Annotated in this window: 53 protein-coding genes, 3 tRNA genes and 2 pseudogenes (1 of these 58 running past the window's edge); 23 read left to right on the forward strand and 35 right to left on the reverse strand. The window is 49.7% G+C overall.

The features are described from left to right. Positions 1–193: 193 nt before the first annotated feature. Positions 194–340 (forward strand): annotated as a pseudogene (locus BGL48_RS16000) (HAD hydrolase family protein); the annotation flags it as partial. A 173-nt stretch (positions 341–513) separates the two neighbouring features. On the opposite strand, the gene BGL48_RS09235 reads toward BGL48_RS16000, so the two are convergent. The 15 genes and pseudogenes from BGL48_RS09235 to hutC all read right to left on the reverse strand — a co-directional run bounded on the left by BGL48_RS09235 (position 514) and on the right by hutC (position 14,399). After that, positions 514–590, reverse strand: a tRNA-Val gene (locus tag BGL48_RS09235). Positions 591–603: 13 nt separating this feature from the next. Further along, positions 604–680: transfer RNA gene (locus BGL48_RS09240), tRNA-Val, on the reverse strand. Positions 681–703: 23 nt separating this feature from the next. After that, a tRNA-Val gene (locus BGL48_RS09245) sits at positions 704–780 on the reverse strand. Positions 781–957: 177 nt separating this feature from the next. Further along, positions 958–1,962 carry a DUF3080 domain-containing protein gene (locus BGL48_RS09250; RefSeq protein ID WP_069362365.1) on the reverse strand — a complete coding sequence of 335 codons (1,005 nt, stop codon included), beginning with the start codon at positions 1,960–1,962 and terminating at the stop codon, positions 958–960. A gap of 119 nt (positions 1,963–2,081) precedes the next feature. Then, positions 2,082–2,864, reverse strand: coding sequence for a methyl-accepting chemotaxis protein (locus BGL48_RS16675; protein WP_255377385.1), 783 nt, complete (start codon positions 2,862–2,864; stop codon positions 2,082–2,084). Positions 2,865–2,912: 48 nt separating this feature from the next. Further along, a pseudogene (locus tag BGL48_RS16680) lies at positions 2,913–4,145 on the reverse strand (FIST signal transduction protein); the annotation flags it as partial. A 160-nt stretch (positions 4,146–4,305) separates the two neighbouring features. Beyond that, complete coding sequence (locus BGL48_RS09260) at positions 4,306–5,676, reverse strand: MATE family efflux transporter (RefSeq protein WP_069362367.1); 1,371 nt, start codon at positions 5,674–5,676, stop codon at positions 4,306–4,308. 161 nt (positions 5,677–5,837) lie between these two features. Next, complete coding sequence (locus BGL48_RS09265) at positions 5,838–6,041, reverse strand: CPXCG motif-containing cysteine-rich protein (protein ID WP_069362368.1); 204 nt, start codon at positions 6,039–6,041, stop codon at positions 5,838–5,840. Positions 6,042–6,206: 165 nt separating this feature from the next. Beyond that, positions 6,207–6,872 (reverse strand): hexitol phosphatase HxpB, encoded by a 666-nt coding sequence (hxpB, locus tag BGL48_RS09270; protein WP_069362369.1) that lies wholly within the window; start codon positions 6,870–6,872, stop codon positions 6,207–6,209. A gap of 35 nt (positions 6,873–6,907) precedes the next feature. Beyond that, entirely contained in the window at positions 6,908–7,777 is an 870-nt protein-coding gene (locus BGL48_RS09275; RefSeq protein ID WP_069362370.1) for a fructosamine kinase family protein, read from the reverse strand. Between the two features lie 159 nt (positions 7,778–7,936). After that, positions 7,937–9,481, reverse strand: a complete 1,545-nt coding sequence (gene hutH / locus BGL48_RS09280; RefSeq protein WP_069362371.1) for a histidine ammonia-lyase — start codon at positions 9,479–9,481, stop codon at positions 7,937–7,939. A 10-nt stretch (positions 9,482–9,491) separates the two neighbouring features. Next, positions 9,492–11,180 (reverse strand): urocanate hydratase, encoded by a 1,689-nt coding sequence (gene hutU, locus BGL48_RS09285; protein ID WP_069362372.1) that lies wholly within the window; start codon positions 11,178–11,180, stop codon positions 9,492–9,494. Positions 11,181–11,182: 2 nt separating this feature from the next. Further along, entirely contained in the window at positions 11,183–12,193 is a 1,011-nt protein-coding gene (gene hutG / locus BGL48_RS09290; RefSeq protein WP_069362373.1) for a formimidoylglutamase, read from the reverse strand. Continuing rightward, positions 12,190–13,413 carry an imidazolonepropionase gene (hutI, locus tag BGL48_RS09295; protein WP_069362374.1) on the reverse strand — a complete coding sequence of 408 codons (1,224 nt, stop codon included), beginning with the start codon at positions 13,411–13,413 and terminating at the stop codon, positions 12,190–12,192. Before hutI ends, hutG begins: the two co-directional genes overlap by 4 nt. 281 nt (positions 13,414–13,694) lie before the next feature. After that, positions 13,695–14,399, reverse strand: coding sequence for a histidine utilization repressor (hutC, locus tag BGL48_RS09300; protein WP_069362375.1), 705 nt, complete (start codon positions 14,397–14,399; stop codon positions 13,695–13,697). Positions 14,400–14,652: 253 nt separating this feature from the next. Here hutC and thrS point away from each other — a divergent pair, with 253 nt between their 5' ends. The 9 genes from thrS (at position 14,653) to BGL48_RS09340 (ending at position 20,793) form a co-directional block, all read left to right on the forward strand. Then, a complete protein-coding gene (thrS, locus tag BGL48_RS09305; protein WP_069362376.1) occupies positions 14,653–16,581 on the forward strand; it encodes a threonine--tRNA ligase in 1,929 nt (642 codons plus the stop codon). Between the two features lie 3 nt (positions 16,582–16,584). Then, positions 16,585–17,130, forward strand: coding sequence for a translation initiation factor IF-3 (gene infC / locus BGL48_RS09310; protein ID WP_077459463.1), 546 nt, complete (start codon positions 16,585–16,587; stop codon positions 17,128–17,130). 96 nt (positions 17,131–17,226) lie between these two features. Beyond that, on the forward strand, positions 17,227–17,421 hold the full coding sequence (gene rpmI, locus BGL48_RS09315; RefSeq protein ID WP_025673304.1) for a 50S ribosomal protein L35: 195 nt from the start codon (positions 17,227–17,229) through the stop codon (positions 17,419–17,421). Between the two features lie 36 nt (positions 17,422–17,457). Then, the gene (gene rplT / locus BGL48_RS09320) at positions 17,458–17,811 is read left to right on the forward strand and encodes a 50S ribosomal protein L20 (RefSeq protein WP_025673305.1); all 354 of its coding nucleotides are present in this window, start codon (positions 17,458–17,460) and stop codon (positions 17,809–17,811) included. A gap of 256 nt (positions 17,812–18,067) precedes the next feature. Continuing rightward, positions 18,068–18,700 (forward strand): class I SAM-dependent methyltransferase, encoded by a 633-nt coding sequence (locus tag BGL48_RS09325; protein ID WP_069362377.1) that lies wholly within the window; start codon positions 18,068–18,070, stop codon positions 18,698–18,700. Positions 18,701–18,761: 61 nt separating this feature from the next. Next, on the forward strand, positions 18,762–19,232 hold the full coding sequence (locus BGL48_RS16005) for a hypothetical protein (protein ID WP_083238507.1): 471 nt from the start codon (positions 18,762–18,764) through the stop codon (positions 19,230–19,232). 3 nt (positions 19,233–19,235) lie between these two features. Then, positions 19,236–19,706 (forward strand): phosphotransferase, encoded by a 471-nt coding sequence (locus tag BGL48_RS16010; RefSeq protein WP_083238509.1) that lies wholly within the window; start codon positions 19,236–19,238, stop codon positions 19,704–19,706. Next, positions 19,703–19,993, forward strand: a complete 291-nt coding sequence (locus tag BGL48_RS09335) for a hypothetical protein (protein WP_069362378.1) — start codon at positions 19,703–19,705, stop codon at positions 19,991–19,993. The genes BGL48_RS16010 and BGL48_RS09335 overlap by 4 nt, the downstream gene beginning before the upstream one ends. After that, positions 19,990–20,793 carry a PhzF family phenazine biosynthesis protein gene (locus tag BGL48_RS09340; RefSeq protein WP_069362379.1) on the forward strand — a complete coding sequence of 268 codons (804 nt, stop codon included), beginning with the start codon at positions 19,990–19,992 and terminating at the stop codon, positions 20,791–20,793. The genes BGL48_RS09335 and BGL48_RS09340 overlap by 4 nt, the downstream gene beginning before the upstream one ends. 63 nt (positions 20,794–20,856) lie before the next feature. On the opposite strand, the gene BGL48_RS09345 is transcribed toward BGL48_RS09340, so the two are convergent. Next, positions 20,857–22,245, reverse strand: a complete 1,389-nt coding sequence (locus tag BGL48_RS09345) for a peptide MFS transporter (RefSeq protein WP_069362380.1) — start codon at positions 22,243–22,245, stop codon at positions 20,857–20,859. A gap of 322 nt (positions 22,246–22,567) precedes the next feature. Beyond that, positions 22,568–23,596 (reverse strand): lipoate--protein ligase, encoded by a 1,029-nt coding sequence (locus BGL48_RS09350; protein WP_069362381.1) that lies wholly within the window; start codon positions 23,594–23,596, stop codon positions 22,568–22,570. A gap of 443 nt (positions 23,597–24,039) precedes the next feature. Between BGL48_RS09350 and pheS the strand changes: the two genes are divergently transcribed. The 6 genes from pheS (at position 24,040) to btuD (ending at position 31,174) form a co-directional block, all read left to right on the forward strand. Beyond that, positions 24,040–25,023, forward strand: a complete 984-nt coding sequence (gene pheS, locus BGL48_RS09355; protein WP_069362382.1) for a phenylalanine--tRNA ligase subunit alpha — start codon at positions 24,040–24,042, stop codon at positions 25,021–25,023. A gap of 19 nt (positions 25,024–25,042) precedes the next feature. Beyond that, positions 25,043–27,445: a phenylalanine--tRNA ligase subunit beta gene (gene pheT / locus BGL48_RS09360; RefSeq protein ID WP_069362383.1), complete on the forward strand. Its 2,403-nt coding sequence runs from the start codon at positions 25,043–25,045 to the stop codon at positions 27,443–27,445. 405 nt (positions 27,446–27,850) lie between these two features. Then, the gene (gene ihfA, locus BGL48_RS09365) at positions 27,851–28,147 is read left to right on the forward strand and encodes an integration host factor subunit alpha (protein ID WP_069362384.1); all 297 of its coding nucleotides are present in this window, start codon (positions 27,851–27,853) and stop codon (positions 28,145–28,147) included. A gap of 170 nt (positions 28,148–28,317) precedes the next feature. Next, positions 28,318–29,358 carry a succinylglutamate desuccinylase gene (locus BGL48_RS09370; RefSeq protein ID WP_069362385.1) on the forward strand — a complete coding sequence of 347 codons (1,041 nt, stop codon included), beginning with the start codon at positions 28,318–28,320 and terminating at the stop codon, positions 29,356–29,358. Between the two features lie 62 nt (positions 29,359–29,420). Next, positions 29,421–30,404, forward strand: coding sequence for a vitamin B12 ABC transporter permease BtuC (gene btuC, locus BGL48_RS09375; RefSeq protein ID WP_069362386.1), 984 nt, complete (start codon positions 29,421–29,423; stop codon positions 30,402–30,404). Continuing rightward, positions 30,401–31,174, forward strand: coding sequence for a vitamin B12 ABC transporter ATP-binding protein BtuD (btuD, locus tag BGL48_RS09380; RefSeq protein ID WP_102505287.1), 774 nt, complete (start codon positions 30,401–30,403; stop codon positions 31,172–31,174). The genes btuC and btuD overlap by 4 nt, the downstream gene beginning before the upstream one ends. 18 nt (positions 31,175–31,192) lie before the next feature. On the opposite strand, the gene BGL48_RS09385 is transcribed toward btuD, so the two are convergent. Beyond that, on the reverse strand, positions 31,193–31,657 hold the full coding sequence (locus tag BGL48_RS09385; protein WP_069362387.1) for a TerB family tellurite resistance protein: 465 nt from the start codon (positions 31,655–31,657) through the stop codon (positions 31,193–31,195). Between the two features lie 329 nt (positions 31,658–31,986). Here BGL48_RS09385 and hrpA point away from each other — a divergent pair, with 329 nt between their 5' ends. The 3 genes from hrpA (at position 31,987) to BGL48_RS09400 (ending at position 37,670) form a co-directional block, all read left to right on the forward strand. Next, positions 31,987–35,823 (forward strand): ATP-dependent RNA helicase HrpA, encoded by a 3,837-nt coding sequence (gene hrpA / locus BGL48_RS09390; RefSeq protein WP_069362388.1) that lies wholly within the window; start codon positions 31,987–31,989, stop codon positions 35,821–35,823. A gap of 180 nt (positions 35,824–36,003) precedes the next feature. Then, the gene (locus BGL48_RS09395; protein ID WP_069362389.1) at positions 36,004–36,639 is read left to right on the forward strand and encodes a murein L,D-transpeptidase catalytic domain family protein; all 636 of its coding nucleotides are present in this window, start codon (positions 36,004–36,006) and stop codon (positions 36,637–36,639) included. A gap of 173 nt (positions 36,640–36,812) precedes the next feature. Further along, positions 36,813–37,670, forward strand: coding sequence for a DNA ligase (locus tag BGL48_RS09400; protein WP_069362390.1), 858 nt, complete (start codon positions 36,813–36,815; stop codon positions 37,668–37,670). Between the two features lie 40 nt (positions 37,671–37,710). On the opposite strand, the gene dld is transcribed toward BGL48_RS09400, so the two are convergent. Both dld and BGL48_RS09410 read right to left on the reverse strand, forming a co-directional pair. Continuing rightward, positions 37,711–39,501: a D-lactate dehydrogenase gene (dld, locus tag BGL48_RS09405; protein ID WP_069362391.1), complete on the reverse strand. Its 1,791-nt coding sequence runs from the start codon at positions 39,499–39,501 to the stop codon at positions 37,711–37,713. Positions 39,502–39,604: 103 nt separating this feature from the next. Then, positions 39,605–41,296, reverse strand: a complete 1,692-nt coding sequence (locus BGL48_RS09410; protein ID WP_069362392.1) for an L-lactate permease — start codon at positions 41,294–41,296, stop codon at positions 39,605–39,607. Between the two features lie 177 nt (positions 41,297–41,473). Between BGL48_RS09410 and BGL48_RS09415 the strand changes: the two genes are divergently transcribed. Then, complete coding sequence (locus tag BGL48_RS09415; protein WP_069362393.1) at positions 41,474–42,376, forward strand: LysR family transcriptional regulator; 903 nt, start codon at positions 41,474–41,476, stop codon at positions 42,374–42,376. Between the two features lie 55 nt (positions 42,377–42,431). On the opposite strand, the gene BGL48_RS09420 is transcribed toward BGL48_RS09415, so the two are convergent. Further along, on the reverse strand, positions 42,432–43,256 hold the full coding sequence (locus BGL48_RS09420; protein WP_069362394.1) for an HDOD domain-containing protein: 825 nt from the start codon (positions 43,254–43,256) through the stop codon (positions 42,432–42,434). Positions 43,257–43,323: 67 nt separating this feature from the next. Then, on the reverse strand, positions 43,324–44,043 hold the full coding sequence (locus BGL48_RS09425; protein ID WP_069362554.1) for a DUF3581 family protein: 720 nt from the start codon (positions 44,041–44,043) through the stop codon (positions 43,324–43,326). Positions 44,044–44,232: 189 nt separating this feature from the next. Here BGL48_RS09425 and cobB point away from each other — a divergent pair, with 189 nt between their 5' ends. After that, positions 44,233–44,949, forward strand: coding sequence for a Sir2 family NAD+-dependent deacetylase (gene cobB / locus BGL48_RS09430; RefSeq protein ID WP_069362395.1), 717 nt, complete (start codon positions 44,233–44,235; stop codon positions 44,947–44,949). A gap of 58 nt (positions 44,950–45,007) precedes the next feature. On the opposite strand, the gene potC is transcribed toward cobB, so the two are convergent. Genes potC through potA form a run of 3 tightly spaced genes read right to left on the reverse strand, consistent with a single transcriptional unit; the run spans position 45,008 to position 47,728 of the window. Further along, on the reverse strand, positions 45,008–45,778 hold the full coding sequence (gene potC, locus BGL48_RS09435) for a spermidine/putrescine ABC transporter permease PotC (RefSeq protein WP_069362396.1): 771 nt from the start codon (positions 45,776–45,778) through the stop codon (positions 45,008–45,010). Further along, positions 45,775–46,626, reverse strand: a complete 852-nt coding sequence (gene potB, locus BGL48_RS09440) for a spermidine/putrescine ABC transporter permease PotB (RefSeq protein WP_069362397.1) — start codon at positions 46,624–46,626, stop codon at positions 45,775–45,777. Before potB ends, potC begins: the two co-directional genes overlap by 4 nt. After that, a complete protein-coding gene (gene potA, locus BGL48_RS09445; protein ID WP_069362398.1) occupies positions 46,613–47,728 on the reverse strand; it encodes a spermidine/putrescine ABC transporter ATP-binding protein PotA in 1,116 nt (371 codons plus the stop codon). The genes potB and potA overlap by 14 nt, the downstream gene beginning before the upstream one ends. A 271-nt stretch (positions 47,729–47,999) precedes the next feature. Between potA and BGL48_RS09450 the strand changes: the two genes are divergently transcribed. Continuing rightward, positions 48,000–48,827, forward strand: coding sequence for a hypothetical protein (locus tag BGL48_RS09450; RefSeq protein WP_069362399.1), 828 nt, complete (start codon positions 48,000–48,002; stop codon positions 48,825–48,827). Positions 48,828–48,857: 30 nt separating this feature from the next. Then, the gene (locus BGL48_RS09455) at positions 48,858–49,508 is read left to right on the forward strand and encodes a DUF2987 domain-containing protein (RefSeq protein WP_069362400.1); all 651 of its coding nucleotides are present in this window, start codon (positions 48,858–48,860) and stop codon (positions 49,506–49,508) included. A 155-nt stretch (positions 49,509–49,663) separates the two neighbouring features. Here the strand turns inward: BGL48_RS09455 and ttcA are convergent, their stop codons facing one another. From ttcA to ccoO, 10 genes are all read right to left on the reverse strand, one after another. Next, positions 49,664–50,593: a tRNA 2-thiocytidine(32) synthetase TtcA gene (ttcA, locus tag BGL48_RS09460; protein ID WP_069362401.1), complete on the reverse strand. Its 930-nt coding sequence runs from the start codon at positions 50,591–50,593 to the stop codon at positions 49,664–49,666. 145 nt (positions 50,594–50,738) lie between these two features. Then, the gene (gene uspE / locus BGL48_RS09465) at positions 50,739–51,686 is read right to left on the reverse strand and encodes a universal stress protein UspE (RefSeq protein WP_069362402.1); all 948 of its coding nucleotides are present in this window, start codon (positions 51,684–51,686) and stop codon (positions 50,739–50,741) included. A 145-nt stretch (positions 51,687–51,831) separates the two neighbouring features. Beyond that, a complete protein-coding gene (locus BGL48_RS09470; protein WP_069362403.1) occupies positions 51,832–52,581 on the reverse strand; it encodes an FNR family transcription factor in 750 nt (249 codons plus the stop codon). Between the two features lie 65 nt (positions 52,582–52,646). Continuing rightward, the gene (locus BGL48_RS09475) at positions 52,647–53,321 is read right to left on the reverse strand and encodes a sulfite exporter TauE/SafE family protein (RefSeq protein ID WP_069362404.1); all 675 of its coding nucleotides are present in this window, start codon (positions 53,319–53,321) and stop codon (positions 52,647–52,649) included. Further along, on the reverse strand, positions 53,308–53,523 hold the full coding sequence (gene ccoS / locus BGL48_RS09480) for a cbb3-type cytochrome oxidase assembly protein CcoS (RefSeq protein WP_046073235.1): 216 nt from the start codon (positions 53,521–53,523) through the stop codon (positions 53,308–53,310). Before ccoS ends, BGL48_RS09475 begins: the two co-directional genes overlap by 14 nt. Before the next feature lie 4 nt (positions 53,524–53,527). Continuing rightward, positions 53,528–55,906, reverse strand: a complete 2,379-nt coding sequence (locus tag BGL48_RS09485; protein ID WP_069362405.1) for a heavy metal translocating P-type ATPase — start codon at positions 55,904–55,906, stop codon at positions 53,528–53,530. 2 nt (positions 55,907–55,908) lie between these two features. After that, a complete protein-coding gene (locus BGL48_RS09490) occupies positions 55,909–56,394 on the reverse strand; it encodes a FixH family protein (RefSeq protein WP_069362406.1) in 486 nt (161 codons plus the stop codon). A 65-nt stretch (positions 56,395–56,459) separates the two neighbouring features. Further along, positions 56,460–57,440 (reverse strand): cytochrome-c oxidase, cbb3-type subunit III, encoded by a 981-nt coding sequence (gene ccoP / locus BGL48_RS09495; RefSeq protein WP_069362407.1) that lies wholly within the window; start codon positions 57,438–57,440, stop codon positions 56,460–56,462. Then, positions 57,440–57,616, reverse strand: a complete 177-nt coding sequence (locus BGL48_RS09500) for a cbb3-type cytochrome oxidase subunit 3 (protein ID WP_021023208.1) — start codon at positions 57,614–57,616, stop codon at positions 57,440–57,442. Before BGL48_RS09500 ends, ccoP begins: the two co-directional genes overlap by 1 nt. Positions 57,617–57,626: 10 nt before the next feature. After that, positions 57,627–57,671: the final stretch of a cytochrome-c oxidase, cbb3-type subunit II gene (gene ccoO, locus BGL48_RS09505; RefSeq protein WP_021023209.1), read on the reverse strand. Its footprint extends 570 nt past the window's final position; the window shows 45 of its 615 coding nt (coding positions 571–615); its start codon lies off the right edge, out of view — the gene reads right to left on this strand; its stop codon occupies positions 57,627–57,629.

A 57,671-nucleotide genomic window follows, 5' to 3' on the forward strand; every position in this document is an offset into this window, starting at 1 on the left:
TCATACCATTTTTTCATTACATTACGAGACCATTAAATCGCACTGAAAATCATCAACAACTTCATACTTTATATTATTCATTCTAATGTAATAAAATACATTGGTCAAACGCACGATTTTCAGCCTTAATTGACAACTAAGTCATTAAATCGCTAGCCCAGGCATGCCGCGGATCTTCATGCGTTTTCCCTGGGAATACGCGGGCCTTGGCATTGCGATGGCGAATGCCATGGAAGCAACCAAGCAAATCGCGGATTACATTACCGAAATCAATGATGAGCACGGTGTGGCCAAAGCGATTGAAAAGTTTGTGTTAGCGGCCGATAGCGCCGTAGCGTAAAACGAACAAGCATGAACAAATGGGGCGGGTGTTTGTGCCTGTCCCGTTTTTATTTCATGGTATTGATGGCGTATTCGTAGCGCGTTTTGGCGTGAGCCTATCTAGCTTTAATGAGTCGATAGCGGTACTCGCGGAAAACAAAAAATCCTGCTTAAAAGCAGGCTCTCTGGAAATGGTGCGTCCGGGCAGACTCGAACTGCCGACCCCCGCCATGTCAAGGCGGTACTCTAACCAACTGAGCTACGGACGCGAATTTCAAAATGTGGTGCGTCTGAGTGGACTCGAACCACCGACTTCCACCATGTCAAGGTGACACTCTAACCAACTGAGTTACAGACGCATAGTTTAGTGTTTCAAGCAAAGTGGTGCGTCCGAGTGGACTCGAACCACCGACCCCCGCCATGTCAAGGCGATACTCTAACCAGCTGAGCTACGGACGCACAGTGCTTGAAAGCGGGATGAATATTAGCGAGTTCATCTGTGTCACGCAAGCGCTTAAGCCCATATTTTTGCGTAGAAACGACTGTTTGGCGATTTGATCGTCAATATGGCGATGTTTTCGCTATCTGTCATGCGTGAGTGACTGTTTTAACGGTGACGCGCTGATTGTTGATGCGTTATTGCCCGAGTTTGACATCGCAACGCTGGAACAATTGTTGCCAGACATCAGCATGATGTTTAATCGCCGCTTTGTAGGCCTGATAAGCCTCTCCCTTCCAGTAGGCGTTTTTGTAATCGTTAAATGTGTCAGGCGTGTTTAAGCTCGCGAGACGCGCAAGAGCCGGGGCAAGATCGCGATACAGCCCATCTACCCGAGCCAGATATGGCTGCACATCACCCACGTAAAACTTATAAAAGACAGTCTGCAGGCGTTTTAAACGGGTGGTATCAAAATTACCGCCGCAACGCACTGTCTGTTGATGATTAGCGATCAGTTCACTGGTTTGGTTAAGCCACGCGGTGTGATAGCTCAAGCTCACAAACAAGTCGCCTAAGATGGGTTGTTTCTCGATACTTTCTTGCCAAGTCGTAACAGGCTCTGTGGGCGCTTGGGTTGAGGGTATCAATTGGCTAAACTGCTCAATAGTGTTAACCGCATTACTGTGTGCCGGCAGTTCGATGGGAAGTGTAAAGGCGGGTAAGCTGAGTTGTTTGCGCCAGGCGCCACTATCAATCAAGGTATTCCAGATCACTTTCTCCCGTTGCTGGCGTTTAAGTGTTAGTGCCTTTTTCAGCTCAGCTTGAATGCTCGGATCCTTCACTTGCGGCAAACACTGCGCCGCGGTATCGATGAATTTGAGCTCGTAGTCAAGTTGGCGAAAGCGATCCGCGACTTTACCCAAGGATGAGTTACGTTCTGCAATAAGGTTGAATAAGCCACACTGGCGAAGCTCATAGGCATCGAGCACCCCCATTCGCAGTTCATCAAGCGGCTGAACCAGATCGCGTTTACGTGGCAATGCTGGCAATTCGGGGGAAGTGAAATCGGGGGTGGGTGCATCCAATACATTGCCAAGTCGCTGGTAATAGTCGGCCATCATATCCTTGGCCGGATCATCTGATTGGCAACCTGTTAGTGCTGCTAACGATATCACGAGTATTGCAGTTTGTATTCGGCGCATGATTTGGCTCTTGGCTAAGCTCCTGACTTAACGATGCTAACATGTACGCAGGCGATCGGATTAACGATCGCCTCGTTGGGATCTACGTGTACAGTGTGAGGAACAGTTTTCCTTGTTAATTATACTTGTTGAGTTTGCGTAAGGGATAAAATCGTAGAAAGCTCTTCATCAATTGCTGTCATATCTTGTTGTACTTGTTCTATATTAGCAATGCTCGATTGAATACTCCCTGTTGCTTGTTCAGACAGGCTCAGTAGTCGTGTTACTTCATCGCTTAGCCCATCAGCAGAGTACTGGACTTTATCCATTACCTCGAGAGTTAGCCCAATCACATGGCTGATCTGACCAATGGCACCGTTGACATTTCTGACGGTTTCTCCGGTGGTACTAAGGCTGTTTTGCGTATTTTGCGATAAGTTACGGACTTCATCAGCGACCACGGCAAACCCACGTCCTTGTTCACCTGCGCGTGCCGCTTCAATAGCAGCGTTTAGTGCCAGCAAATTGGTTTGTTCGGCAATGCCATCAATCACTTTTAAAATTTCTTCTATACGGCTGGCATTCACACTCAGTGCGTCGGTATGGATTTGTAGATCTTGGCTTTGCCCGTGTTGTTGTTGGACCTCGTTAGCAAGCGTTGAAAACTGTTTTTGGACAGCTTGGAGAATGTCTGCGCTCTCGGTGGCGTAGTCGGCCACACCACTGTAACTGTCTAACAGTGATTGAAGTAACGATTTGTACCGAGACAGGCGATTGATACTATGCGATTGGAGTGCCGAAAGTTTTTGTAAGCTATTAATTTGTTTTTGAGCGTTGTAGCCACGGTAATCCGCATAGTGAATGGCAAATTGATCGGCCAAATTATCAGCAAAAGATTCGTTGGGTTCGACGCGGTATAGCATGAGTGCGGTCAGGGTCTGGTTTTGGTGTACACCTAATAGTTCACCAAATGTTGAAAAACCAGCAATACTGGGGATGTTATCAAAGCAAGTGACTCGTGATAGTGACTGCGTATTGTTGACACGGCGCAAGATACAATCGTTAGCGAGCATGGCAAAAGGCCGGCGAGGTTTGTCTCTTAAGTGTTGTTGATAGTCGCGTGCTGTCACTTCAGCTAGGTCATCCGCTTTCATAAGATAGAGGCTATCGCCAAAATCGAGATCGCAGAAGAAATGCAGGATACCTTGCTCATGGTCAATGGCAGCGATCGAACGGATATAAATTTGCTCGCCAATCTTTATTCCAAATGTATAGCCATCCAAATATGATTCGAGCTGGTGAGCCTGACAAGAAAAGTAATCACATAACGCTTGTACCGGTGAAATCAGGGCGGTGCTGTTGGGCGCAAACACACCGGTGACAATTCGAGCTGCTGGATCGCCTTTGGCTATATCTAAATGAAAGTTTGTTGGTTTGAAGTTATGGCTGTTCATGATGCCATAGCGAATGCCGGGCGCAAACTTGATAAAAGCGAGCGCGGCATAATTGTCGAGTAGCTTCCCATTGAGCGCCAACTTAGCTTCGCGGAAATTTAGAGTGCCACCTGCTGAGCCTCCCACGAAATAGCAAGGGAAACGGCGGGTTGCATAAAGGGCCTGCATAAAAAAGTTTTCTGAGCCACTTAATCCATCAAAAAAGGTGAGTGCGACTGTATCTTGCGCGTCGATAGTAAAAGGCACTCTGAGCTGTTGCAACGAACGGGTGATTTTTTCAATGCGTGTCACGGGCGATAATGTCGGCGTACCGCTTTTGATGTCTTCACAATGTAAAGGCACGGTCGCTGCGCTGACAGATTCAATGACATTGTCGCCATAACTCTGTAAAACAATGTTATCCCATTCGCCCTCTGTGGTGTGATACAGCGAGGTATGCCCACCACCAAGTTCGCCAGCTGTCATTATGGTTATCAGAGTTTGACAAAAAGGCATCGCGGCTTGGAGTTTTTGGGTTGTTGCTTCAAAGGGTAAATGGGGTGAGATAAAAGCCAGCACCAGGGGTGTTTTCCCTTCTGAGAAAGATAAAGCCGATAACGTGCTTTGATTGACATCGCGGCTACGAATACACAGTGAATAAACAAACGGTGGATGGTTGGGAGATTCATGTAAGGTTTTACTTGACAACGAGCGAGATTTTAAGAATTCAAACATAAACAACTCTACGACAAAGTGACCGGGTTGCCACATGGTTTGTATGGGGTTATTGACAAACTATACGTGGTTTACCCTTAGTAACGTAGCTGTGAGTTATGATCTATCACGCTGTTTTATAAACTTTTAAATCTGTTTTGGTAAACCTGTGACCGCAATCACCCTGTCAAATTACTTGACAGGGTAAAGAGCCCTTTTACCGCTCTGCCATGGCTAGTTGGAACTCGGGGGATTGTTGGCGCATCCAGCGTAAGCGTAGACCCAACAATACAGCCGCACTGGATAGGCCGATAATAATGCCAACCCAGAAACCATGTGCGCCCATGGCCGGCACCAGCCAGTCTGTCATACCAAGCACATAACCGAGCGGCAAGCCCAGCCCCCAGTAGGCGATTAGGGTGCGTTGGAAAATCGCGCGCATGTCTTTGTAGCCACGCAGGGCACCGGCGGCGACCACTTGAATGGCATCGGTGATCTGATAGATAGCCGCTAATAACATCAATGATGAGGCCAGCGTGGCGACGTCGGGGTTATCCGAATACAGGGCGATAATGAGATCGCGTAGCCATACGGTGAGTAGAGCAGTGATTACGGCCGTGCTGACACCAAGCCAAATACCAATTTTAGCGGAATTGGCCGCGCCTTCGGTGGTGCGTTTGCCCAATAGGTGGCCGACACGAATGCTGACTGCCACGCCAAGGCTCATCGGCAACATAAAGATCATAGTGGAGAAGTTGATCGCCACCTGATGCGCGGCCACGGTTATCGGCCCAAGTGGGGCGATTAAAATCGCAATCGCCGCAAACAAGGTCACCTCGAAGAAGAGCGAGGCCGCCACGGGGAAGCCGAGTTTAAACAAGCGAATCTGCTCTTTGATGATCGGCGAATAAAGTGTGGCGAATAAGTGTAGGCCACTGAGCTTTTTGCTGATCATGACATACACGGCCATCAGTCCCGCCATTAGCCAGTACACCAGCGCCGTGGCGACACCACATCCGACGCCGCCAAGTTCTGGTGCCCCTAGCTTACCGTAGACGAACATCCAGTTAAGCGGCACGTTAGCGGCCAGGCCGATAAAACCTATTACCATTGCTGGAACCGTGAGTGACATGCCTTCGCACAAGTTACGAATCGCTTGGAAAAGCAAAAAAGCCGGCACTGCCCAAATCACCGCATGCAAGTAACCAATGGTTTTTACCGTGAGCGCCGCTTCGACATCCATCAAGTCAATAATAAAGCCAGCTTTATACAAAATGAGCCCAATCGGCACGCTTAATAGCAGTGCCATGTACACGCCCTGCTGAAATTGAAAAGGGATCTGGTTTGCTTTACCAGCCCCGTTGAGCTGGGCAATCACGGGGACCATCGCCATTAGCAAGCCGATGCCAAATAAAATCGCGGGCATCCATATGCTTGAGGCAACCGCCACGGCAGCCATATCAGTGGCACTGTAGCCACCTGCCATTACGGTATCGACAAACCCCATTGAGGTTTGCGCTATTTGGGCAATAAAAACAGGCACACTGAGCCGAATAATGGCTCTTGCTTCATCATGGTATTGCTGCACGTTGGCCTCAACATGTTTAAGTGAAAGGGAGGGAGGAATCGATTGCGCGCAATTATACGTGCCAGGGGACGCGAAAAGGAAGCAAAAGCACTATCAATTTCGCACCTGCGACGATGCAATGTTTTTAAGATAGCGAGTGGCGGTGGCCGCGAGCCTAACGACTAGAAAATTTGCTCATCGTCTGCATCAATAAACAGATTAATGGTTCGATGAGATTCATCAATCTGCATATCGTAATGAATGGCATTGCAACAGTTTGGGCAATCTTCATAAAACTCTTGGTTACCACCACTCAGATCCAATGTGATATCAAAGCGATGGCCACAGTGCGGGCAATTAACGATCCGGTCAGTCATATCGTCCATGGTTACACACCTCTTTTCGGTTCTCTGTACTTAAGGTCAGTATAGATGAGGATGGTAAGGGGATAAACGTAGGGAAGAATATGATCGATAAACTGGGCTTTGCGTCGCGACAAATGGCATATCACCTTGATGACGGTGAATGCCATTTATATTGCTATTATGACGTCACGTCGACGGCGAGAGCGATTCGAGATTATCTGCGCTAAATGCGCGAAGGCTCGCAAGCTTTTGGTCGGCAATCACAAAGCGAGGATCCTCCCACTCATGGGCTGAAGGCACGACAATGGTTTTCATCGAGGCCGCTTTGGCAGCAAGTAGGCCAGTAAATGAATCTTCAAAAGCTACACAGTGATCGGGCTCCACACCCAAGGCATTGGCGGCGTTAAGATAGACCTCTGGGTGAGGTTTGCCGTGTTTAAGTGCACCGGCTGACTCTACGATGGCAAATTGCTCACTGAGTCCTAATGCATCAAGGGTTGGATGAATAAGTGTAAGGGGCGATGACGATGCTAAGCCCACTTTTAGCCCAGCTTGATGGCAAATCGCTAACGCTTCTTTAACGCCCGGCATCATCGGCTTCTCGTCTTTCACTAACTCCACCACACGGTCGACGATCCGCGCTTGTACATCGGCATTGGAGGAGCCCTGCCAAGGCTGAGTGCGTGCGTAGTATTTGACTATCTCGTCAATTCGAACGCCTGTGGTGTCACGCGTGTCTTGCAAACTGATGGAAACACCCAGCTCGCTCAATACGTCAATTTGTGCACGTTGCCAAAACGGCTCTGAGTCAACCAACAGGCCGTCCATATCAAATATCGCGGCAGATAACATTGCCAACCTCATTCTCAGTTTGTGTGCATCGCATCCTACACCGTGAGTGTGAGTTTTGTCAGCAATTGTTCTGCTTGTGTGAGGTATGGCCCGCCGAATAAGTTGACGTGGTTAAGCACGTGATAAAGGTTGTAAATGTCTTTGCGATTTTGATAACCCTCATCTAACGGCCACTCGGCTTGATAGCCGTTGTAAAAGCTTGACGGAAAACCGCCAAAGAGCTCTGTCATGGCGATATCGGCTTCTCGATCGCCCCAATAACAGGCAGGGTCAAACACCACAGGGCCATTGACCGACAGCCCCATGTTGCCCGACCAAAGATCCCCGTGAAGCAAGGAAGGCTTGGGCGTGTGGCCGACAAGTTGGGCTTTAACATTTTCGGTAATGGTATCGATGTCGCCAAAATGCAGCGAGCGCTCAGCCGCCAATTGCAATTGCCAACCAATACGTTGTTCAGCAAAAAAACGACACCATTTGCGGTGCCAACAGTTTCTCTGCTCCGTGGTGCCGATGAAATTATCGTCATCGAAGCCGTACTCTGCTTGCTCCCCCCAGCGATGATGACGCGCTAAGTGTTGCCCCAACAAATAAGCCTGCGTGTCATCTATCGGTTTGATGGGCAGGTAGTTGAGCACCAAGACAGCACTGTCTTTCACGGGGCCGACAAAATACACCTGAGGTACATGAATATGGCCGCTCATCGCGAGTTGACGCAACCCTTCTGCTTCGGCTTCAAAGGCGGGGAGTAGGGCACGCTCGTTCACCTTGACGAAAAAACGTTGATCATCGCCATCGCTAACGCAATAGGCATCATGGATGTCGCCACCACTGAGAGCGTGTTTTTCGGTGATTTGGAAATCGATCCCGAGTTGTTCGGATAGGTGTACAGACAGGGCATGCCACATAAGCGACTCCGTTACATCGAGGTAAAGGGGGAAGTAACAGCAACTGGTTATATAGTAGCCTAGGATTTCGCCTAATATCTGTGGCTATGGCGACAGTTTGAATAAAAAACGGCTCACGAAGAGCCGTTTAACGGTCAGGTTTGGTACTTATTGCCGCGGTTAAGAGGCGGAAGATAAGCTCGGCAAGAGACTATTTGGCATTAAGCGGTTATAGGTGCCGGTTTTAAGCAGTGCGTTGGCCTTTTCAATATCAGGGGCAAAGTAGCGGTCTTTATCATAAAACGGCACGACGCCGCGTAGTTCCGCTTTGGCTTGCTCCAAGCGCTCAGAGCTTTTATGGGGAGCACGAAAGTCAATGCCTTGACTGGCTGAAAGCAGTTCAACGGCCAAAATACCGCGTGTGTTGCTGCTCATATCGTGTAGGCGGCGAGCAGCGAAGGTCGCCATCGAGACATGATCCTCTTGGTTTGCTGAGGTAGGCAGGCTGTCAATCGACGCTGGGTGGGCCAGGGTTTTGTTTTCACTGGCCAACGCGGCAGCAGTGACCTGTGCGATCATAAACCCTGAGTTAACGCCACCGTTGTTCACCAAAAATGCCGGGAGTTTGCTGAGGTTAGTGTCGATGAGTAGTGCCATCCGACGTTCCGACAAGCTACCCATTTCTGCAATCGCTAATGCGAGGTTGTCTGCAGCCATGGCAACGGGCTCGGCGTGGAAATTGCCCCCAGAAATGATGTCGCCATCTTCTGGGAACACCAGTGGGTTATCGGATACCGCATTGGCTTCAGTGATAAGCACGTCGGCTGCTTGGCGAATTTGCTGCAAGCAAGCGCCCATCACCTGTGGCTGGCAGCGCAGAGAGTAAGGGTCTTGCACTTTTTCACAGTTTTGGTGGCTATCACCAATTTCACTGGACTCATCCAACAGATGGCGGTAGGCGGCAGCGGCATCCATTTGGGTTTGGTGGCCGCGTACTGCGTGAATGCGCGGGTCGAAGGGGCGTCGGCTGCCGAGGGCTGCTTCCACTGACAATGCGCCACAAACCGTGGCGGCGGCGTAGAGATCTTCGGCCTCAAACAGACCCTCGAGGGCAAAGGCCGTGGACGCCTGTGTACCATTAAGAAGCGCCAGCCCTTCTTTTGGCCCCAGTGTAATAGGCGATAACCCGGCGATCTTTAACGCGGCTTCACCAGAAATCACTTCGCCTTTATAACGCGCTTGGCCTTCACCCAGTAACACCGTGCTCATATGCGCGAGAGGTGCAAGGTCGCCTGAAGCGCCCACGGAGCCTTTTTTGGGGATGCAGGGATACACCTCGCGGTTGACCAACTCTGCCAGCGCTTTGACGACCTCAAAGCGGATCCCTGAATAACCACGCGCCAAGCTAGCAATTTTGAGCACCATCATCAGGCGCACGGTGGCATCGTCCATAAACTCACCGATCCCCGCCGCGTGAGACAGCACAATCGAGCGCTGGAGCGTTTCCAGATCGTCAAGCTCAATGCGGGTATTGGCCAATAAGCCAAAGCCCGTATTGATGCCGTAGACCACCCGCCCTTGCTCAAGGACGTTAGTGACAGTATCCGTGCTGGTTTTCATGGTGGCTTCAATACCGTCAGCAAACGCCAGTTGCACGGGCTCTCGGCTGACTTGTCGTAGTTGGTCCAGGGTGAGCTCACCAGGTTGTAGCGTTAATGTGTACATCTTGCTCTCCTTAGCGCAGCGGTTGGTTAGGTAAGTCCAACAGCGGCAGATCGAGTTGTTCTTCTTTGGCGCAATCAATAGCAATGTCGTAGCCGGCATCGGCATGGCGCATGACGCCGGTGGCAGGGTCGTTTCGCAGCACACGTGCCACACGCTGGTGGGCATCATCGGTGCCGTCACAGACAATCACCACGCCTGAGTGTTGTGAGAAGCCCATTCCAACACCGCCACCATGGTGTAATGATACCCAGGTGGCTCCTGATGCTGTGTTTAACATCGCGTTGAGTAATGGCCAATCAGACACCGCGTCCGAGCCGTCAAGCATGCCCTCGGTTTCACGGTTCGGGCTCGCGACTGAGCCTGAGTCTAAGTGGTCACGGCCAATCACCACGGGCGCTTTGAGTTCGCCATTTTTCACCATTTCGTTAAAGGCAAGAGCCAAGCGGGCACGGTCTTTGACACCCACCCAACAAATACGAGCCGGTAAGCCTTGGAACTGAATGCGTTCTTTGGCCATATCAAGCCAGTTGTGCAGGTGCGGGTCATCCGGGATTAGCTCTTTGACTTTCTGATCGGTTTTATAGATATCTTCCGGATCGCCTGACAGGGCCGCCCAGCGGAACGGACCAATTCCTTGGCAGAATAACGGACGAATATAGGCAGGGACAAATCCTGGGAAATCAAAGGCATTGTCGACCCCTACTTCGAGGGCCATCTGGCGAATGTTGTTGCCGTAATCCAAGGTCGCCGCGCCGCGCGTTTGCAAATCAAGCATCGCTTTTACTTGTACGGCCATTGATGCTTTCGCGGCTTTCACGACCTCTGCTTCGTTTTCTTTGCGCTGAGCGGCGGCTTGCTCCATGGTCCAGCCCTGTGGCAAGTAACCATTGAGAGGGTCGTGGGCTGAGGTTTGGTCGGTGACCACGTCCGGGGTGATATTGCGCTTAACTAGTTCAGGGAAAATATCAGCCGCATTGGCCAGTAACCCAATGGAAACGGGCTTACCAGACTGCTTGGCGTCTTCAATCATCCCAAGCGCTTCATCAAGTGACGTTGCTTTGCGATCGACATAGCCAGTGCGCAAGCGATAATCGATACGGCTTTCATCACACTCAACCGCAATCATTGAAAAGCCAGCCATGGTGGCTGCCAGTGGCTGAGCGCCACCCATACCACCCAGACCACCGGTCAAGATCCAACGTCCCTTGGCTTCACCATCGAAATGCTTCTTAGCGACGGCAACAAAGGTTTCGTAAGTGCCTTGAACAATGCCCTGTGAGCCGATATAAATCCAGCTCCCCGCGGTCATTTGGCCATACATCATTAACCCTTGCTTATCGAGCTCATTGAAATGTTCCCAGTTTGCCCAGTGCGGCACCAAGTTTGAGTTGGCAATAAGCACACGGGGCGCATCTTTGTGGGTCGGGAATACCCCGACAGGCTTACCGGATTGCACCAACAAGGTTTGGTCGTCATCAAGACGTTTAAGCACCTCGACAATTTTATCGAAACATTGCCAATTACGGGCGGCCCGACCAATACCTCCATAGACAACTAAGCCATTAGGGTGTTCGGCCACGTCTGGATGTAGGTTATTCATTAGCATGCGAAGGGGGCCTTCGGTTAGCCAGCTTTTAGTATTTAGCTCTGGCCCGGTTGGGGCTTTAACCGTGCGTGAATCAAAACGTGGATCCGTCATGGTTACTCTCCTTGTGAATCAATGTGGTGCGACATCGCGTGTAGCATGGTCCAAGCCATTCGAGCCGCTAATCGACTGGTTTGCTGGTCGCGGTCGTAGTTGGGATTAACTTCAGTGATGTCGCACACGGGGACACGAATGCGCTGCTGGTCGGCTTCACCAAAAATAAACTGAATCAGTGGTTCAATGACCTGTACTGGCACGCCGATTGTCGCTGGTGCGCTCACACCCGGCGCGACACTGGCGGGAAAAACATCCATATCGAGCGTCAGGTATAAGTAATCACACCCTTGGATAAATTTGCCTAACTTCTCCTTCAGCGCAGGGATTGCCGCCACATGCATCTCAGTATCTTCTTCTACCCAGCATCCAAGTTGCTCGGCTTTATCAAATAGCGCTTGGGTGTTGCTGGTTCGGCTTACGCCTAAGCAGGCATAGTGAAATGGCCAGCCTTTTTGCTGACAAAGCTGGGCGATTTGCGCGAAGGGTGTGCCTGAGCTGCCGGCTTTGCTGAGCCCTTGTGGTGTGCGCAAGTCAAAGTGCGCATCAAAATTAATGATACCGATCTTGGGTGTCTGCAGGGGTGAAGCATGGCGTGACAGGTAGCCGGATAAGCCTTGAAAGCTGGCCCACGCGGTTTCATGTCCGCCCCCCAGCACCAAAACATTATGCTGTGATAGTGTTTGGTGAATGTGTTGACTTAGCCCTTGTTGTGCTAGGACAAGGTCGGTGTCATCACAGACGATATTGCCACCATCGTAGAGGGCAGGGGCGTTGTGCCAGGCGAAGTTCGCTAATGCCTGCCGAATCGTATCCGGTGCCAGCGCCGCACCTTGACGACCTTTGTTGCGGGCGACACCTTCATCGCAAGCAAAACCGTAGATCACCACACCGCCTTGTTCACACGAAGGGGTGTACGAGGTCACCGTTTGGTGCAAGCGCAGTCCGCGCTCGCCGTCCTCTGGGTCAACGCGCCCTTGCCAAAGCGTCATATCAGCCGGTAAGTGTTTCATCCGCGGCTCCCCTGGTTGTCATACCATGTTCCGCCAACGATGCGCCCAGCCAGTGGCGCAGTGCCCACCATGTAACTAAGCTCAGCCGGGGATTGGCAATGCCAAACCGCCAAATCCGCATCAAATCCGACAGCGATTTGCCCTTTGTTGTCTAGCCCCATGGCTTGTGCAGCATGGCGGGTGACACCGTAGAGGTTCTCTTTAGGCGTCAATTTAAAAAAGGTTGAGGCCATGTTCATCATCAGGGTTAACGAGGCAAAGGGTGACGTCCCTGGGTTAAAGTCCGTCGCGAGTGCCATGGGTACTTGGTTGTCACGCAATGCTTGAATCGGAGGATGTTGAGTTTCACGGAGAAAGTAAAACGCACCAGGAAGCAAGGTCGCAACCGTGCCGCACTCTGCCAAAAGCTGAGCGTCGGCTTCTGATAAGTATTCAATATGATCCACCGACAAGGCGCCTGCTTTTGCGGCTGCCACACTGCCACCGAGATCGCTGAGCTGTTCGGTGTGCGCTTTAATCTTTAATCCATGCGCATTGGCTGCGGCATAGACTTTTTCTGCTTGGTCGACGCTAAAGGCTATTTTTTCACAAAAGACGTCTACCGCATCGGCCAGTTGTTGTTCTGCCGCGGCAGGGATCAGTGTATGACAAACAAAGTCAATGTAGTGATCGGCATCATGTTGATACTCAGGTGGGAGTGCATGCGCGGCTAACAAGGTGGTGGAGACATTAATCGGCAAATGCTGCTCAATGGCGCGTGCGACGCGCAGCATTTTTAGCTCGTCCTCAAAAGTGAGGCCATACCCTGATTTTATTTCGAGGGTTGTTACACCGTCTCGCATGAGTGCTTCAGCACGTGGTAGTGCAAGCGCCAGTAACTCGTCCTCGCTGGCTGCGCGAGTGGCGTTGACAGTGGACAAGATCCCACCGCCTTGCTCAGCGATGGTTTGGTAAGGCACCCCGTTAAGGCGCTGCTCAAATTCACCGGCGCGATTGCCGGCAAATACCAAGTGTGTGTGACTATCGATAAGCCCTGGTGTCACTAGGGCACCATTTAACGACTGCTTAGGCCAATCAAGCTGCTTGGCTTGCTCCCCTAGCGCAACGATTTTTCCGTTCTCGACGGCGATCGCAGAGCCAGACTGGCATTGATAGCCTGACGCTTCACTCATCGTGCTCGCCATACTGATGACGTTTGCCTCGGTAAAGACCTTTTTCATGGTGAATACCTTGCTATTCCATAAATGTCTATACAAATGTATAGACAAATAAGAGAGCAAACACAAGAGAAAGTGTAAAGGTTTTGTGATCAACTCGATCGTTTTTCGGCGAGAAGCGAGAGGTTTAACGTAGAAGGGGAGGACGAGCCTTAATCATAAAGGCCCACTTTAAAGTCTGAAACCCGTTCATCATAGCGACCGGATTGACGCAATTGTTGTAAACCTTGATTTAGCGCTGAGAGGTATTCATCCAACAAGCATCGCCTAACGAGAGCGCTAGGCTATCTGTCTGTGCGTGACGTGAGTTTATAACGTGAACCAGGGTGGTAGAGTAATGCGGCACTGACCAATGTTTGCTGACTCCAGGTGCGGCGGTGAAGTAAAAGGCAGGGCTCATCAGACTTCATCGTCAATGCTTCTTTGACTACCGCTGATGGATTAATCGCTTCGACACTGTGTTCAATGGTGTTGACCGGACACACAGAGGACAAATATTCATTGGGGGTGGTGTGATTAAAGTCTTGCTCAAGATAAGCAGGTGCAAGTGCCGGGTTAACCCAGCGCTGTTCGAGTTGAAGGGGAATACTGTCACCGTAATGGACAATTTCACTGTAATACACATCTGTTCCTAGCATCACGCCTAGGCGCATCGCTACATCGACAGGGGCAGAAATACGCTTTAGCGCATGAATAACGCTGTGGTAGTGCTGACCACGTGCGGTGACTTCGTTAGCAATGTTGCGAATATCCATTAAGGGGGACTCCGCTTTTGGCTCAGTCACAAAGGTGCCTAGCCGAGGCGTACGCTCCAGTAACCCTTCTGCGACCAGATCACGGACAGCTTTATTCACTGTCATCCGGCTGACGTTGAACAAACCGCACAGTTCGTATTCGGTAGGGATACGTGTGCCAACTGGCCAAACTCGCGTCTCAATTTTATCTTGGATGTAGTCTTTGATTTGTTGATAACGAGGCGCGTTGGCCATACTGTTTCCTCTTCAATATTGTGTATACAAATCAGCATTCATGAAGTGACGTACAAAATCAAGTGAATGATAGGAAACTTGATTGTTTATCACGCTGATTCCCGCGTAGAAATTATTACTAGGATGACTTGCATCACAAATGCGGGATCTTCATAATCGAGATTCTATTCGCACTGCGCGGTTATACACTAACCGCCAAAATACACTTCATGTGCCACTTGGTGTGTGGCACCACTGAGAAGGATTGTTACCAATGCCTCTAATTACTCTCCCTGACGGCAGTCAGCGTTCATTTGACCACCCTGTTTCAACGTATGATGTTGCCAATGATATCGGCCCAGGTCTCGCTAAAGCTTGCATTGCCGGTCGGGTAAACGGTGAGCGTGTTGACGCGTGTGATCTTATCGAGCAAGACGCGCAACTGGAAATCATCACTGCGAAAGACGAAGACGGGTTAGAAATCATTCGCCACTCTTGTGCGCACCTTTTAGGCCATGCGATTAAGCAGCTTTTCCCTGACACAAAGATGGCTATTGGCCCAACCATCGACAATGGTTTCTACTACGACGTAGATATGGACCGCTCGCTCACCCAGGACGATCTGGATGCGATTGAAAAACGCATGAAAGAGTTGGTGAAAACCAAGTATCAAGTGGTTAAGAAAAACGTGAGCTGGCAAGAGGCGCGCGACACGTTTGAGTCTCGCGGCGAACCGTACAAGATAGAAATCTTAGACGAAAATGTCTCTCGTGATGACCGTCCGGGCTTGTACCACCACGAAGAATACGTTGATATGTGTCGTGGCCCACACGTGCCAAACATGAGTTTTTGTCAGAACTTCAAAATTTTGAATGTGGCGGGTGCTTACTGGCGTGGCAATAGCGACAACAAAATGTTGCAGCGAATCTATGGCACAGCGTTTGCGGATAAAAAGCAACTCAAAGCGCATTTGGTACGCTTGGAAGAAGCCGCTAAACGTGACCATCGTAAACTAGGTAAGCAGCTTGATCTGTACCATATGCAGCAAGAAGCGCCTGGGATGGTATTTTGGCATCATAACGGTTGGACGATTTTCCGTGAGCTTGAGCAATTTATTCGCGACAAGCTCACTGAGTATGATTACCAAGAGGTGAAAGGGCCGCTTATCATGGACCGCGTGCTTTGGGAACGTTCGGGCCATTGGGATAAGTATGCGGACTACATGTTCACCACCAATTCAGAGAACCGTGAATACGCCCTTAAGCCGATGAACTGTCCTGGGCATGTTCAGATCTTTAACCAAGGCCTTAAGTCGTACCGTGATCTACCGTTGCGTATGGCGGAATTTGGTAGCTGTCACCGTAATGAACCCTCAGGTGCATTGCATGGTTTGATGCGTGTTCGTGGCTTTACCCAAGACGATGCGCACATTTTCTGTACTCCAGAACAGGTGCAGCAGGAAGTCAGTGCGTGTATCGAGATGGTCTATGAGACCTATCAGACCTTTGGCTTTAACAACATTGAAGTCAAGCTCTCTACCCGTCCAGAAACACGTGTCGGCTCCGACGAAATGTGGGATAAAGCCGAGCAAGCCTTGAATGAAGCCCTAACGGCAATGGATATTCCATTTGAAATTCAAGAGGGTGAAGGTGCATTCTACGGGCCTAAGATTGAGTTTACGCTACATGATTGTCTCGATCGTGCATGGCAGTGTGGTACAGTACAACTTGATTTCGCGTTGCCCGAGCGCTTAAGCGCGACCTATGTAGGGGAAGACAACGAACGCCATACGCCGGTGATGATTCACCGCGCTATTCTGGGCTCGTTGGAACGTTTCATCGGGATTCTTATCGAAGAATACGCGGGACACTTCCCTGCGTGGTTATCACCACAACAAGCGGTTGTGATGAATATCACGGATAAACAAGCAGATTACGCACAAGAGATTGCGAAAAAACTGCAAAAAGCTGGATTTAGAGCCTCTGCGGACTTGAGAAACGAGAAGATTGGCTTTAAAATCCGCGAACACACTTTGAAGCGTGTTCCGTATATGTTGGTTTGTGGTGACCAGGAAATGGAAGCTGGCGAAGTCGCTATACGGACCCGTAAAGGTAAAGATTTGGGTAAAATTAAGATTGATGACTTCTTAGCGCAGTTGCAGCAAGAAGTGCAAGATCGAACACTCAATATTGTGGAGGAATAAGGTATTAAAGGCGCAAGAAAAGCCCCGGCAAAGAAGAACGCTCATCGTCTAAACAACGAAATTCGTGGTGTTAAGGAAGTCCGTCTTACTGACGCCGACGGTGAACAAGTGGGTATTGTCCCATTTGATGAAGCACTCGCCAAAGCAGAAGAGGCGACTCTTGACTTGGTAGAGATCAGTCCGAACGCTGAGCCGCCGGTTTGTCGTATCATGGATTACGGCAAATTCCTTTACGAGAAGAGTAAAGCTGCGAAAGAGCAGAAGAAAAAACAAAAGACTATTCAGGTTAAGGAAGTTAAATTCCGTCCTGGCACAGATGTAGGCGACTATCAGGTAAAACTACGCAACCTGGTTCGCTTCATTGAAGAGGGCAACAAGGTCAAGGTCACTATCCGATTCCGCGGTCGCGAAATGGCGCACCAAAGCATCGGTGTTGACGTGCTGAACCGCTTGAAAGAAGATACTGCTGAAATTGCTTCAGTAGAAAGCTTCCCTTCACGCATCGAAGGCCGTCAGATGATCATGGTTCTAGCCCCAAAGAAGAAGTAATTCTGGCTTCCAAGTAACATGCGGCTGCGCCCGTTGGGTGCAGCCGCTTTGTTCGCCAAATTGCTATGTTATTAACACAATGCGGAGTTATTCATCATGTCTAAGATGAAATCCAACAAAGGTGCTGCTAAGCGTTTCAAGAAAACAGCTGGTGGCTTCAAGTACAAGCGTGCAACCAAGCGTCATATCCTGACTAAACGTACTACTAAGAACAAGCGTCAGCTTCGTCCAAATGCGGTTCTGCCTGCGTGCGAAAACGCGCAAGTAGCTCGCATGCTGCCATACGCATAAGTTTTTAGTTTTATAATTTAGTTTAGGAGAGAGACAATGGCTCGCGTAAAACGTGGTGTACAAGCTCGTGCACGTCACAAGAGTGTAATGAAGCAAGCGAAAGGCTACTATGGTGCGCGTTCACGCGTATACCGCGTAGCTTTTCAGGCGGTAACGAAAGCAGGTCAATATGCTTACCGTGACCGTCGCAACAAGAAACGCCAATTCCGTCAACTGTGGATCGCACGTATCAACGCTGCGGCTCGCCAAAACGGTATGTCATACAGCCGTCTGATTAACGGTCTTAAAAAGGCATCTATCGAAATCGATCGTAAGATCCTTGCCGACATCGCGGTATATGACAAAGCAGCATTCTCTGTGCTGGTAGAAAAAGCGAAAGCTTCACTGTAATTTTTACAGTAAAGAATTGCTGAGAAAGGAGAGCTTCGGCTCTCCTTTTTTGTTATTTGTTGGTGTCTAGATAATTGCACTTTGTGCATATGAAAGTGAGTGGTGCATTATACCATTTAACTAAAATACCGTGTTATATTGCTTACATAATAAGATGCATAATGCCTTCGCACTTTAAGCAGGCACAGTGTCACTGATGCTTTGTTGAGCTATTAAATCTTCATCTGCCTCCGGCCTTAGTTAGAAGGGTAATAGCATGATAACTGTAAATAAGTGGGAAGCATTTTCTGATAGCTTCGAGCAGAGAAATACCTACGTTGTTGGGCAGGCCATTATAGACACAGTCAAATCGAGGCTTGCTGGATTACAGAACCTCGGGGTAGTACTTGAGCTTGGTTGTGGAAATGGTACGTATACGAGCAGCCTTCTCCATAATGCTACATCGATCCTAGCGACTGATTTATCAGAGAAAATGGTCGAAACCACAAAGCAGCGTTTTCAAGGTCATGCAAATGTCCACACAGATGTCGCTAATTGTACGCAGTTACCATATTCAGATGATCAGTTTGATACAGTCTTGATGGCTAACCTCTTGCACATCATTCCCTGTCGACATGCAGCATTACTTGAAGCAAAGCGAGTATTAAAACCTGGTGGCCGATTGATTGTGATGAGTATGACTCAATACAGTATGGGGTTCTTCCAGCAGTTTGGGCTCATATATCGTTATATCAAAATGTACGGTAGCAAGCCTGCCGGTGCGATTAAGCTCACTCCTAAAAGAACACAGCATTATCTTGATGCGGCGATGTTTGAGGATGTTCAAATCGAAGTTCTAGGAAATGGAGTAAAAGCGTTGTATGCAGAAGCAGTGAAAGCGCGCCGTTAACAACAGGTTCTTGGCGCTAGGGGGGCCACTCATCAATACTAAAGATTTACATAGACTGTTAATGCATTGGCCTTACATCGGTCAGTGCTCGTCTATTGAAGAAATCGAATGCGGGGCAGTGAATGTTACGTACAAGGTTCATGCTAGACACACTTACTTTTTACGCGGTTATCAAACGTTAACGGACGCGCAAATCTTACAGTCTCATCAGATTCAGCGCTCGCTAGCAACCCAGCTGCCATTTGTGATTGCCCCTTGCTTCACGGAAAAAGCGCTAACGTTGATCAAATTTAATGGTGCATCTTACGCTTTGTACCCTGCTGCTCATGGAAAATCCGTGAGTAAACTCTCGTCAGTTCAGGCTCAATCGGCGGGTTTTGCTCTCGCACTAGTGCATAGCGCGCTAGTTCAGCATGATGGTAGCGCCTTTCCAACTATTACCCTTAGTTGGGAAAAAGAGGTTTGGTTACGCAAACTAGAAACGATCATTAAACAAATTCGTCAAGCACCTACCAGTGATGACAGCTACTGAGCAATGCGGCGTGTTGAACAACAGCAAGAGTACTTAGCGAATAACAACAGTGAGCACCAATATAAGATAGTCACTCAGCGTCAGCTAATCCACGGCGACTACCATCAGGCTAACCTCTTTTTCGATAGGCATAATGCAGTGTCAGGGCTGATTGATTGGGATTTATTGCAGAATATGCCACGTGCCTATGATGTGATTCGGGCATGTGCATATATGTTTCAAATGGATCCTCTGCTATCAAGTGCCTTTATTAGTGGCTATACGTCGCAATTACCACTGACTGCCGAGGAGCTAATAGATGGAGCCAGAGCTTGGGGTATGTATGCGGATCACCATATTTGGCCGCTAGAGCAGGTGTACTTACATAATAATGTTGCTGCAAAGCGCTTTATTCCTCATCAAGATTTTCTGCCTTTTTCTCAGCAGTGGTGTCGCGTCGCTTACCACCTAAAAAACGATAAGGATATACGATGAACCAATACGTCTTTTTTTGTCAGCCTAACAATTGTGACCAGTTTACTTACTTGATCAAGGAATCCCCCAACTACCTTGCCGAAAAAGAAGCATTGTTAGAGCAGGGGTTGATCATCGAAGGGGATGTGATTGTTGCTGATTGTGCGGAGACTGCGATTGAAAAATTCCGCCAGATTAATCTCAATGCAATCGAGGATTACATTCAGCACGATCCTACCGTTGGCTTTACGACTTTTATCGTGGAAATGTATTATTCGCTGCGTCGCCGGCTTGGAATGAAATCATGATTGTTGATATTTATCAGGTTGATGCCTTTAGCGCGTCATTGTTTCAGGGAAACCCGGCAGGGGTGTGTATCTCGACGTCTATGTTGGATGAAGCAACTATGTTATCCATTGCCGAGGAAATGGCTGTCTCTGAAACGGCGTTTCTTGCCTTAGATACCATGTCCTTACGCTGGTTTACACCGAAAGTAGAAGTCGCACTCTGCGGTCATGGCACACTTGCAACAGCACATATTTTAGCTGAGCGCGGTGATGTTAAAATGGGTGACAATGTCACTTTTTATACCCAGTCTGGACCGCTTGAGGTGACGATACAACGCGAGGGGATCGCGATGGCATTTCCTGTTCCAGAGCTGGTAGAGGTAACGCCAAATCCATCGCGGCTAGAAGGTTTAGGTATACATGGCTCTGTTATCCGCGCGAGTTATTGCTTTGGCGAAAAAGAGCTATTGGTGATTAATTTTGAAGACGATGTAAAAGCGCTGTCTCCTGATTTTGCTGCGCTAACTACGCAGCCTGGACGTGGCGTGGTGGTGACTGCAGCAAGCTCTGATAACACGATCGATATTGTCTCTCGCTACTTCGCCCCTTGGGTAGGGGTGAATGAAGATCCCGTGACGGGTTCGGCGCATTGCGCGCTGGCAGCGTATTGGTCACAAGCATTGAGTAAAAAGCAGCTTATCGGTTATCAAGCGTCCGCGCGCGGTGGGCATATCGAGATGACGCTTAGCGAAGACCATGTGTTGCTACAAGGCCAAGCAGTAACCGTATTTAGCGGAAGGCTGGATTTAAGTAAGACCTAGCAATAATCAGCGCAACTAAAAAAGAGGCCAAACGGCCTCTTTTTCAGTGGTGAAGTGGGCGTGTTAAGCCACTTGCACTTGTTGTTGTTCGATTTCTTCACTTGGCGTGGCACCAGACTCAGCGCCGTGCATCCAACGAATCAGCGTGCCGGATAGCGCGAGTAAGATCACACCGGAAATAGCAGCGGTTGCCGCGATACCACCGAAGATGGCCAAGGCACCATAATCACCCACATGCGAACCTATGATGCCCGCCACATAGTTGGCAATCGCGTTAAAGCCGAACCAGGCGCCCATCATCAATGAGGCCAAGCGTAGCGGCGCGAGCTTAGTAACCAAGGATAAACCGATCGGCGAGAGGCAAAGTTCGCCTAACGTGTGGAAGAAGAACGCGCCCACTAGCCAAAACATCGACGTCTTCACTGCGGTATCACCGCCTTGCTCTAACACCGCGCCAATCATGCACACGAACCCAAGCGCCAACATAAATAAAGCCATCGCAAACTTCACAGGCGAACTGGGCTCTTTAGGGCCAAGGCGTACCCACAGCGAGGCTGCGATGGGTGCACAAATAATGATGAAAAAAGGATTAAGCGATTGGAACCACGCCGCCGGTATCTCAAACCCACCGACCATACGATCCGTATACTCTTGAGTATAAATATTCATCAAGCCACCAGCTTGTTCAAAGCCGGCCCAGAAAATAATCACGAATAACCCCATCAATAAGATGACTTTAAGGCGATCGATTTCTTGCTTAGTCAGTGGGGCATTGGTCTTGGAATGATTGGCGTCTCGCGCTTGCTGTGCGGCTGGGACTCGGCCTATTTCACCTAACCAAGAATTAGCCATGGTTAGCTGGATCAGCAAGCTGAACACCATACCCACACCGGCGGCAAAGAAGCCATATTGCCAGCCGTAAGCGCTGGTCACAGAGCCAGAGACGAAGCCTGCTAACAATGAGCCAATGTTGATGCCCATATAAAATATGGTAAACGCACCATCACGACGATGATCGCCTTCATCATAAAGGTCACCGACCATCGTCGAAATGTTGGGTTTTAACAGGCCGCAACCGGTGATGAGCAACGCGAGACCGGCGTATAGCGTGTGGACAATGTCTAAACCGTATTGTTGAGCAGGGAAAGCTAAGGTGAATTGTCCAATTGCCATCAGTGCACCACCGACAACGACAGCGCGACGTTGGCCAATAAAGTTATCGGCAATCCAGCCACCAATCAGTGGCGTGATATAGACGAGGCCAGTGTAGTAGCCATACAGCTCTAGCGCGTCTTTGGTTGACCAGCCTAAACCACCGTTAATGGTTTGATCGGTCAAGTAAAGGACGAGGATGGCACGCATGGCGTAGTAGGAAAAGCGCTCCCAAAGCTCAGTGCCAAAAAGTAAGAACAGTCCCCGAGGGTGACCGAGTATTGTTTTTTGGTTTTCCATAACTATCTAATTATTCGTTGAATGATTGTTGGGTCTGCATGGGGCTAGCCGGGTGCAGGGTGTTGGCCTTAACGCCTTTGTAAAATGGTCTCCTGTATTTTGTAACAAAATATGTAAAACTAGCGTAATGGTTTTTTACCAAAATTAAAAACTATTATTCAAGTCGCTTGTGCGTGGATAATAATATTCTATCTATTATTTGTGGGATATATAACCAAAGTAGACCTGCCACCTATAGTGACGTGACAGGCGTTAACGTCTTTGCGTGGGATCAAAGGAGAGGGGATTATGTGATAGAGGTCACTTTAGAGGTGTTCAGCGATCAGGCGATGGCTTGACGTAACCACAGGGCTATATCTTCGTACATAACTTGGTGACTTTGATCGGCATCAGCCCAGCTCATCACAAACTGGTAAAGTTTTTCTGGATGGTAGGCTTGTCCGATCAATTGATTGGCCAGGGTTTCTAGCGGTCCTGGCGTTAAACTGTCAGTGAATAACTGGCAATCGATGATTTCTCCATTTTTCACATCCAAATGCAGCTCAACCCCTCCCCATTCAAAACGCTCATCAAAGGTATGCATGAACTGCGGGCTGTTACCAAAATTCCATGTCCAACTGCACTGTTTTTCATAAATAGCGTCAAACCCTTCGACATCGGGCTTGGCGTCGGGGGAAATGTACTCAACCTCAGTGGTATGGCCGTAATGGCGGAAAAAAGCGGTTTTAATCGCGTCACACACGCGTTGGTGATCAACGTCTGGGACAAAGTCAGCGATATTGGCCACGCGCGCACGCACAGATGAAATCCCCTTAGCTTGGAGTTTTTTAGGATCAGGGTTGAGGTAGTCACCCAGTCGCGACAAGTTGGCATTAATCAAGAGCGTACCGTGGTGAAAGCCGCGATCTTTAGCCTCTTTGTAGGCAGAGCCCGATACTTTTCTTGGGCCGTCGGGCGTGTCCATGGTGAGATCATTTCGGCCACTGGCTGAGGCACTGATCCCGAGCGTTTTCAGCGCATCAAGGACGATTTGGGTGGACACTGACTTATCATAGCCCGGCTTACCTGCCATAAAGGTAAAATTGGTGTTGCCCAAGTCATGAAACACCGCGCCTCCACCGCTTTGGCGTCTCGCCAACACCACAGCATCTTGCTCCATTTTGCGCGTATTACACTCGCGCCATGGGTTTTGACCGCGTCCAATAACCACCGTATTGTCATTACGCCATAGGAACAGGACGTTCTGCTGTGCCGACATCGTACGAAATATGGTGTCTTCCACGGCCAGATTGAACCAAGGGTGAGTGGACGTCGAAACAAACACACGTAAAGGGCGACTAGTGTCTTGCATACTGGCTCCAAGTATTCGGTAAACAAATTATTCGGCAAACGCGAGCGCGGACCAACTGGATTGTTGCCACACAAGCTCGTTCGGCAATCAATATAGACGCTAGAATATCAAACAATGCTTAGCGAGTTATTCAATCAGCGCTAACAGGCTCGATTTTTACCGCATTAACGCGCTGAATGACCAATCTGCCATCAAAATGACGCCACACGTGACCGGATGGCGAGGAAAAATAGCGTAAATGCTGTTTAGCGTTTGGCATTAGTCGTGGCATTAATTAGTATGTAAGGTCAATTTATTACCTGTTCTCTCAGTCAATTGGCATTGAGGCGTATTATTGAGGCGACTCTGTCAGTTTGCTCAGACAATGGGTGAAACCATGATGTCAGCAGGTATTGTCACGCACCTACCTGATTTGGACTGCCCAACGGGTCGACGAGGAAACAATGCAACAATTAGAAGAAATTCTTGCGAATGCAACCAGTGCGGTGGCCGATGCCGCCTCTGTGGCTGCATTGGATGAAGTCCGGGTTAAATTCCTAGGAAAGAAAGGCGAGCTAACCGCACAATTACAGGCGTTGGGCAAACTGCCACCGGAAGAGCGCCGCGAAGCGGGTCAAACGATTAACCAAGCCAAGCAAACCGTACAACAAGCGATTGCTGAGCGTAAAAACGCACTTGAGCGCGCCGAGTTGGAAGCGAAGCTTGCCGCAGAAACCATTGACGTAAGCTTGCCGGGCCGTCGTATTGAAAACGGTGGTATTCACCCCGTGACGCGCACCATTGAACGTATTGAGCAATTTTTCGGTGAGTTGGGTTTCTCTGTTGCGTCCGGGCCAGAGATTGAAGATGGTTTTCATAACTTTGATGCGCTGAATATCGCCCCTGATCATCCTGCGCGTACCGACCACGATACTTTCTTCTTTAACCCTGATTTGATGTTGCGTACGCACACCTCTGGCGTGCAGATCCGTACCATGGAAGCGGGTAAACCTCCATTCCGTATTATTGCCCCCGGTCGCGTTTATCGTAATGACTACGACCAAACGCATACCCCGATGTTCCACCAAGTGGAAGGATTATTGGTCGATAAAGACATCACCTTTGCTGATCTCAAAGGGATCCTCAATGACTTCTTGCGCAACTTTTTCGAGGAAGATCTAGAAGTGCGTTTCCGTCCCTCTTACTTCCCATTCACTGAGCCTTCTGCCGAAGTTGATGTGCGCCGCAAAGGCGGAAAATGGCTGGAGATCTTAGGCTGCGGCATGGTTCACCCGAATGTACTACGTGCGGTGAATATCGATCCAGAGGAATATCAAGGCTTTGCCTTTGGTATTGGCGTAGAGCGCCTGACTATGTTGCGTTATGGCGTGAATGATCTCCGTGCGTTCTTTGAGAACGATCTGCGCTTTTTGAAACAATTTAAGTAATCAGTGGGGCAAGGTAATAATGAAATTCAGTGAATCTTGGTTGAGAGAGTGGGTAAATCCAGCAAACGACACCGACGCGCTGGCCCATCAGATCACCATGGCCGGCCTTGAAGTCGATGAAATTGCACCCGTTGCTGGCGACTTTAGCGGTGTCGTTGTGGGTGAAGTGGTTGAGTGTGGCCAACACCCAGATGCAGACAAACTGCGTGTTACCAAAATCAATGTCGGCGACGATGAATTGCTTGATATCGTTTGTGGGGCACCTAACTGTCGTCAAGGCTTGAAAGTCGCGGTCGCGATGGTGGGCGCCGTATTACCCGGTGACTTCAAAATCAAAAAAGCGAAGCTGCGTGGTCAACCATCCTTCGGTATGCTGTGCTCCTTTACTGAGCTGGGTATTGATGTGGAATCAGACGGCATTATCGAGCTGCCTGCCGACGCGCCAATTGGTACCGACATTCGTGATTACCTCGCGCTAAACGATGTCACCATCGATGTTGATTTGACCCCGAACCGTGCTGATTGTTTAAGCCTGCATGGTTTGGCACGTGAAGTCGGCGTATTGAACCGCGCTGATGTCACTGAACCGAGCATCACACCGGTTGCGGCCAGCATTGAAGACAAGGTATCGGTGCGCATTGATGCGCCGCAAGCGTGCCCACGTTATTTAGGGCGTGTGGTAAAAAACGTCGATCTTAATGCACAGACCCCGTTGTGGATGCAAGAGAAACTGCGCCGCAGTGGCATTCGCGCTATCGACCCTGTGGTGGATGTCACTAACTATGTGATGCTTGAGCAAGGTCAGCCGATGCACGCCTTTGATCTTAGCAAGCTTGAGGGTGGCATTGTGGTACGCATGGCAGAAGAGGGTGAAACCCTCACACTGCTGGATGGCAACGAAGCAACCCTTAACGCCCAGACATTGGTGATCGCGGATGAGAAAAAAGCCTTGGCGATGGCCGGGATCTTTGGCGGGCAAGACTCTGGCGTCACCACCGACACCCAAGATATCTTGCTCGAGTCGGCGTTTTTTGCCCCTGACGTGATCCGCGGCCGTGCGCGTAGCTATGGTTTGCACACCGACTCTTCCCACCGTTTTGAACGTGGCGTCGACCCAGCGTTACAAGCGGCGGCGATGGAGCGGGCGACTGAACTGCTTTTAGCGATTTGTGGTGGTGAAGCGGGAGAGATTATTACCGCTGAGTCAACAGAAACACTGCCAACTCGTGACACTGTCACCCTCCGCCGTGAAAAGTTAGATGGCCTGTTGGGTCATTCTATCGATAACAGTGATGTACAAGCTATTTTGTCCCGTCTAGGGTGTGCGGTAACAGAAACGGAGAAGGGCTGGCAAGCAACGGCACCTAGCTGGCGTTTTGATATTGCCATTGAGCAGGATTTGATTGAGGAAGTCGGGCGTATTTACGGCTACGACAACATTCCAACCCGTGCGCCTAAAGCGGCACTGGCTATGCGCGAATACAAAGAGGCAGCGATGCCACTGAAACGTGTCCGCGACTTATTGGTTGACCGTGGCTTCCACGAGGCGATTACCTACAGCTTTGTTGAACCTAAACAGCAAGCGCTGATTGTTCCCGATGTTGAGCCACTGATCCTGCCAAGCCCAATCTCTGCGGACATGTCAGCCATGCGCCTGAGCTTGCTTCCTGGGCTTTTAAACACGGTGGCTTATAACCAAAAACGTCAGCAGCCTCGTGTGCGCTTGTTTGAATTTGGCTTACGCTTTACCCCGGAAGGTGACACCGGTGGGACCGTTCGTCAATCGAGCATTCGCCAAGAGAGCATGCTTGCGGGTGTGATTGCAGGCCCTGGTAGTGAAGAGCATTGGGATCTGGCAAGCGCAACCGTTGACTTTTTTGATTTGAAAGGCGACCTAGAAGCGGTACTGGAACTCACCGGTAAGTTGAAAGACTTCCGTTTCGTGTCAGCATCCCATCCTGCGATGCACCCAGGTCAAACTGCCGCGATCGAGTTTGACGGCAAAGTAGTGGGTCACATTGGTACCTTGCATCCTGAGCTTGAGCGTGAGTTTGGCTTAAATGGCCGAACGGTGGTGTTTGAGCTGGAGTGGCAAGCCATTGACGAACGCTTTATTCCCGAAGCGGCAGGGCTGTCGAAATTCCCTGCCAACCGCCGTGATATTGCGGTGATTGCCGATCAATCGCTTGCTTCGGGCGATGTGGTAGACGCGTGTTTGCAAAGCGGCAACCCATTGCTTAAGGACGCACAGCTTTTCGACCTTTACACTGGCAAAGGTGTGGAAGAGGGCAAGAAGAGCTTGGCAATCGCACTGACCTTGCAATCTGATGCGCGCACGCTTGAGGAAGCCGATATCAATGATGCCGTGTCTGGTGTTGTTAGCCATTTATCAGAGAAATTAGGCGTTACCTTGCGTGATTAAGCTAACGTCATCCCAAAAAGCAGCGGAAATGCTGCTTTTTTTATGCCTAAATGGCCTAACATCTATCCATTTGAAAAACTAAATAAATTCACTATATTTGATGAGTAAGTGTTCAAATATTGATAAAAAAGCCTAATATTAAGCGGCTTAGTAGTCTATGACCTATGCTGGTTAAGAAAACGCTTGTAACACCTTGGTTTAAAAGGTCAATTTTTTGGACATTGCTCGTGATTTTTTAATGTAAAAAAGTTGGCGCAAATCAGCCAGTTGGCTTACACTTGTTTTGAGCTGGCCTGCAAATATCCCTAAAATACAAGGGCTAAAGACGTATGGGTCAAGTGTAGAATGGTGGTGTCGATACTGCGGTATTGCATATGTGTTCAACAATTCTTGAGGGAAAAACCTATGGCGCTCACTAAGGCCGATTTGGCTGAGAACCTGTTTGAAAATATCGGGATTAGCAAACGGGACGCCAAGGAGACAGTCGAGGTGTTTTTCGAAGAAGTTCGGAAAGCGCTCGAAAGTGGCGAACAGGTCAAGTTATCAGGGTTTGGTAACTTCGACTTGCGAGACAAGAATGAACGTCCCGGTCGAAATCCCAAAACAGGGGAAGATATTCCGATCACGGCGCGCCGCGTCGTGACATTTCGACCTGGCCAGAAACTCAAAGCGCGAGTTGAAAATGCAGACGTTGAACAATAACGCTGCGTGACCCCGACAGTGGTGACGATACCACACTAGAAAGTCGTGTGCCGATGTGCCACGGCTTTTTAATTTGTCTATACATGATCACATTGTGAAGGGAAAACACTGGGTTTATTGGTTATCTCGCTGTAACGTTTTGTTGTCTAGTTGTAATAAAAGGAAGCATTATGCTGACAGCACGCCCAGGTGCCTTTATTGATGCCGCACTCACCGCCCCCCATGCCTTTACGCCAGACTCATGGCGAGTGGGCTCGCTCACCGTCAATCACAGTGCTCCCGGTATTATTTCGATACAGCCCGACGTCGCCAAGGTTTCGCGTTGCGTCGTATTGTCATCAGGCATTCATGGTGACGAAACCGCGCCCATCGAGCTTATTGACCGGCTACTCGCCGATATCTTGTCAGAGCAATTTATCCCCAATGTGCCGCTATTACTGATTATTGGTCATGCCGAAGCGATTAAAGCGCACACTCGCTTTATTGAAGATAACCTTAATCGTCTCTTTGGTGGCTGGAATGAAGAAAAGAATGAAGAGCACTATCTTGCTAACCAGTTGCAAAAAGCAGTGAGTGACTTTTTTACCGCCCAGTCAGACGACATGACCCGTTGGCATCTTGATTTACACAGTGCGATTCGCGAGTCCTACCATTATATGTTTGGCGTGATCCCAACCACGCCGACCGCGAGAGATGTACGTCCACTGGCCGCATTACTCAATGACGCCAAAATGGATGCCACTGTCCTTTCCCAATCGCCATCACCCACCTTTAGTTGGTATAGCGCCAACCACCACGGTGCGCTGGCTGCCACCTTAGAAATGGGCCGGGTCGCGCCATTGTTTGAAAATGATATGCGTGAGTACGAGCCGCTTGATCGCACCTTACGAGGCTTACTCAAAGCCGCCACATTACCGACTGAATTAGCGCCGATGGGCTTTTACCGTGTGACGCGAACCTTGACCAAGCACACCGATCAGTTCGCGCTCACTTTTCCCTCGTCGGCTAAAAACTTTACACCGTTCGAGCAGGGGGCATTATTGGCCACCGACAAGGGACAAGAAGTCTATGCCGAGCATGAGGGAGAAGTGGTGATCTTTCCCAATGCCAATGTCCACGTTGGTCATCGGGCTGGGTTACTCGCCACCCCCTTTGAGCCCACTGTCAATCAACCGATCTATGTGCACGCACCACAAAAAGCCTCGGCGTAGCGCTTTTCAAGCGGGGAATCAGTCGGTAAAGTGCGTCGCAGTATTGGTTTAATGGATGACGCATGCGAGTGTCAGAACTTACCGCCCGCCAACAGAGCCGTTGGCGGCGCGCGTTACTTACTTTCTCGGCTTTGCTTTTGTTGGTGTGTGGGCTTGCACTGAGTGTGGGCGAAATGTGGATCAATCCTTTTGCGCCCGGCTCAACATTAGAGCAGCAGTTACTCCTACAACTTCGCCTCCCTCGTGTGCTAGTCAGTGTGATGATAGGCGCCTCACTGGCGATGGCTGGGGCAAGTCTACAAGTGCTATTGGGTAACCCACTGGCGGAGCCAGGTGTCTTAGGCATTTCCGGCGGCGCAAGCATCGCCGTGGTCTTACTGTTGTTGCTCGCGCCGGCTTGGGCGTCGAGTGGCAGTATGGCCGTCGCTGCCATGTTGGGCGCGAGCTTGTTTACCTTTATATTAGTGATATTAGCCCGTCGCGCTCTAGCGACGGCTCGCATTTTATTGGTCGGTGTTGCGCTTAGCATTTTGGCGGGGGCAGGCGTCACCTTGGCGTTTTACTTCAGCACTGACTTTAATTTGCGCCAATTAATGGTTTGGTTAATGGGATCGCTGTCCGGCATGCGATTGGAGCATGTGGGTATACTGACAATGACCTTACCTTGTATTGCACTATTGTGGCGATACGGGCATAAGCTTGACCAGCTTATGCTCGGCGAGTCTCAGGCGCAGCAATTAGGGCTAGACACACATCAACTACGTTGGCAATTGATCGCCTTAATTAGCGTTTTAGTCGGGGTGTCTGTGGCTGTGGCGGGTGTTATTGGCTTTATTGGCCTCATTGTTCCGCACTACTTACGCCTTTGGCTCGGTAGCCGTAATCGTACCTTATTACCCATGTCTGCGTTGGTAGGGGCGCTATTATTGGTCAGCGCCGATACCGTTGGCCGACTTATTCTTCCCTCAGCGGAACTGCCGGTGGGGGTAGTGACCAGTGTGCTTGGTGCGCCATTATTTATTTGGATGTTGGTGAGGGCGGGATGATCGTTGACGCTAAAGACTTAAGCTTAGCACCACGTCTGCTGCCGATATCTTTATCGGTTGAGGCCGGGCAAGTGGTACACCTTATCGGCCCCAACGGAAGTGGTAAAAGCACGTTACTGGAACTCTTGTCGGGCTTGGAAGTGCCGCAATCGGGGAGTGTTTGGCTGCAAGGGCAACCGGTATCAGGACAAACCCGATACGATTTGGCGCAAGTGCGGGGATACCTGATGCAACAACAGCGCCCCGCGTTTGTCATGGCGGTATTTGAATATCTCAACCTAGTGCTCGATAGTGTGCAATTGGCAACCGGTGAGATTCGCGACAAGGCCGTCGCTGACGTGGTGTCTCGCTTGGCCATCAGCGACAAGCTCCACCGAAGAATAGACAGCTTATCGGGCGGTGAGTGGCAGCGGGTGCGTTTGGCGGGCGTTTTATTGCAAGTCTCAAAAGCGTTAAATCCACATGCGTGTTTACTGTTGCTAGATGAGCCGTCAACTGGGCTCGATGTCGCGCAACAGGCGGTGATTTATCAAGAAATAACCGCCTTGGCGCGAGAGCAGGAGATTGCGATTATCATGGCCAATCACGACTTAAACCGTACCCTTGAGCACGCGGATACGGTGGTGGTGCTTCAACAAGGGCGTATTGTTTCGCTTGGCCCACCGAAGGCAGTATTGACCGATCAGCTGCTTTCAGATGTTTTTGCCACCCCGCTAGAGCAAGTATCGACCGCCAATGGCCCGGTGATCATGCGCGCGTCTTCGGCATGAGTGTGAATATCTTAAAAACTAGCTTTCGTCGTCGTTTTCAATCACATTAAGCTTGGCGCGAATAAACTCGGCATGATCCACATAAAGTAGCTCAGCGGTTTTACGGATCACCGCTTCCTCGAGCGGATCAATGTTCTCGTCAGCATATGCCACCGACCACATCGCCTCGATTAGGGCTATCCGCGCTTGTGGGTCAAGATCGCGCAGTTTATCCGTATATTCATACAGCGAGGTCGCATGCTCACTGTGTTGCCTTGCATCGTCCAACAATTGCTCAGCTTGTGCGGTGTCCAGGGAAAGGAGCTGGCATATTCGATCACGTTTCGTTGCCTTCTCGCGCTCGTCGATATCGTGATCGGCCATCGCCACTTCACTTAATAGCCCCGCCATCGCTTGGTGGAGGGATAGCCCCGCTTGCTGACCCGATTGTCCTATATCAGCGTTCAGCGCCGACTCTAACTTATTCAGTAGTTGTTTAAGCATGGTCACTCTCCTCACTGCGGAGCGAAATTGTGATTGTTTTATTCAGACACTGTCGCGGTTTGGCCATTTGCTAGACAATACGTCGCAAATGCGCTCAGCGTTTACTTATTACCGGCATGGTATAGAGGGTGGGTCACTCAATGACACGCAGCCTCACCCATCCCGCTTTGATTCTTTTTACTTTGTGATAGGATGCGACACCAATCAACCTTATTTATCGGCTGTGACACTGATAAACGCCTTAAAAGATTAAGCAGTAAGCAGGAATCGCCTTGAGTTCACGTCATCACAACACGCCAGAGACACTGTTTGCAGCGCTAAACGATTGTATGCTGCAAGACCGTTTTCGTTTTAAAAAGCGCATCCACGGCGCGCAAAAAATCAAAAAAGACGACGCCAAACAGGCGGTGTACGACCAAATCGCCGCGGAAATGGCGCAGAGTATGCAGCGTGTGCTTGCCCGTCGTGCCAATGCGCCAACCGTTCGCTATCCAGAAGCATTGCCAGTCAGCCAAAAGAAAGATGACATTGCCGAGGCAATCGCGAATAACCAAGTGGTGATCATCGCGGGGGAAACGGGCTCAGGTAAAACCACTCAGCTGCCCAAAATTTGTATGGAACTTGGGCTAGGTGTCGCCGGTACCATAGGTCACACTCAGCCACGTCGCTTGGCTGCGCGCTCGGTCGCCTCACGGATTGCTGAAGAGCTTGACGTCGAGTTAGGCAGCAGCGTGGGCTATAAAGTGCGCTTCAACGACAAAGTCTCAGAGTCGACGCAAGTCAAACTGATGACGGACGGGATCTTGCTGGCCGAAATTCAGCACGATCGGTATCTGAATCAGTACGACTGCATCATTATCGACGAAGCCCACGAGCGCAGCCTAAACATCGATTTTATTCTCGGCTATTTGCGCGATTTATTGCCTAAGCGCCCCGATCTCAAAGTTATCATTACCTCGGCAACCATCGATCCTGAGCGTTTTTCTAAGCATTTCAATAATGCCCCCATGATTGAGGTGTCTGGCCGAACGTATCCGGTGGAAGTGCGCTACCGTCCATTAGTGGAAGAGGACGATAGCGATCGTGACCAGCTGGAAGCGATCAGCGATGCGGTCGATGAACTGTGTCAGGAAGGGCCGGGTGATATCCTGATTTTTATGAACGGTGAGCGTGAAATTCGCGACACCGCTGAGCACCTTCAGCGCCGTCAACTGCGCGATACCGAGATTTTGCCCTTGTACGCAAGGCTTTCTGCTGGCGAGCAAAACCGTGTATTCCAATCTCACTCGGGGCGCCGGATTGTATTGGCCACCAACGTCGCCGAGACCTCACTAACCGTACCGGGCATTAAGTATGTGATTGATCCCGGCACGGCGCGGATTTCTCGCTATAGCTACCGGACCAAGGTGCAGCGACTGCCGATTGAGCCGATTTCACAGGCCAGTGCTAATCAGCGTAAAGGACGCTGTGGCCGTGTGTCGGAAGGCATTTGTGTGCGTCTGTATAGCGAAGAGGACTTTTTAGGCCGTCCGGAATTTACCGATCCAGAAATTTTGCGGACGAATCTAGCCTCCGTTATCTTGCAAATGACGGCACTAGGGCTCGGTGATATTCAAGCCTTTCCGTTCGTTCAACCGCCTGACAGCCGTCATATTAAAGATGGTGTCCGCTTGCTTGAAGAGCTGGGCGCGATTAAGCCCGGCCAAGCCACCGACAAACGTAAACTGACCGCCATCGGTAAGACCTTGGCCAAACTGCCGATTGACCCGCGTTTGGCACGCATGGTGATTGAGGCACCTAAGCATGGTGCCTTACATGAGGTGATGGTGATTGCCGCGGCCTTGGCAATCCAAGATCCGCGTGAACGACCTGCGGATAAGCAGCAACAAGCGGATGAAAAACATCGTCGTTTTGCCGATAAAGAATCGGACTTTTTGGCCTATGTAAACCTTTGGGATTACGTCAAAGAGCAGCAAAAAGCGCTATCGAACAACCAGTTCCGTAAGCAGTGTAAAAAAGACTACCTCAATTACTTGCGCGTAAGAGAGTGGCAAGACGTCCACTATCAAATCACCCAGGTGATGAAAGAGCAGAAGGTGCAATTTAACCAAGAGCCCGCCAGTTATCAGGCCATTCATATGGCACTGCTTGCCGGGCTATTGAGCCACATTGGCCTGAAAGACCAAGAAAAGAATGAATACCAAGGCGCTCGGAATGCACGGTTCCATATTTTCCCCGGCTCTGGGCTTTTCAAAAAGCAGCCTAAATGGGTGATGGTGGCCGAGCTGGTTGAAACCTCCAAACTTTGGGGGCGAATTGTCGCGCGTATCCAACCCGAATGGGTGGAGCCACTGGCGCAGCATTTGATTAAGCGCAGCTACAGTGAGCCACATTGGTCACGCAAGCAAGCGGCGGTGATGGCCAGTGAGAAAGTGACGCTATATGGGATCCCGATTGTGGCGAGCCGTAAAGTCAATTATGGCGCCATCGATCCGGTGCTCAGCCGTGAACTGTTTATTCGTTCGGCATTGGTTGAGGGAGATTGGCAAACCAAGCATGCCTTTTTCCACCAAAACAAAAAGCTGTTGGCGGAAGTGGAAGAGCTCGAGCTCAAATCTCGCCGGCGCGATATTTTGGCAGACGACGATACCTTGTTCGACTTTTACGATCAGCGCCTCGATCACAGTGTGGTCAGTGGGCGTCACTTCGATACCTGGTGGAAAAAGGCACGTCAAGACAATCCCGACCTGCTCAACTTTGAAAAAGCCACGCTATTGCAAGGCGACGCCAGCCATGTCACGGAGCTGGATTACCCCAACTTTTGGTATCAAGGCAACTTGAAACTCAAACTGAGCTACCAATTTGAACCCGGCCAAGACCACGATGGGGTGACGGTGCATATCCCGTTGCCGATCCTCAATCAGGTATCAGAAGAAGGGTTTGACTGGCACGTCCCCGGGCTACGTCACGAGCTGATTGTCGCGCTGATTAAATCGCTACCCAAACCGTTACGCCGTAACTTTGTACCCGCACCAAACTATGCCGATGCGATCTTACAGCGGGTGACGCCCATGGAAGCGCCCTTGCTCGATAGCATGGAAAAAGCCTTAAAGCAGATGTCAGGTGTCACCATTGACCGTGACAGTTGGAGCTTCAGTCAGCTCCCCGAGCATTTGCGTATCCAGTTCCGCGTTGTGGATGATAAAAACCGCATCTTGGCTGAAAGCGAAGACTTAAACACACTCAAAGTCTCGCTAAAAGACAAAGTACAAGCGACCTTATCGGATGTCGCGGACGATGATATTGAGCAGCAAGGGATCACCCAATGGAGCTTTGGGGCATTGCCTCAGCGTTATCAGCAGAAAAAGCATGGCTTTGAAGTCAAAGCCTATCCGGCCTTGGTGGATGAAAAAGACAGTGTGGCGATTCGTCTGTTCGAAACCGAATACCAGCAACAAAAAGCCATGCAAGCGGGTCAACGTCGGCTGATCTTGCTCAATGTGCCATCGCCAATTAAATATCTACATGCGCATTTGCCCAACAAGTCGAAACTCGGTCTGTATTTTAATCCATATGGCCGTGTGTTGGATTTGATCGATGATTGCATCGCCTGTGGCGTAGATAAGCTCATTGCGCAACACGGCGGCTTAACCTGGGAGGCGCAAGCATTTGAGGCGCTTAAAGAGACGGTGCGTGCGGAGCTAGGCGATACCGTCGTGGATATCGCGCAACAGGTCGAACAAATATTGACGCACGCGTTCAATATCAACAAAAAGCTCAAAGGTAAAGTGGATCTCTCGATGGCGTTTGCGATGTCGGATATCAAAGCCCAACTAGAAGGGCTGATTTACAAGGGCTTTGCCACCGAATCAGGCTGGCAACGCTTACCCGATATTCTGCGCTATATGAAAGCGATCGAGCGTCGATTGGAAAAGCTCCCCGTGGATCCTACCCGCGATCGCAACCACATGCTCAAGATAGAGTCTGTGATGAACGAGTATAAAGCATTGCTAAATAAGATCCCTAAAGGCAAGCCCATACCTGATGAAGTAAAAGCGATTCGTTGGATGATTGAAGAGCTGCGCGTGAGCTATTTCGCGCAACAACTCGGCACGCCTTACCCCGTCTCGGATAAGCGGATTAAAAACGCCATTGCGGCGATATAACCCGGCAAGCTTATGCCGCTGCGGATTAGATGAAGACGGGCAAAGTGTCGACGTGAAATAATTTATATAAATATCAATAAGTAATCAAAACCGTGTCATATGGCACGGTTTTTGTTTTTGTCAATACGAACGACAGACCGCTCGGTAGTTCGTGTTGCCGTGGCAAGAAAGGAGCAAAAAATGAAACAAGCAGGTGTGGCCCCTTGGTATCGGGTCGTTTTGTATGTATTGGCGATCAGCATGCCAACCTCGGTTTGGGCCAGTTTTAAAGATGAGGTCAGTGGGTTGTACCAATCTCTCAATCTCGCTGGGGAGGTGTCATACCAGGCCTTCGCAGATGCGTATCGCCACTTTGCCCATAACCGTAGCCGCAAACCTGTAATGACGCTAATTGACTATGGCAAGCCTTCGTCAGAAAAGCGATTTTGGGTGATCAATGTGAAAAAGCGTCAAGTGTTATTTCGTTCCTACGTGTCACACGGCAAAAACAGTGGCTCCCTTTACGCAAAGCGTTTTTCGAATCAGATTAATTCCTTGCAAACATCATTGGGGGTCTATCGTGCGGCGGAAACCTATCATGGTAAGCACGGCTACTCACTGCGTTTAGATGGCCTTTCCAAGGGATTAAACGATAATGCGCGCGCAAGGGCGATTGTGATCCACGGTGCCGATTATGCGCACCCTAAGGTGATTAAACAAAGCGGCCAATTAGGCCGAAGCTGGGGCTGTCCGGCGTTACCTAGCTATTTATCGGCCCGCGTGATTGATGCGATCAAAAACGGCACCTTTATCTATGCGTTTACCAGCCAAGCTTAATGGTACGAAGACGTCGTATTAGACGAGGTTTCACGAGTTATTTCACGGTGGGTGATGTAACACCTGCGCATTGTTCACGGTGAACGCTAATTCTCTACCACGAAAAAATAAAGGCATGTTGATACGCCTTTTATCGCGCTAGCGTATGCTCCTTACCACTAAGGAGGAATGCCATGGCACGCCTAAATCCTTTTACTTTGTGCTTACTCTCCGCATTTACCCTGTTTCCCACCAGTGATGTTGATGCTGCACCGTCTGCACCAGCGCTGATGCATGGTATTGACGGACAGATTGCCGAACACGACTATCGTGGCTATTGGGTCAGTGAAAAACTGGATGGGATCCGCGCCTATTGGACCGGCACGCAACTCTTAACGCGACAAGGAAATCTCATTCACGCACCGGATAGATTGATTCAATCGCTGCCAACCACGCCTTTAGATGGTGAGCTATGGGCCGGAAGAGGTGGGTTTCAAACCGTGTTGCGTACCGTGTTGGACGATAAACCGGATCCTGACGCGTGGCAGAGCGTTCGTTTTTATGCGTTTGATTTACCGGATCAACCCGGCCCTTTTTTTGCTCGCTATGCAGCACTGAAAAAGATAGTCACAAATAGCGCATCGCCGTTCTTAGCCTTGGTAAAGCAAACGCCGGTGACTGACAATGATGAACTCGAGGCACAGCTTTCTGCTATTGATGAATCGGGCGGTGAAGGCTTGATGCTGCATCATCCTGATAGTGTGTATGTGGGGCAGCGCGTAGACAGCGTCGTTAAGTTGAAAACCTACCAAGAAAAAGAAGTGACTGTGGTAGGAGTGAATCCGGGAAAAGGGCGGTTACAAGGCTTGATGGGCTCTCTGGTAGTACGCCTGGCTGACGGCACCGAGTTTAGCGTGGGATCGGGCTTTAGTGATGCGCAACGGGCTGATCCACCACAGATTGGTAGTACTATCTTGGTACGCCACAACGGTGTCACTCAAAAAGGCATCCCACGCTTTGCGCGTTTTATTCACGAGAAACCAACGCGTTAAAAAAGAACCCGCCAAACGGTTGGCGGGGTTGTGGGTCCATTTAGTGCTCGTGCGTGGCGGGTGACGAGTCCTGACTTGCGCGAGGGCGCAGTTGGTGGTCTAAGCACTGGCAATCAACACTGTATTTTTTCTTCCCGGTCTTTCCAATCCCAGGGTTAAAACTGTTGGTAGGATCTAACTGGTGATAGAAATTAGCCAAATCCGGCTCCGCGGCATAAAGGTGTCCCACATTATGCTCGGCTGGGTATTTGGCGCCGCGTTCGTTGAGTAGCGCCAGCATTTTCGCCTTAATCGCTGACACATCCGCGCCTTTTCTCACCACATAGTCTTGATGGAAGACGTGGCAGAAAAAGTGCCCATAATAAAGCTTGGCCACCATCTCTTGTTCTATCTCGACGGGTAGGTGTTCTTCCCACTCGGTCTCGTTGCGCTTAAGGGCTATATCTAACGCGAGAATGTCTTCCACATCGCGACTGTGCATGGTGTGGTAGCGAATCGCCGCACCGGCCGCGGCAAAGCGGTGAAGCATGGCTTTTTTCGCTTCATCCTCACTGCAGGCAAAGTAATCACTGTCTGCGTGTTCGGCAAAAAAACGGCTTAAAAACGCCGAAGCCTCCTCGATTCCTTCCTCTGAGGCTTTGAATATTAGGTGGTGCTCAAACCTATCGCGAAACGCGAGCATACGTTTGGGTAAGTGCTGCGGAAAAAGCTGACTGGCATATTGCATCACTTTATCGGGTAATGCGTTAGGCAGTAACGGCACCTTATCTAACCAATTTGTTATTTTTGCTTTCAAGGCAAACATTTTCGAGATTGAATCCGTGCCCAGTCGACCAATCGCTAAAAACACATCTTTTCCGTAACGCTCAGCGATATCAAAGGCGTCACGGTGCATATATTCCGCCACTTCAGGCAAGTGTGAAAGCTCGGTAAGCACACGGCGGCGCAATGTATTGAGCACATCTGGGTTGTTAGTGCCAATGTAAAAGACTTGCTCACGTTCAGGGATCGGGTAGGTATCAAGGCGCACGGCAAAGACAGCCAGTTTCCCTGCACAGCCGCTCACTTCATGTAAGCGGTGTTTGTCGGCGTTATAGCGCGCGGGGCTGTCAGCATCGACATCACGCAAGATTTGCTCGTAGTCATCTGCAGACGCTTTACGCGCGTCATAGGTGATATCACGGGGTGTGTAATCACCACGCTCAACGCGCGAAAGAATGGTTTCTGGGTCATCACCCAGGGCAATGCCTAAATGATTCACCAGCGTTAGCTCACCATCCTCATTTAACTGTGCAAATAATGAATATTCGGTATAAGCCGGGCCGCGTTTAACCAATGCACCACCGGAATTATTGGCCACACCACCAACAATCGATGCGCCAATGCACGACGAACCGATGACCGAATGCGGCGCGCGCTTAAGAGGCCTGAGCGTCTGCTCTAGCTGATGCAATGTTGTGCCGGGAAAACTCAGTACCTGCTTACCGTTATCGATAAGCTGTAATCCGTCTAAGCGTGTGGTGTTGATTATTACCACATCACGATCGTAGTCGCTGCCTTTGGGGGTTGAGCCTTCGGTTAAGCCCGTATTCGCGGCTTGCATGATCATCACCACATCCGCGTCGACACAGGCTTGGAGCACCCGCCATTGCATCACTAAAGAGGTGGGAAAAATAACGGCGAGCGCAGGACCACCTCCCGAGCGAAAGCCAGTCCGATAATGCTGGGTCTGGTTTGTCTCAGTGAGTAAGTTATTCTTGCCTACGATGTCGGTTAAGGTGGAAATAAATGCTTGTTGCTGTGATGACGACAAACGTGATGGGGTGTTCATAAGCGTTCCTTTCCTTTACGTTACGACAAAGGCTGGGGTCAGCCTAGCTGGCCCGCTTGTGGAGAGAAAGGCCGAGAGGTGGCTCGGCCAATAACATGTAAGATTACGCCCCGGAGAGGACATCGGCAAACTGCAACACATTGACCAAGACAATGCCGATGACAGCGGCGGCAATCAGGTAATAAAGCGTGGGTAAGACGGTTTTACGCAGGGTCACGCCCTCACGGCCGAGTAAGCCGACCGTCGCGGATGCGGCGACCACGTTATGGATAGCGATCATATTGCCGGCTGCCGCACCGACGGCTTGCAGGGCAATCACCACTACGGTCGATGCGCCTAAGGTTTGTGCCACTTCAAACTGAAACTGGCTAAACATCATATTGGACACCGTATTGGAGCCTGCAATAAAAGCGCCCAATGCGCCAATGGTGGCGCTCAACGCTGGGAAGCCATCTCCCACTAAATCGGCCGCAAAGCGTGCGGTCATGACCGGCATACTCACCAAATCGGCACCATTCACGCCTGAGTTAATAAAAATACGTACCATAGGGATGGTAAACACCAACACAAACCCGGCACCAATTAATGTTTTACTCGATTCACGCGCCGCGGTTAACAGCGGCGACAATTGACGCGCCTGAAGCAACACGGCTAACAAAGCCACGAACGCAAGGATGCCGCCTGGCAGATAAAGCGGCTGAATGGCAGCGTTGACCCCAGTTTCACCAAACAACGCGGAGAAACCAAGGCTGACATCGGTCAGTGCCGTTTTGACCGTCGGGCTGACGCGGCTGATCACCAAGAAAACCGCCAACAACACATAGGGCGTCCAGGCCATGGCCATGCTCATCGGTTTTTCTTGAACCTTGAGATCCATTTTCAGCGAGCCTAACCAATGGCTCGGCCAGGTCGACTCATCATCAAAATCCCACTGATTTTTCGGGACTAAAAAGCCTTTACGTGCGGCAGTTGTGACCAACACGATCCCTGCCAGACCACCGAGTAATGAAGGGAATTCAGGTCCTAACAACCAGCCGGTGAGGGCATAAGGAACGGTGAAGGCTAACCCGGCGAAAATCGCAAACGGCGCCACCTCTAAGCCTTCTTTCCAGCTCTTATTCTTGCCGAAAAAGCGGGTCAACATCATTGCCATTAGCAAAGGCATCAGTGTGCCAATCACCGCGTGAATAAAGGATACTTGCGTGGTAATAGATTGCAGGTAGGTCGCCCAATCACTGCCATTAGCGGTGAGCGTTTGCCCAATCGCATGGCTGTCTAACCCTTTGTTGACGCCCACAATAATAGGCGTGCCGACCGCACCAAAGGAGACCGGCGTCGATTGGATCATCATACCGACGACAACTGCGGCGAGAGCAGGGAAGCCGATGGCGACCAACAACGGCGCGGCAATGGCGGCGGGCGTACCGAAACCTGATGCGCCCTCGATGAAAGATCCAAAGCACCATGCAATGATGATGGCCTGAATGCGTCTGTCATCGGAGATGTTGGTAAAGCCGTTACGTATTACAGTAATCGCGCCGGTGTGTTTTAAAGTGTTGAGCAAAAGGATGGCACCAAACACGATCCAAAGGACGGCTGCCGTAATGATCAAGCCTTGTGCGATGGAGGCCGACACACGTGCAGCACTCATCTGCCACTGGAAGAGTGCGATTAAGACTGTCATGATAAAGGCAACGGGCATCGCCTTTTTAGCTGGCCAATTCAAGCCGACCAGTAAGATCGCCGCGACCACGATGGGTGAAAACGCGATGAGGGCGTATAGGGTATCTGTCATAGGTGTTCCTTATTAGGTGTCTCTTCCGTTGAATCACGTTGAATAAACAAGTCACCGATGTGTTGTTATTTTGCTGACAGCTCGGTGACTCGATGTTAACCGTATGTGACATTACGCGTTTGCATTTTTCTGATATATGGAAATAATGAAAATAATTACTTCCATAATTGACATAATATGCCGAAAACAGATGATCTCGTCCTCTTTGCTCAAGTCGCCGAATGTGGCTCTTTTAGCAAGGTAGCGGAAATAAATTCGCTGACAAATTCCGTAGTTAGCAAGCGGATTAAAAAACTCGAAGAAGGCTTAGGTGTGCAGCTTTTGTATCGCACCACGCGCAAACTGACACTGACCGATGCCGGGCGTACCTTGTATCAAGGTGCAAAAAATGTGAAGCAGGCCGCTGATGAGGCCTTTGATGCGGTCGCAGGGCTCGGGGAGTCAATAACCGGCCAGATTAAAATTTCAGTGCCGACCATTTCTGGCGAGCTATTACTCGCTGAAGCGGTGGCAGCGTTTTGTGGGCAATATCCGGGCCTTAACATTGATATGTCGCTGGACAATCGCTTTGTTGATTTAATTGATGAAGGCTTTGATTTGGTTATCCGCACCGGTTACCTCGAGGACTCTAGCTTAATTGCACGCCATATTATCGACTCACAATGGGTAGTGTGTGCGGCACCCAGCTATATTGCGCGTCATGGCCGGCCGCAACATCCGATTGAGTTAAAACAACATAATTGCTTGCAATATGCCTACCAAACCACGGGGGCCAGTGACTGGGAGTTTAAAGGCGAGCACAAAAACCAAGTCATTAAAGTGGCCGGTAATTTTTCGACCGACAACCCCATCGCCTTGCGACAAGGCGCGCTAAGTGGTCATGGCATCGCGTATGTACCGCGGTGTTTAGTCTATGACGACTTGATGCAGGGCGTATTGGTTGATCTTTTTCCTGACCAAGTAGGCAAAAAGCTCGGGATTTATGCGGTATATCCATTCACTCGCCAGCCGCCTAAAAAAGTGCGTTTGCTGATAGAGCACATCCGCAATAAATACCTTGCCATTCAGCATTGCTTTTAGGAAGCAGCGCGCCGTGGGCTCATAGATTGAGCCCATGCGATAGCTGTTAGAAGCGCTATTTAAGCATTTTGGCCATTTCACGCCCTGAGCCAATGACATCGTCGATATTCGCGACCACGGTTTTAGGCAAACCGAGAATGTTGTACTCGAGCTGCTGTTCGAGCCAATCGAGCTTGGAGTCGGTGGTAACAAACTCCCCCCAAGCGACGTCGATTTTATTGGCTAAGCGAAGTATGCCCGCCAATGGCGAAAACTGCTCATCGTGTACGGGAGAAAACTGATAACGAATCGCATCGCTTAGCCCTTGAGGGAAATTCCAAGTTTGTGCAAGCTCGCCACCTAACTCGGCGCTGGTGATCCCCAAAATAAGCTGCTGTGCCTCTTGCTTGGGCTTACCCGCTTCCATATGGAGATTAATGCGGTCTAACTTGTCGTAAGCGGTGGTCATGATCAGCAACTCACCGAGATTATGGAGCATCCCTGCAGTGAATGCCTCGTTACCGTCCATTCTTAATGCATGTGCCAGGGCTTTACTCAAGGTTGCAATTTCGAACGTGTGTTGCCAAAAGGCATCCATATCCACTTCGTCATCGACGTCAAAAGCACTCATCAGTGCGCTAGACACCACCAGGGTTCTAACAGGGCCCAAACCAAGCCGGATAACCGCCTCGTTGACAGAGCCCACGTTTCGGGCGCGACCAAAATAGGCTGAATTAGACAAGCGAAGCACACGCGCGGAGATGACCTGGTCGTAGGCGATTTTTTCGGCGATTTGATTAAGCTCAGCGTCATGGCTGTTGACCAACTCAATCAACTCTTGCACGACTTTGGGGATCTTGGGGAGACGATCGATAAGCTCGACTAAGCGACTGGATTCCATAACAACTTCCTTCAGCGTTGGCTCTGATTTAACTATAGATCAGAGCCAAAGGCTTTAGGGAAGAAAATTACTCTGTGGCGGGGGTGGCGCAGTAAGCCTGTTTTCTGGCATTAAATCGGTCTACCAGGTTTTGAATGGCCTCTTCGCAGTAGGGGCGCAAACCACTGGCCACCATGGTTTTGCATCCATGTCCCACACGCTGCCCATTGACAATAAAATCAAAGGCAAGATCGACTTTTCCGCGTTTGCCGCTCACTTGCATCACCGAATCCGATAAAGCGACATCGGCAGAGTTGATTGAGAGATCATCAAACGCCAAGCTCATTTTCTCGTACATGACGAGTGGACGTTCAGTGTTAATCATCATTTGTTGCTCCCGCATTAGCGGCACCATGATATGCGGGAAGTTCTTACCGGAAAACTGCACGTAGTGCTCGGCGATCTCTGTTGCTAATGCTTTATCGTGACGCGTTTGTCCATGGCGTGTCATGGTGAGATAAAGCTTTTGATTATCGTCGACGACGGTAACGCCATCGTCTGTTTCGATAATCGACAAGGGCGTGTTGGCACTGATCATGCCATTGAACTGAATCTCGATTTGCTCGCTGATCCCTGTTTTGGCCAATAAGATAGAAAGCAGCAAATCCCCGGGCACACAGAACCGTGAAGCGTCTGTGTCATGAATCGGGTTAAAGTCGCCGGCGATACGTTTAGCAAAGTCACTTGCTTGCTGGCGAGTAAAAATCAGTTTGCCATCTTGCTCAGTGTAATAATGTTCTAATTTCATAATGGATAACAGATGCGAGAAATAAGCCGACATTGTAACCCAAGCGAAGCGCGGCATTGGTCTAGCCAGTCGTTGCATTATCTTTTTGTGATTAGAGTCAACGACTAAGGTCTAAACCCTTACTACTTCAATGGTAAGCGTGAGAGTGTTATAAAATAAATAAACAGGTCACTTGCATAGGAACGGCGTATGGCATTCCCTTATCGACACATCGTAGTTTTGACAGGCGCGGGCATATCTGCAGAGTCAGGGATTAGAACCTTTCGAGATCAAGATGGCCTTTGGGAAGAGCATCATATTGAAGACGTTGCAACGCCTGAGGGCTTTGAGAGAAACCCGACCCTTGTTCAACAGTTTTATAATGATCGTCGGCGCCAGTTACAAGGAGAGATCATCCCCAATCCGGCCCATGAGGCACTGGCACGCCTAGAGCAGGAAACCGAGGCCAGTGTGCTGGTTGTGACCCAAAACATTGATAATCTTCACGAGCGCGCCGGCACGCACAATATCATTCATATGCACGGTGAGCTGTTAAAGGCGCGTTGTAGCCACTCGCAGCAAACCATCGATTGGACCGGCGATATTCAGGTGTCCGATCACTGCCATTGTTGCCAGATGCCCGCTCCGCTGAGACCACACGTGGTGTGGTTCGGAGAAATGCCTCTGGGAATGGGGAAAATTCATGATGCCCTTAATCAAGCGGATTTGTTTATTTCTATTGGCACCTCTGGGGCGGTGTATCCCGCGGCAGGGTTTGTGCACGAAGCGGCAATGCATGGTGCGCACACTATTGAAATAAACTTGGAGCCCAGCGCCGTGGAAAGTGAATTTAATGAGCGGCGTTACGGGAAGGCGAGCACACTCGTGCCTGAGCTGGTGGACGAAATTCTGGCACTGGAGCAGTAACGCAAGAGGATACAGATAGAAAAGGGCTGCTGGTGGAATAGCAGCCCTAGCGCACGGGTTACTTTAACCTGTCTTTCGCGAGCCACTGCGAGCACATAACCAACACCAATGACACCAACAGCATGATGGTGGCAAGCGCATTCACTTCTGGTGACACGCCCACTTTTACCATCGAATAGATCTTTAATGGCAAAATTTCATAGCTTGGCCCTGTCACAAACGAGCTAACGATGACGTCGTCCAGCGAAAGGGTAAAACTTAGTAGCCAACCGGCACCGACCGCCGGTGCCGCCAGTGGCAAAATAATCTTGCTAAGGATCACCCATTCGCTCGCGCCTAAATCACGCGCCGCTTCAAGCATTTTAACGTCAAAGCCATTTAAGCGGCTATAAACAGTGACCACTACGAATGGTAAGCAGAAGGTGATATGAGAAAGCAGTAGGGTCAAAAAGCCCAGTTGTGCGCCCATCAACACAAATAGCGCCAATAACGAAATAGCCATCACAATGTCCGGGGACATCATCACCACAAAGAGCATGCCATTGACAAATTGTTTGCCACGAAAGCGGTAGCGAAAGAGGGCGACGGCAGTCAAGCTACCAATAATGGCGGCAGCACTAGCAGAAAAGACCGCAATGGTTAATGAGTTACCCGCCGCTTGCATCAGGCTATGATTATTGATCAGCTGCCCATACCACTCCCAGGTAAAGCCTTTCCAACTCATGCCGAATTTGCTGGCATTGAACGAGTTAACGATCAGAACCAGGATAGGGATGTAGAGAAAGGCGTAAACCAAGGAGAGAAAGCTGTTTCTAAGCCACCGGTTCATAATGCCTCCTTGCGATTCATCCACTTACCCACACGCCAATACGCAAACAGCAACAGCCCCATTAACACTGTCAGAGAAATACTGGCCGCTGAGCCAAACGGCCAATCGCGAACGTTCAAAATCTGACTTTTAATCACGTTACCAATCAGTAGGTTTTTTGCGCCTCCGAGCAAATCCGAGACGTAGAACATGCCTAGCGCAGGGAGAATCACGAGCAAGCTGCCGGCAATAATGCCGGGTGTGGTCAGTGGCAGGATCACCCGCAAAAAGCATTGGAGTTTATTGGCACCTAAATCACGCGCCGCCTCCAAGTAGCTACGATCGAGTTTCTCGATGCTCGAATACAAGGGCAGGATCATAAATGGCAGCAAAATATAGACAAGGCCCACCATCACCGCATATTCGGTATACATGATACGAACGGGGCGTTCTATTAAGCCAAGCCACATCATACTTTCATTGAGCAGCCCTCGAGTGCCAAGAAAGATTTTTAGCCCGTACGTGCGGATCAAAGAGTTGGTCCAAAAGGGGACAATCACTAAAAATAGCATCAAAGGTCGTGTGCTTTTCGGCATTTTGGCGATAATAAACGCGAATGGATAGCCAATTAGTAGGCAAATCAGGGTCGCCAAGGCCGCCATGTAGAAAGAGTGCCAGACCACTTTGGCATAAAGCGGATCGAGCAGTTTTGCATAATTGCTCAGCGTAAAGGTCATCTCGATGAGATCAGCGTCATCGCGGGTTAAAAAGCTGGTCGCGATAATCATTAGGTTGGGTAAAAAAACAAAGACCAGCAACCAACCCACGACCAAGCCTACGATGGCGGTTTGCAGATTAAGCTTTTTCATCGGCCAATACCACCTCCCAGCTTTCTACCCAGGTCAGAGCGACTTTCTGATCGATGGAGTGATCAACGTCAGGATCGTCTTCATTAAAGAACTCGCTCACCATCACGGTTTGCCCTGATGGCAACTCGAGTACCGAGTCGAGGGTCATGCCCTTGTAATTTCGCTCGCGTACGTAGCCCACAATACCATTGGGTTCGGCATTGCCATGAATTTCTTCTAAGCGGATGTCTTCAGGGCGAAGCAATACCTTGATCGCGTCACCCGGATGCACATCGAGCTTGCAATAAACCTCACACTCACGAGATTCAACCCGGGCCCAAATACGCTTGTCATCAATGTGTTTGATGACAGTGGCATCAAACACATTGATTTCGCCAATAAAGCGTGCCACGAATAAATTCTTAGGCTCTTCATAAATCTCACGCGGTGAGCCGTCTTGCTCGATTTCGCCATCACGCATAACGATAATACGATCTGACATCGAGAGGGCTTCTTCTTGGTCGTGGGTGACGAAGATAAAGGTAATCCCAAGCTTGCGCTGCAGCTGTTTCAGCTCCATCTGCATTTGTTTGCGCAGTTTGTAATCGAGTGCAGAAAGGGATTCATCCAGCAAGAGCACGCTCGGTTTATTCACCACGGCACGTGCGATTGCGATACGTTGCTGCTGTCCGCCAGACAATTGATGAGGTTTACGAGAGGCATAATGGTCAAGTTGTACCATTCGCAGCGCTTCCATCACTCGAGGTTCAATCTGGTGATGATCCACGCCCTGCATGCGTAGGCCAAAAGCGACGTTTTCAAACACTGTCATGTGTGGGAAAAGGGCATAGCTTTGAAAGACAGTGTTTACATTGCGTTTTTCTGCTGGCAGGTTAGTGACATCTTTACCATCGATAACGACAGCGCCACTGTCGGCATCTTCCAGCCCCGCAATCAAACGGAGCACTGTTGTTTTGCCACAGCCTGAAGGGCCAAGGATAGTTAGGAATTCTCCGTTATTGACCGTTAGGTTGAAACGGGAGATGATTTCTTTGCCGTCGAAACTTTTGGTTAGTGACGCGAGCTCGACAACCGGTTTGTGAGATACATTTGCGTGCTTCAATGGTTCGTTCTCTCTCTACCTGGCAAATTGTCTTGTACATTCGTACCCATAAAACAGACGGCGCATAATAGACGCGTGGCAATCGAAGTTAAAGCAGTTTTTCGCGCGTGTTGGCACTTGTGTCTCTGTTGTCCATTAAGGTATCCAGCCTAAACCAGACCATTATCTACGCAAAGCCAATCTGGTTATTTTTCCTTATTTGTCAGAATGGTTTTTGGCTATGGGTTACAGTCAGATATACTGGGTGCATTAGTCATGATAGATAACGATTATGAGTCAACAAGAATACAATAATGCTTTACATATCGGTGGGTCGGTAGAAACGGCGCTAAACGGTCGCTACCGGCTCGATCCATTTGAGATAATCAAAGAAGCCTTCTCTCAGACCTTCAAGCACTTCTGGTCGTTTTTGCCCGCCACCTTGTGCCTATTCGCGGCTCAAATAGGTATTTTAATGCTGATGCTGACCTTGTTGTTGGGGGCACCGTCGCATTTATTTGAGGCATTGGTCGGTCAACGTGAGCTGACCACAGATATGATTTCATCTGTGTGGTTGGCGAATTTTACTTCTGAGGTTCTGATTGCGCCATTATATGCGGGGGCGAGCTTAATGGGCTTGAGTCACGCTATAGGGTTTCGTTCTAAACCACGCCACTTGCTAAAAGGGTTGGTATTTGCGTTGCCAGTGACGGTGGTGATCTGCCTGTCAGCGACACTGCAAAGTGTGGCGAGTATGATTTTTCCATTGCTGAGCCTGTATGTTGCGATGGCATTTTCCATGTCGCCGTTATTGATTTGTGAAAAGCGTCTCACGCCAGTTAAAGCACTTACCGTATCCTTTCGAGCGGTAAACAAGAAATTGTTCCAAATGGCAACCATCTATGCGGTTGTAGGCGTGCTATTTCTCATTTCTTTTGCCACTGCTGGCTTTGCCTTGGTTTGGGCGTTACCCTTTCTCTTCAACGTTAAAGGTGTGATTTACCGAGAAATGTTTGGCGTTGGTGTCGAGGTGACAGTGTCACAAAATGAGAATAAAGAAGGGGCGTCACATAGTACGACTAACTCGTCGTCACCTGACCAAGACACCTTTGACGCCTAATTCCGCTTTAAGCCTGCAACTGGAGTTCCGATGAAAAAACTAGCCAGTGTACTGGTTATGCTGGGAATGGTGAGTGTCCCGGCCAGTGCCGATACATACCGCTTTAGCTACAGCAAGCTATTTACTCAGCTTAAACATAACGTAGAGGAAGGGCACCCTGATATTGGCGTGGCGTACTTTATGGTCTCCGCCGAGTCGGGAGAGGTTTGTCCGATTTCTCGCGCATGGATGAGCAAGGAAGAACATTATGAAGCGTTTGATATCCCAGCCTCTCAAGCGTTACCGCTTCCTCTTGATAACCAGCTCCGCAAAGTGAATCCGGATGTTTTTGTTGAAACGCCCGCCGATCGAAACTGTGATATCTCGTTCCAAGTGTTGGTGGATAAGCCCGTAGGAAAGCAATTAACTAGCCAGCAGATCCAGGGCTGGTTGCCTCAGATGGACACCATGATGGAAAACTTAGGCGGGATGTTTGCGTCTTGGTTTATGCCTAAGGCACAGGGCGTGGTTCTGCATTTTGCGCCCTCGGTGACCGGCGCGGTGACCAGCAGTGAGGGGAATAAATATCCCATCGATGCTCACCAAGCCATTATCGATGTTAATCGTCTTGGCGATAGCACCACGTTAACGCTGCCAGATGCCCCCATCAAAGTGTCGCCTTGGTTGCCTAAAAACGGATAAACGGGTAGAGGCTTCAAGTCTGTACTGAGCTTCAAAGATACAATGCGCACTATGATGTAGAAGATTGAAACGACAAAAAACGCCCACTGTCTGAATTGGGCGTTTTTATTAGCAGGCCATTTAGCGCCAACTATGATTCTGTCATGCTTCAAACACTATGTGCCGACATTGACCACGTCGAGTGATAAATTGGGGTCAACTTCCACAGGGCTTTCTGAAACGGGCGCCGGATCGGTAAAGTTTTCTTTATCGAATGCAGTATCGCCGTCTCCCTCAAACGCCATCCCCGCTGCGACGGATTTAAAATCAAACAGCTCGATATCGGCCATATGGGAAGGGACGATATTTTGCATGGCTCGGAACATCGTCTCAATACGGCCTGGATACCGCTTGTCCCAATCTCGGAGCATATCTTTGATCACTTGGCGTTGTAGGTTGGGCTGTGAGCCACAAAGGTTACACGGAATGATCGGGAAAGCCTTTTGCTCTGAGTAACGCTCAATGTCTTTTTCTCGGCAATAGGCCAGTGGACGGATCACCACATGTTCGCCGTTATCAGAGACGAGCTTCGGTGGCATGCCTTTCATCTTGCCGCCGTAGAACATGTTTAAGAGCAAGGTCTCTAATATGTCGTCTCGATGGTGACCTAATGCAATTTTGGTCGCCCCCAGCTCTTTCGCTGTGCGATATAAGATACCGCGGCGAAGTCGCGAGCATAGGGAACAGGTTGTCTTGCCCTCAGGCACTTTCTCTTTGACGATAGAGTAAGTGTCTTCTTCAACAATTTTGTACTCGACGCCCAAGCCCTCTAAATACGCTGGCAAAATGTGCTCAGGAAACCCAGGTTGCTTTTGATCTAAATTGACCACAATGAGTTGGAATGAAACTGGCGCGCTCTTTTGCAGGCTTTGCAGCATATCAAGCAAGGTATAGCTGTCTTTGCCGCCTGATAAACAAACCATGATGCGATCGCCGTCTTCAATCATATTAAAGTCGGCAATCGCTTGTCCGGTGTTGCGACGAATGCGCTTTTGCAGTTTATTAAATCCGTATTTTTGTGCTTTGCTCAGCTCTTCGGTGCTCATAAGTACTATCGCGTTGTCAGGCAAGGTAAACGCATTACACTGCCAGTGTGCATGAATGGCGGGTATGATACGGATTTTGACCACAAATGCCAGTCACCCGCAGGCAGTGAATGCCACTGCCTGCTGTATGAAGGAATGAGAAAGGTTAATCGTTAGCGCGAGGATCGAGTGGGCTAATGTAGCCATCAGGTTTAATGGCAAGTAAGTCACAGTCGAGTTGATCAATCATGTGCTCTGCGGTATTGCCAATGAACACCGCGGATAAGCCAGTGCGTCCTGTGGTACCGAGAATAACAAGCTCCGCATCCAACTCTCGGGCAATGTTGGGGATAACATCTTCCGGCAACCCTTCTTGGACATGCGTGCGTGTTTCTTCGATATGATGGCGCTGACGCAAGGCTTTCATGGCGGTGAGATGATGACCTCTCACCGCATCGGTATAGGATGTCGGATCAAAGTCAGGCAGCTCGATAGTAATATTCACCGGGGTGGCGGGGTAGGCATTAGCCAGGTGCAACTCAGCCCCTAGCATAGCACTCATGATATTCCCCTCATCGACTAATTTGTCGTTGAGCTCAGCGTGGGTTTCGGTTTCAGATGCCACATGCACAGAGGCAACGATCTTGCCTTTATCCGGCCAACCATGGTCTTTAACTAATAATACTGAACTTGGGCATTTGCGTAACAAGTGCCAATCGGTGGGTGTAAATATGACCGAGCCTAGTGTGTCGTGCTGGTGTGTTGCTTTAACCACCAAATCGTGGTGGTGGCTCAGCACGCGTTCAACGATCGCCTCGTAAGGACGATTATGCCACACCACGACTTTTTCGATTTCACATTCTTGAGCTTGATGCGTTTGAATAATCTCATTCATCCACTCTTCACGTTGGTGCATCACACCTTGGCGCATCGCTTGCCGCTCATCCGATGAGAGCATGGATGTCATTTCGTAAGAGAAATCATAAATAGCAAGAAAGAGGGTGAGCTTAACCTTTGCATCACTTCGCTGGCTAAGCGTGACCGCACGCGAAAGTGCAGGCTGTTGTTCTTGGGAAGGATCAATGACGACGAGCAGGTTCGTGTACCTAGACATATCTGCCTCCTTTGCACAGATGCATCGGTTAATTTCACTTTAACCTACTTCGCCCGTTCACGCGAAAGAAATTGCTTACCATAGAGCAAAAAAGAGAAATGGCGCATAAAGCGCCATTTATTAACAACTTATTTACTTCTGTCTGCTAAACAACGCATTCTTCATCCGCAAGACGAGCAAGCTCTTCTAAGTCTAGAACCGTGATATATTTCCCTTTGACCGCCAAGATTTCTGACTTTTGGAAGCGACCTAATAAACGACTGATCGTTTCAACGGTCAGGCCAAGGTAGTTACCAATATCACCTCGTGTCATAGTAAGGCGGAACTCACGCGGAGAGAACCCACGCTGAGAAAAGCGCTTCGAGAGGCTATAGAGGAAAGCGGCCAAGCGTTCTTCAGCCGTTTTCTTCGATAAAAGCAAAATCATATCCTGATCGCCTTTTATCTCATTGCTCATTAGTCGCATGATTTGCTGGCGAAGCTTAGGCACCTTCCCAGAGAGGTCATCAAGCGTGTCATAGGGGATCTCACAAATCATTGACGTTTCTAGCGCTTGAGCAAAGCTCGGGTGCTCACTATCGTTAATAGCATCAAAGCCTACCAAATCGCCGGCAAGGTGGAAGGCAGTTATCTGCTCATCCCCTTGTTCTGTGATTGTGTAGGTCTTAACTGTACCTGAACGAATCGCATATAGCGCTCGTAGACTATCACCGGCTTTGAACAACTCTTGGCCTTTCTGAATAGGTTTTTTTCGCTCAATGATGCTATCCAGTTGATCCAACTCTTGCTCATTTAACGTATAAGGGATACACAGTTGGCTAATGCTGCAATCTTGACAATGAATTGCGCAGCCGCCTGACTGAACCCGCCGAGTGATGATCTTATTAGACACCATACACCTGCCTAAAATTGATAAACGTCAATATACATATTACACCATGATTGTGTGCCAGGTCGACCTTATATCAGGAGTTTGAGGGCGGAGTAAGCCGTATAAAAACCATAAAGCGCCAACATTGTGGCACATACCAAACGCAGTGCGTGGTTGTTAAGAATGGGCTTTATCCGCTCGGCAAGGGCACCAACGGTTAACATCGCCGGTAGCGTCCCTAATCCAAACCCAAGCATCACAAGGCCGCCCCCGGATGCGCTGCCAGCAACGGCGGCCCAACTCAGCGCGGAGTAAACGAGCCCACAGGGGAGCCAGCCCCACACAAGGCCAAAAGGATAGGCATATAATGGCGAACGCAGTGGCATTAGCTTGGACGTTAGCGGAGAAATAAATCGCCAGAGTTTGCTACCCAGCCGTTCAATATAGCTAAGGCCATTCCATACTTGAGCCATATAGGCTGCCAATAGCAACATCATAATGGCCGCAAACAGCCGCAATACCGCAAGATGCTGTGTTAAATCAGACAAAGCAAGCAATGAAGCCACGGTACCACCAATCATTGCGCCGGCAAGGGTATACGAGCTGATACGCCCCAAGTTATACAAGACAAGATACGGCCACTTGGCTTTTTGTGGCGGAATGCCAAGCGACATAGCCGCTGCGACCCCACCACACATCCCTAGGCAGTGGCCCGCCCCCAACAAGCCAATGACGAGGGCACCAATAAAATCAATGTTTGTCATCTTGCGTCGACGCGTGAGGTTCGGTTGGTTGGCTTGATTGTGATCCGGCGTCTTTCTCCGGTTCTTCTTCATCAAAAAGGATCGAAGAGCCTTGTCGTTCTAGATCCTCGAATTGATCGGATTTGACGGCCCAGATAAACACGACGGCCGCCACGCAAACCAGCATAATGGCGATGGGGATCAAAATATACAAACTAGCCATAACGCTAATCCTCTTTTTTGTTAAGTAGGCGCAGCGAGTTAGACACGACAATGATTGAGCTTGCTGACATACCTACCACCGCAATGTAAGGGGCGACATAGCCCATAACCGCCAAAGGCAGAATGGTGATGTTGTAGCCTAAAGCCCAAATTAAGTTTTCGCGGATAATACGGCGAGTTTGCTGGGCAAGCTGCCTGGCGGTCAGTAGTTTTTCCAAATCGTCACTCAGCAACACCATATCGGCGGACGATTTAGCGATATCAGTGCCTCCTCCCATCGCAACCGACAAGTGGGCACCGGCTAAAACGGGGGCATCATTGACGCCATCACCCACCATCAGGGTCACGGTATCATCATCAAGGCTTTGAAGGTACGCCAATTTTCCTTGAGGAGATACCCCTGAAATCACAGAATCAATGCCGAGCTGGTTAGAGACCTGTTCAACATTTCGCGATTGATCACCGGTTAGCATGGTGGTTTGGATCCCAGCTTGTTTAAATGCGGCTATCAAGCGTGCGCTACTGGGACGAATCGGATCGGTCAGTGAAAACGCGGCCACCGCTTGCCCCTCGCAACTGAGCACGACGGGATAGGAATCATAGTGAGTTTTAGGCGAGGATAGAGCAAACGCCGCCTTGCCAATACGCCAATGCTGGCCATTGATCTCGCCGCTTACCCCTTGACCAATATGGTTGTCCGCCGCTTTGACTGTCAGAGACTCAGTCGCTTTTGATTGGAACGCGTTGGCGATAGGATGATTGGCAAACCCTTCTAAGCTGGCCGCAATGTTCAAGGCCGATTGTTCGCTAATGTCAGCAGCAAACACGTGGACTGAATCAATTTTCACCTCACCCTCGGTCAGTGTACCTGTTTTATCAACCACCAATCGATTCACCTTGGTTAAGGTTTCCAAAACGTGGCCTCGGCGTAACATGATACCGAGCTGGCCAAAGGTCGATGTTGAGCAAGTAAGGGCCGTGGGTGTGGCGAGTGACAATGCGCAAGGGCAGGTGGCAACAAGCACGGATAGCATGATCCAAAAGGCATCCTCAGGTTGAACAAAATGCCAATAGAGCCAAGTCGATGCGGAAATAATTAAGATGGCGGCGACAAAGTAACGCGCGATATGGTCTGCCAGCACCGCCACCTTGGGTTTTGCCATTTGAGCTTCATCTTGCAAACGCACAATATGAGCCACGAGAGACTCTTTGTGATTACTCGTCACACAAATATCGACATTCCCTTCCACATTCATGGTGCCGGCATAAACGGCATCACCCAGTCGCTTAGTTTGTGGTAGTGACTCGCCTGTCAGCATGGCTTCATCGACGGACGTCGTGCCAGACAATATTTTTCCATCGGCAGGAAAGGGCTCCCCGGGCAATACGCGAATGTTATCGCCTACTTTCAGACTGTTAGCTGGCACGGCTTCACCGTTAAGACGGCGCGCCATTTTGGGAACCAGTTTTAACAAGTTGGCGCTGGCTGCTGCAGCCGTGCGGCGTGCGCGCATTTCCAGAAAACGCCCGAGCAATAAGAAGAAGGTAAACATTGCCACCGATTCAAAAAAGACTTCGCCCTTTCCAGTGACAGTCGCGTACAGGCTTGAGAAGTAGGCAAATAACAGGGCAATAGAAACGGGGACATCCATTCCCAGTGTGCGTGCCTTAAGGTTCCGCCAAGCATTGGTATAAAAGGGCAACGCAGAGTAAAGCAAGACAGGCGTCGCGAAGATTAAACTTATCCAACGGAAGTAATTCCGAAAGGTTTCGTCCATATCGCCAAACACTTCGAAGTACATCGCCACGGCTAACATCATGACCTGCATGGTGGCCAAGCCAGCAATCCCCAATCGGTATAAGTACTGCTTCATGTTGCGATGGTATTGTTGCTCTTGTCTGTCAGCCTCAAAAGGTGCCGCTTTATAACCTAGGTGATGAATGCGTGTGAGTATTGTACTCAGGGAAGTTTCACTCTCATCCCAACGCACCTGGGCGCGGTTAGTAGTGGTGTTGACCTGAATATGTGTGACGCCTGTTGTGCGTTGTAACTGCTTTTCAATCAGCCACGCACACGCAGCGCAAGAGACACCGTCAAGTGACAACGTCACCTCTTTTTGGTCTGCCACATCGCGGACAAACTCTTGTTGTACATCTTGATTATCGTATAGCGTCAGTGATTTGAGCTCTTCGGGGACGAGGTCGGCCTTATCGGCGTTCTCTGTACGATACTGATAATAAGAACTCAAACCACTGTCTACGATCGTGGTTGCCACGGCTTGGCAGCCAGGGCAACACATAAGGCGGGGTTTATCGAAGATCACGACTTGGAAGGTGTCGCCTGTTAAAACAGGATCACCACAGTGATAACAGGGAGTCGTCATGGTTATTGTTTACCGCTTAACGTCAGGGTATTCGAGAGAGGGAAATTAATACGACCGTTGACCTTCCACTGTTTGTCAAACGACGCCAGTTCTATAAACCAAGGGCCTAACATAGGCTCGGCCAAATCGATATGATAAATACCAGCTTGATTTGGGTTTACCATGACATTCACGTCCTTACGCTCTAAGGTACGATGTTGTATGTGAACTTTCAGCGTCGGAAATGTGTCAAGTTGCCCTTTATCAAGTGCGATGGCAATTGCGTCTTCAGTCGCTGACAGTTGCGCTGAAATACCAAGTTGGTCTGCGACTTTCAACTTCGATAAATCAAGGTTAATGGCTTTTCCTTTCTTGTAATAGTCTTCCGCAACAAGAGAAACCGCATTTTTTTGAAATAACGCAAAGGTAGATAGACTCGCGACGACGACAGTCGCTGGTAGGGCGATAAGGAACCAAGGCCAAAACTGCTTGTACCAGGGGGTTATCATCTGAAGCTCCTTGGGATGAGCATTAGGAAGCCCCTGCAAGCAGGGGCCAGTTTATACGTAAGTCTCTATTCTACTTCAGGATTACTCAAACGCCATACATAGGCAGAGAGTATCTGGATTTTTTCTTCGCCAAGGTGAGCTTCCCATGCGGGCATCACGCCTTGACGACCACCACGAATGGTTTGCTCGACGGCACGACGAGAGCCACCATATAGCCAGACATTGTCAGTTAAATCCGGCGCACCAAAGGCAGGGTTACCTTTGCCATCCGTGCCGTGACATGCGGCACATACAACAAAGCGAGATTTACCCTTGGCAGCCATTTGCGGATCCACTTTACGACCTGACAAGCTCAGTGCATAAGCAGTGACTTCTTTCACGCCTTCTTCACCCATGGTGTCCAACCAAGCCGGCATGTTGCCTTTTCGGCCATGGAGAAGGGTGGCTTTAATGGTTTCAGGCTCACCGCCATACAACCACGCGTCGTCGGTGAGATTCGGGAAACCAGCCTGACCGCGCGCATCCGACCCATGGCAGGCCGCACAGTTTTGGCTAAACAAACGTTGACCCACTTTCAAAGCTTCTTCATTACGCGCGATTTGAGTAATCGGACGCAATGATTTGCCATCTTCTTGGTAGGCGAGTTTGCGGAACGCTTCACCAAACACCTTGTCAGCTGCCTCGAGCTCCATCGCATATTGGTTAATGTGCTGCGCTTCTTGCGCTTTTGCCATTAACTCACGCGACTCCTCGACACTGTGGACATCTTGGTAAGAGCTTTTCCAGCCCAGTAGACCAGTGAAATTACCTAATCCCGGGTAGAGAATCAGATATCCCAAACTGAATACTAATGTGGCCCAGAACATATATGACCACCACCGAGGTAGTGGATTATTGAGTTCACGAATACCATCGTAGTCGTGACCCATGTCATCGCCCTCTGCGACGCCCATTTTATCTTTGGTTGTCCAAATGATAAGAGCAGCACAGCCAGCAATCGTGCCGAGTACGATGACTGTTACGAAGATACTCCAAAACGTACTCATTAGCGATTATCTCCTGTCTTATGATCGGACTTATCCTGCTCTTCATCGGCGAAGATCAGGTTGGCCGCTTCGTCAAAGCTTTTCTTTTGACGCTTGCTATAAGCCCACACCACGATTCCAATGAAGCTCACAAATATGACCACTGTCCAGATACTATGAAAGGTACCGATATCCATAGGCCCTCCTTTATTGCTTCATTGCGTGACCGAGTGACTGAAGATATGCAATCAG

Origin of the sequence: Salinivibrio sp. SS3 (genome assembly GCF_001722105.1) — a bacterium.
Classification (GTDB): domain Bacteria; phylum Pseudomonadota; class Gammaproteobacteria; order Enterobacterales; family Vibrionaceae; genus Salinivibrio; species Salinivibrio kushneri.

Excerpts from the sequence above, each read along its gene's own strand:
- BGL48_RS09250 (WP_069362365.1), bottom strand. The coding sequence starts at position 1,962 with ATGCGCCGAATACAAACTGCAATACTCGTGATATCGTTAGCAGCACTA.
- BGL48_RS16675 (WP_255377385.1), bottom strand. The coding sequence starts at position 2,864 with ATGCTATACCGCGTCGAACCCAACGAATCTTTTGCTGATAATTTGGCC.
- BGL48_RS09265 (WP_069362368.1), bottom strand. The coding sequence starts at position 6,041 with ATGGACGATATGACTGACCGGATCGTTAATTGCCCGCACTGTGGCCAT.
- hxpB (WP_069362369.1), bottom strand. The coding sequence starts at position 6,872 with ATGTTATCTGCCGCGATATTTGATATGGACGGCCTGTTGGTTGACTCA.
- BGL48_RS09275 (WP_069362370.1), bottom strand. The coding sequence starts at position 7,777 with ATGTGGCATGCCCTGTCTGTACACCTATCCGAACAACTCGGGATCGAT.
- hutH (WP_069362371.1), bottom strand. The coding sequence starts at position 9,481 with ATGTACACATTAACGCTACAACCTGGTGAGCTCACCCTGGACCAACTA.
- hutU (WP_069362372.1), bottom strand. The coding sequence starts at position 11,180 with ATGACGGATCCACGTTTTGATTCACGCACGGTTAAAGCCCCAACCGGG.
- hutG (WP_069362373.1), bottom strand. The coding sequence starts at position 12,193 with ATGAAACACTTACCGGCTGATATGACGCTTTGGCAAGGGCGCGTTGAC.
- hutI (WP_069362374.1), bottom strand. The coding sequence starts at position 13,413 with ATGAAAAAGGTCTTTACCGAGGCAAACGTCATCAGTATGGCGAGCACG.
- hutC (WP_069362375.1), bottom strand. The coding sequence starts at position 14,399 with ATGGCCAACGCGCCTCGTTATCAACAAATCAAAGACTACATCCAAGAT.
- thrS (WP_069362376.1), top strand. The coding sequence starts at position 14,653 with ATGCCTCTAATTACTCTCCCTGACGGCAGTCAGCGTTCATTTGACCAC.
- rpmI (WP_025673304.1), top strand. The coding sequence starts at position 17,227 with ATGTCTAAGATGAAATCCAACAAAGGTGCTGCTAAGCGTTTCAAGAAA.
- rplT (WP_025673305.1), top strand. The coding sequence starts at position 17,458 with ATGGCTCGCGTAAAACGTGGTGTACAAGCTCGTGCACGTCACAAGAGT.
- BGL48_RS09325 (WP_069362377.1), top strand. The coding sequence starts at position 18,068 with ATGATAACTGTAAATAAGTGGGAAGCATTTTCTGATAGCTTCGAGCAG.
- BGL48_RS16005 (WP_083238507.1), top strand. The coding sequence starts at position 18,762 with ATGCATTGGCCTTACATCGGTCAGTGCTCGTCTATTGAAGAAATCGAA.
- BGL48_RS16010 (WP_083238509.1), top strand. The coding sequence starts at position 19,236 with ATGCGGCGTGTTGAACAACAGCAAGAGTACTTAGCGAATAACAACAGT.
- BGL48_RS09335 (WP_069362378.1), top strand. The coding sequence starts at position 19,703 with ATGAACCAATACGTCTTTTTTTGTCAGCCTAACAATTGTGACCAGTTT.
- BGL48_RS09340 (WP_069362379.1), top strand. The coding sequence starts at position 19,990 with ATGATTGTTGATATTTATCAGGTTGATGCCTTTAGCGCGTCATTGTTT.
- BGL48_RS09345 (WP_069362380.1), bottom strand. The coding sequence starts at position 22,245 with ATGGAAAACCAAAAAACAATACTCGGTCACCCTCGGGGACTGTTCTTA.
- BGL48_RS09350 (WP_069362381.1), bottom strand. The coding sequence starts at position 23,596 with ATGCAAGACACTAGTCGCCCTTTACGTGTGTTTGTTTCGACGTCCACT.
- pheS (WP_069362382.1), top strand. The coding sequence starts at position 24,040 with ATGCAACAATTAGAAGAAATTCTTGCGAATGCAACCAGTGCGGTGGCC.
- pheT (WP_069362383.1), top strand. The coding sequence starts at position 25,043 with ATGAAATTCAGTGAATCTTGGTTGAGAGAGTGGGTAAATCCAGCAAAC.
- ihfA (WP_069362384.1), top strand. The coding sequence starts at position 27,851 with ATGGCGCTCACTAAGGCCGATTTGGCTGAGAACCTGTTTGAAAATATC.
- BGL48_RS09370 (WP_069362385.1), top strand. The coding sequence starts at position 28,318 with ATGCTGACAGCACGCCCAGGTGCCTTTATTGATGCCGCACTCACCGCC.
- btuC (WP_069362386.1), top strand. The coding sequence starts at position 29,421 with ATGCGAGTGTCAGAACTTACCGCCCGCCAACAGAGCCGTTGGCGGCGC.
- btuD (WP_102505287.1), top strand. The coding sequence starts at position 30,401 with ATGATCGTTGACGCTAAAGACTTAAGCTTAGCACCACGTCTGCTGCCG.
- BGL48_RS09385 (WP_069362387.1), bottom strand. The coding sequence starts at position 31,657 with ATGCTTAAACAACTACTGAATAAGTTAGAGTCGGCGCTGAACGCTGAT.
- hrpA (WP_069362388.1), top strand. The coding sequence starts at position 31,987 with ATGCTGCAAGACCGTTTTCGTTTTAAAAAGCGCATCCACGGCGCGCAA.
- BGL48_RS09395 (WP_069362389.1), top strand. The coding sequence starts at position 36,004 with ATGAAACAAGCAGGTGTGGCCCCTTGGTATCGGGTCGTTTTGTATGTA.
- BGL48_RS09400 (WP_069362390.1), top strand. The coding sequence starts at position 36,813 with ATGGCACGCCTAAATCCTTTTACTTTGTGCTTACTCTCCGCATTTACC.
- dld (WP_069362391.1), bottom strand. The coding sequence starts at position 39,501 with ATGAACACCCCATCACGTTTGTCGTCATCACAGCAACAAGCATTTATT.
- BGL48_RS09410 (WP_069362392.1), bottom strand. The coding sequence starts at position 41,296 with ATGACAGATACCCTATACGCCCTCATCGCGTTTTCACCCATCGTGGTC.
- BGL48_RS09415 (WP_069362393.1), top strand. The coding sequence starts at position 41,474 with ATGCCGAAAACAGATGATCTCGTCCTCTTTGCTCAAGTCGCCGAATGT.
- BGL48_RS09420 (WP_069362394.1), bottom strand. The coding sequence starts at position 43,256 with ATGGAATCCAGTCGCTTAGTCGAGCTTATCGATCGTCTCCCCAAGATC.
- BGL48_RS09425 (WP_069362554.1), bottom strand. The coding sequence starts at position 44,043 with ATGAAATTAGAACATTATTACACTGAGCAAGATGGCAAACTGATTTTT.
- cobB (WP_069362395.1), top strand. The coding sequence starts at position 44,233 with ATGGCATTCCCTTATCGACACATCGTAGTTTTGACAGGCGCGGGCATA.
- potC (WP_069362396.1), bottom strand. The coding sequence starts at position 45,778 with ATGAACCGGTGGCTTAGAAACAGCTTTCTCTCCTTGGTTTACGCCTTT.
- potB (WP_069362397.1), bottom strand. The coding sequence starts at position 46,626 with ATGAAAAAGCTTAATCTGCAAACCGCCATCGTAGGCTTGGTCGTGGGT.
- BGL48_RS09450 (WP_069362399.1), top strand. The coding sequence starts at position 48,000 with ATGAGTCAACAAGAATACAATAATGCTTTACATATCGGTGGGTCGGTA.
- BGL48_RS09455 (WP_069362400.1), top strand. The coding sequence starts at position 48,858 with ATGAAAAAACTAGCCAGTGTACTGGTTATGCTGGGAATGGTGAGTGTC.
- ttcA (WP_069362401.1), bottom strand. The coding sequence starts at position 50,593 with ATGAGCACCGAAGAGCTGAGCAAAGCACAAAAATACGGATTTAATAAA.
- uspE (WP_069362402.1), bottom strand. The coding sequence starts at position 51,686 with ATGTCTAGGTACACGAACCTGCTCGTCGTCATTGATCCTTCCCAAGAA.
- BGL48_RS09470 (WP_069362403.1), bottom strand. The coding sequence starts at position 52,581 with ATGGTGTCTAATAAGATCATCACTCGGCGGGTTCAGTCAGGCGGCTGC.
- BGL48_RS09475 (WP_069362404.1), bottom strand. The coding sequence starts at position 53,321 with ATGACAAACATTGATTTTATTGGTGCCCTCGTCATTGGCTTGTTGGGG.
- ccoS (WP_046073235.1), bottom strand. The coding sequence starts at position 53,523 with ATGGCTAGTTTGTATATTTTGATCCCCATCGCCATTATGCTGGTTTGC.
- BGL48_RS09485 (WP_069362405.1), bottom strand. The coding sequence starts at position 55,906 with ATGACGACTCCCTGTTATCACTGTGGTGATCCTGTTTTAACAGGCGAC.
- BGL48_RS09490 (WP_069362406.1), bottom strand. The coding sequence starts at position 56,394 with ATGATAACCCCCTGGTACAAGCAGTTTTGGCCTTGGTTCCTTATCGCC.
- ccoP (WP_069362407.1), bottom strand. The coding sequence starts at position 57,440 with ATGAGTACGTTTTGGAGTATCTTCGTAACAGTCATCGTACTCGGCACG.
- BGL48_RS09500 (WP_021023208.1), bottom strand. The coding sequence starts at position 57,616 with ATGGATATCGGTACCTTTCATAGTATCTGGACAGTGGTCATATTTGTG.